Here is a 50,195-nt window from a genome sequence, read left to right on the forward strand (position 1 = left end):
ACTAAGCCTCATGCGATTGCCTCTATACATCGTCTCATTCGAACAATGTATTACCTCATTACGCATAACAAACTTTACGATTACTCTTTGACCCAAAATCGATAAGGCTGTCTATGCCGTATTATTGTAACACCTTGTTTCAAAAAATACCAGATGAGGTGTTTTTTTTGCATGCCCTTTTATGGCTCAAAAAGTGTTAAAAATAAGACAGTAACCTCGGAATAGCTACTGTCTTATCTCATTTTTCACTTAAAGCCTTGACAGACTTGACAAATGGTAGAAAAGAGCCCTTTTAAAATTGATTTGGGAAAGGGTTAATAAAAGAATATTTTTTGGAAAAATGTTACAATGAGGTAATAAATCAAAGGAGTCGTATATGGAACATAAAGAAAAAGATTTTAGCTTATCCTGGTTTTTCAGATGGTTCTTAGATAATAAGGCTATTACCGTATTTTTGGTTACTTTACTCATCGGTTTGAACATTTTTGTTCTGAGTAAAATTAGTTTCATTTTTACCCCAGTAATTGAATTTATTGGCGTGATTATGTTGCCGGTAATTTTGGCTGGTCTGCTTTATTATCTGCTTAATCCTATCGTTGATTTTATGGAAAAGTATAAAATCAATCGTTTAGTGGCCATTACAATCGTCTTTGTATTGATTGGTTTATTAATTGTATGGGGCTTGGCTGTTGCTATTCCAAATTTGCAGCATCAAGCGGTTAGTTTTTCCAAAAATGTTCCCACTTATCTCAAGCAAGCCAATAAAATGATTGATGATGTTTTGACCAACTATATTTCGGATGATTTGAAGCCACAGATTGAGGAGTTTACGAATAATCTATCTACTCAAATAGCTACTTGGGCCAGTAATTTTTCATCTAGAGCAGTCAATTGGGCTAGCAATTTGATTAGTACGGCTTCGCAAATCATTGTGGCAATTATCATTATGCCTTTTATCCTTTTCTACCTTCTACGCGATGGGAAAAATCTCAAAGGTTATGTAGTGCAGTTTTTGCCTACGAAATTTCGGGATTCATTTGGTCAAGTCATGACGGATGTTAATACCCAGCTGGCTAATTATGTTCGTGGTCAGGTGACAGTAGCCATGATTGTATCTTTTATGTTTATGATTCTTTTCAAAATCATTGGCCTGCGTTACGGCGTGACTCTGGCTGTTGTTGCAGGAGTTTTGAACTTAGTACCTTATTTGGGAAGCTTTCTTGCCATGTTGCCGGCCTTAGTTCTAGGTTTGATTGCTGGACCGCTCATGCTTTTGAAGGTGATTGTTGTCTTTATTGTCGAACAGACGCTTGAAGGCCGTTTTGTTTCCCCGCTGATTTTGGGTAGCCAACTAAGTATTCATCCGATTACTATTTTATTTGTTTTGCTGACATCGGGGTCCATGTTTGGCATCTGGGGTGTTCTGTTGGGGATTCCTGCCTATGCCTCCGCCAAGGTTGCCATTACAGCGCTCTTTAAGTGGTACAAGAAGGTCAGCGGTTTGTATGAAGAAAGTGTTCAAGAACTAGGAGAAGGCAGTGAGTAAGAGTGAACAAATGTTAACAGCCCTGCAAAATCAGGATTTGGAACGGGCTGAGAAGTATTTTGAAGAGGCTCTGAGCCAAGATTCTAATCAAGAACTATTAGAGTTAGCCGATTACTTGGAAAGTATCGGCTTCTTCCCTCAGGCCAAGCGAATTTATGAGAAACTGGCTCCGTTTTATTCGGAATCTTATATCAGTCTGGCAACAATTGCTGGTGACGATGGAGATTTGGAGGAGGCATTTGCCTATTTGGAGGAGATTGACCCGACTAGTGAATGGTATGTGGCGGCTCTCTTGGCCAAGGCTGATCTCTATCAGTTAGAAGGATTGCCAGATGTGGCTCGGGAGAAATTGCTGGAAGCTGCCAAACTGTCGGATGAACCTTTGGTGACATTTGGTTTGGCAGAAATTGAGTTTGAATTGGAAAATTTTGCCCAAGCCATCAAGGAATATGCTCGGCTAGATAATCGCTCTATCTACGAGCAGACAGGCGTATCTACCTATCAGCGAATCGGACTTTGTTATGCCAGTCTGGGGAAAATCGAAGCAGCTATTGAATTTTTGGAAAAGGCTGTCGAGCTGGAATATGATGAAGAGACTGTCTATGAGTTGGCGGCTATCTTGTATGGTCAAGAGGAGTACCAAAAAGCCAATCTTTACTTCAAGCAGCTGGATACAATTTCACCAGATTTTGAAGGCTATGAGTATGCTTACGCGCAGTCTCTCCATGCAGAGCATAAGACTGAGGAAGCCTTGGCAATGACTGAGCAAGGCTTGACCAAAAATCCTTTCGAGACTCGCCTCTTGCTCCTTGCTTCGCAGCTATCTTATGAGCTGCATGATGTCGAACAGGCTGAGAACTACCTGCTAGCAGCTCAGGACAATGCTGATGATTTGGAGGAAATTGCTCTGCGCCTGACCAATCTCTATCTGGAGCAGGAACGTTACGAAGAAGTTTTAGCTTTTGAGAATCAGGATGTAGACAATGTCTTGACCCGCTGGAATCTGGCGCGTGCTTACCAGGCATTGGAAAACGTGGAGAAAGCTGGGGAGCTTTATCAGGAACTGGCAGCTGACTTGCAGGGAAATCCTGAATTTCTAGAAGAATTTGTTTATCTATTACGCGAGTTGGGTCGTGTGAAAGAAGCCAAAGTAGAGGCTGGCAAATATCTGAGTTTGGTTCCAGACGATACTGCTATGGCAGATTTGTACGAAAGTTTGTAGAATTTTCACTTCATAAAAAAGACGCATCATTTCTGCGTCTTTTTGAATAGCTTTATTGAAGGTTTAATTTATATTTGTAAATGAAGTGAACAGCAAAATAGAAACCGATAATTTTGATGATTTCATAGATATAAGCAAAGGAGAATATAAATGATTTCAAAACTGACCTGCCTAAAAAATTGTAGTATAATTCGTTGAACCAACCGAAGAAACCACCATTTGGAATGAAGAGACTGATGCTTCCCAAGATAATCCATAAAAGAAAAGCAAAAAGGATAGACATCAGAATGCGGTTATTTTTAAACAGATGGCCGATAGCCATTGCCAAGTAAAGAAAGAGGATTCCGGATACGAGTTGTAGAAATTGGCGAACGAGGTATAGAAGGATATAAGCGACATCCATATTTTTGAAGAAATCAAAAAGGTCAGCAATATTTGTACGGCTGATAGTAAAAGCTGTGAACAGGAGGCAGGAGAAAGAAAGTCCCAGGCTGATGGTACAAAGAAGTGACCAAGTAATAGCAGTCAGTAGCTTAGCCAAAAGCACCTGATGGGTAGTCACTGGCAGCGTCCAGGTTAAGTATCCTTCGCGTCCAAAGATATTTTTATAAAAGCGAACAATCGTGATGATTATATTGGATAAATAAACACCAGAAGCGGCAGAGACAAGAAGGAGTATCAAGAAGCCATAGAGAGCCCAGTAAACGGAGGTACTTGAATCATAGTTTGACTGAAGCTGGCTGGAGGTTGTAGTACTAACCGCTGTAATTCCCATGAGAATCGATAGGGCAGCCAAGACAGCAAATAAGATCAAATACCATTTATAGGTGGCTTTAAATTCATATTTTAAAAGTTTTCCAAACATATCACTTTCTCTCTTTCTAATAAAGACGGAACTGGTAACGGAAGATTTCATCAATAGATTGCTGGTATCTTTGACGCAGATTTGCAGCATTTTCATGGATTAGAATGGATCCTTGGTTGATAAAAATAACTTCGTCCAAGATTGGCTCTATATCAGCAATTAAATGAGTGGAGATAATGACAGATGAGTGAGGCGAACGGTTTTGGATAATGGTCCTCAAAATGTAATCTCGTGCAGCAGGATCGACACCGCCGATAGGCTCGTCCAAAATATAAAGGTCAGCCTGACGGCTCATGACTAAAATCAGCTGAACTTTCTCTTTATTTCCTTTGGAAAGATTTTTAAAAGAATCCTTCACATTGATATTGAGGTCATTTAAGAGTTGATAAGCTTTCGCAATGTTGAAGTCTTCATAAAAGTCTTGAAAGAATGTTAAAGCTTCTTCGACTTTTAGATTATCGTTTAAATAGCTTGTATCGGGAAGATAAGAGACGAATTTTTTAGATTCTGGCGAGGGAGTATTTCCTTTTAGATAAATAGTCCCAAATGTCGGCTGCAGTAAGCCGTTGATTAATTTGATGAGGGTGGTTTTTCCGCTCCCATTTGGTCCTAAGAGACCGACAATTTTGCCAGGCTGAATAGCTAGATTGACATTTGTCAGAGCTGCAGATTCTCCATAATTTTTCTGTATATGATCCAGATAAAGTAGTGGATAGGGATTCATAGGTATTTCCTTTGCAGTGTTTTTATATTTATTATAGCTTTTCGTTTTTAAATATGCAAAGGATAATGGAAGTGACGGGCTTGGTCATAGGGATATCTGTCTTTGTATTTAAATTCCTTCTTTGGAAATTTTCCTGTATAATAGAATTAGAAATAAAGCACGGGCATAAGGAGATAAATGTGGTCGTACAACTAGATACCAAGACTGTTTACACTTTTATGGACAGTCTGATTTCTATCAAAAAATATGTGAATCGTGCCAAGGAGTTGGGCTATAAAAGTCTGGGCGTGATGGATATAGATAACCTTTACGGCGCTTATCATTTTCTAGAGGAGGCGAAAGCAGTAGGTATTCAGCCTCTGCTGGGTCTGGAAATGGAAATTTTCAAAGACGGGGACCTTCTCAATCTGCGGCTCTTAGCTCTGGATAGTCAGGGCTACCGCAACCTGATGAAAGTCTCTACTCTCAAGATGATGGGGCGTAAGAACTGGGAAGATTTCCAGCATCTCTTTAAGGGGTTGGCTCTGATTGTGCCAGCTTTTGAAGGCGTGGATCGACTGGATCTTGGTTTGGACTTTTTTGTCGGCGTTTTTCCAGATACACCGCGGCAGGATTTTGGTCGGTCTACCTTGCCTCTTCATACCGTCCGATATTTTGAGCAGGGAGATTTGGAAACTTTGCAGATGCTGCGGGCGATTCGGGATAATATCAACTTGAGAGAGGTTGGTCATTTACCCAGTCATGAATCCTTATTGACTCCAGATACTTTGGTGGAAGCTTTCGCTGACAATTTTCCAGAGAGTCTGGCCAATCTGGATCAGCTGACGGCCTCAGTTCACTATGAAATTAATACTGAGCTGAAACTTCCGCGCTTTAATCCTGAGCGACCTGCAGTAGAGGAACTTCAGGAATTGGCCAAGGAAGGACTGCGTAAGCGAGGACGGACAGGAGCAGCCTACCAAGAAAGGCTGGCTCAGGAGTTGGCGGTTATCCACCAGATGGGTTTTGACGATTATTTTCTTATTGTCTGGGATCTGCTGCGCTTTGGTCGGAGTCAAGGTTATTATATGGGCATGGGTCGGGGGTCGGCAGTCGGTAGTTTGGTAGCCTATGCTTTAGATATTACGGGTATTGACCCAGTAGAAAAGAACCTGCTCTTTGAACGCTTCCTAAATCTAGAGCGTTACACTATGCCTGATATTGATATCGATATTCCCGACGTTTACCGACCGGAGTTTATCCGCTATGTCCGAGATCGCTATGGTAGCATGCATGCTGCCCAGATTGTGACTTATTCCACTTTTGGTGCCAAACAGGCGATTCGGGATGTTTTTAAGCGCTATGGCCTGCCTGAGTATGAGCTGACGAATATTACTAGGAAGATCCGTTTTCAGGATAATCTGACCTCGGCTTATGAGAAGAACATAGCCTTTCGCCAGATTATCAACAGTAAACTGGAGTATCAGAAGGCTTTTGAAATTGCGAAGAAAATCGAAGGAAATCCCCGTCAGACCTCTGTTCATGCAGCTGGGGTTGTCATGAGTGACGATGATTTGACCAACCAAATCCCTCTAAAATACGGGGAGGATATGTATATCACCCAGTATGACGCCCATGGTGTGGAGAGCAACGGCTTGCTCAAGATGGACTTTCTGGGCTTGCGTAATTTGACCTTTATCCAGCGGATGAAGGAAGCAACCCTGAAAAAATATGAAGTGGACATCGAGATTGCAGAGATTGACTTAGAAGATGAAAAAACTCTGCGACTTTTTGCGGCAGGTGATACTAAGGGGATTTTCCAGTTTGAGCAGCCGGGCGCTATCAGCCTGCTCAAGCGAGTCCAGCCCGTTCGCTTTGAAGAAGTAGTGGCCACTACTTCCCTCAACCGACCTGGCGCCAGCGACTACATTGATAACTTCGTCAAGCGCAAGCATGGTCGGGAGCAGGTGGAGATGATTGACCCTAGTCTAGAGGATATCTTGGCGCCAACCTACGGCATCATGCTCTATCAGGAGCAGGTCATGCAAGTGGCCCAGCGTTTTGGTGGCTTTAGTCTGGGCAAGGCCGATATTTTACGACGAGCTATGGGTAAGAAGAATGCAGCTGAAATGCACAAAATGGAAAAAGAATTTGTGATTGGAGCTGTAGAATTGGGACATTCGGAGGCCAAGGCCAAGGAAGTTTTTGCGATCATGGAAAAATTTGCCGGCTATGGCTTCAACCGCAGCCATGCCTATGCCTATTCAGCCCTGGCCTTTCAATTAGCTTATTTCAAGGCTCATTATCCAGACATTTTCTTTGATGTCATGCTCAATTACTCCAGCTCAGACTATATCTCGGATGCCTTGGGCTTCGGCTTTGAGCTGGCTCCGCTGACTATTAATAATATTCCTTACAGGGATAAGTTTCAGGAGCGAAATATTTATCTAGGTCTGAAAAATATCAAGGGCTTGCCACGGGATTTTGCCTACTGGATTTTAGAAGAACGCCAGACGAAGCCATTCAGCAGTGTGGAAGATTTCATCTTGCGTCTTCCGCAGAATTATCACAAGCTGTCGCTTTTAACCCCCTTGGTTCAACTAGGCCTCTTTGATTCTTTTGAACCTAATCGGCAGAAAGTTCTGGCTAATCTGCCCAATCTTTTTGTCTTTGCAGATGAGCTGGGCAGTCTTTTTGCGGATACTAGCTATTCATGGACAGAAGTTCAGGATTTCAGTGCTGCGGAGAAGTTTGAGCAGGAACAGGCTCTGATTGGGATTGGTCTTAGTGATCATCCGCTCATTAGCCTAGCCAAGAAAGCTAGCCAGCCCTTTGTTTGGATTGAAGAATTGACTGAGAATAGCCGTGCGACTATTCTGGTGGAGGTTCAGTCCATCAAGGTCATTCGCACCAAAAATGGTGAAAATATGGCCTTTATCCAAGTGACGGATACCAAGAAGAAGTTGGATGTGACCCTCTTCCCAGAAACTTACCGTCATTTTTCTAAGCTGCTCAAGGAAAAGGGGTATTACTATCTAACCGGTAAAATTCAGGAAAGAGATGGGCGCCTGCAGATGATTTTAGCAGAGGCGGCAGAAGCTAGCGCGGAACGTTTTTGGATTCAACTGACTGATCGCAGTCAAGACCGACAAATTGCAGAAATCTTGCAGCGCTATCCAGGAAATATCCCAGTGGTGTTGCGTTATGAGCATGAAAAGAAAACCGTCCCTGCATCAGGATTTCATGTTCAAAAATCAGACCAGCTTCAAGAGGAACTAGAAAATTTTAGTATGAAAACGGTTTTTCGTTAAAAAATATGGAAAATCAGAGAATTTTTAGCCTAATTATGGTATAATCAATTAGAATGTTAAAAAGATAAGGAGCAAAAAACGAAATGAAACGTATTGCTGTTTTAACTAGTGGTGGTGATGCCCCTGGTATGAATGCTGCCATCCGTGCAGTTGTTCGTAAGGCAATTGCCGAAGGGATGGAAGTTTACGGAATTTATGATGGATACGCGGGAATGGTTGCAGGAGAAATCTACCCGCTTGATGCCACTTCAGTTGGAGACATTATTTCTCGTGGTGGTACCTTCCTTCACTCAGCTCGTTACCCAGAATTTGCCCAACTCGAAGGACAATTAAAAGGAATTGAGCAACTTAAAAAACATGGTATCGAAGGTGTTGTCGTTATCGGTGGTGACGGTTCATATCATGGTGCGATGCGCTTAACTGAGCATGGATTCCCAGCTGTTGGTGTGCCGGGGACCATTGACAATGACATCGTCGGAACAGACTTCACAATCGGATTTGATACTGCAGTTACTACTGCAATGGATGCGATCGATAAGATTCGTGATACATCATCAAGTCACCGTCGTACTTTCGTTGTTGAAGTAATGGGACGTAATGCTGGTGATATCGCTCTTTGGGCAGGTATCGCAACTGGTGCTGACGAAATCATCATCCCTGAAGAAGGCTTCAAGATGGAAGAAATCGTAGCAAGCATCAAAGCTGGTTATGAGCACGGTAAAAAACACAACATTATCGTTTTGGCAGAAGGTGTTATGTCAGCAGCTGAATTTGGTCAAAAACTAAAAGAAGCTGGAGATACAAGCGACCTTCGTGTAACAGAACTTGGTCACATCCAACGTGGAGGATCACCAACCGCTCGTGACCGTGTATTGGCATCACGCATGGGTGCACACGCTGTTAAACTTCTTAAAGAAGGAATCGGTGGTGTCGCTGTTGGTATCCGAAACGAAAAAATGGTTGAGAATCCAATTCTTGGTACAGCAGAAGAAGGAGCTTTGTTTAGCCTAACAGCTGATGGTAAGATTGTTGTTAACAACCCTCATAAAGCTGATCTTGAATTTTCTGCTTTGAACAAGAGCTTGTCCTAATCAACTTTCATTAATTTGGTAACATGACCATAAAAGGTCGAATTATATAAAGGAGTCACAAAAATCATGAATAAACGTGTAAAAATCGTTGCAACTTTGGGTCCTGCGGTAGAAATCCGTGGTGGTAAAAAATTCGGTGATGACGGATACTGGGGAGAAAAACTTGATGTTGAAGCTTCAGCTCAAAATATTGCAAAATTGATTGAAGCTGGTGCAAATACTTTCCGTTTCAACTTCTCACACGGTGACCACCAAGAACAAGGTGAGCGTATGGCAACTGTTAAACTTGCTGAAAAAATTGCAGGTAAAAAAGTTGGTTTCCTTCTTGACACCAAAGGACCTGAAATCCGTACAGAGCTGTTTGAAGGCGATGCAAAAGAGTATTCATACAAGACTGGTGAAAAAATCCGTGTTGCTACCAAACAAGGCATCAAATCTACTCGTGAAGTCATTGCTTTGAATGTTGCTGGTGCGCTTGACATCTATGATGACGTTGAGATTGGAAAACAAGTGCTTGTTGATGACGGAAAACTTGGTCTTCGCGTAATTGGTAAGGATGACTCAACTCGTGAATTTGAAGTAGAAGTTGAAAATGACGGCATCATTGCTAAGCAAAAAGGTGTAAACATCCCGAATACTAAGATTCCTTTCCCAGCACTTGCTGAGCGTGACAACGCTGACATCCGCTTTGGTCTTGAACAAGGTATTAACTTCATCGCGATTTCATTCGTCCGTACTGCAAAAGACGTAAACGAAGTTCGTGCAATCTGTGAAGAAACTGGTAACGGTCACGTTCAATTGTTCGCTAAAATCGAAAACCAACAAGGTATCGACAACTTGGATGAAATCATTGAAGCTGCTGACGGTATCATGATTGCTCGTGGTGACATGGGTATCGAAGTACCATTCGAAATGGTTCCAGTTTACCAAAAAATGATCATCACAAAAGTAAATGCAGCTGGTAAAGTCTCTATCACAGCAACAAACATGCTTGAAACCATGACTGAAAAACCACGTGCAACGCGTTCAGAAGTATCAGACGTGTTTAACGCTGTTATCGATGGAACCGATGCTACAATGCTTTCAGGTGAGTCTGCAAATGGTAAATATCCACTTGAGTCAGTTACTACGATGGCAACTATTGACAAAAATGCTCAAACTCTTTTAAAAGAATACGGTCGCTTGTCATCTGTTAACTTGCCACGTAATTCTAAGACTGAGGTTATGGCTTCAGCTGTTAAGGATGCGACAAACTCTATGAATATCAAGTTGGTGGTTACTCTTACTAAGACAGGTCACACTGCTCGTTTAATTTCTAAATACCGTCCAGATGCTGATATCTTGGCAATCACTTTCGATGAATTGACTCAGCGTGGTTTGATGCTGAACTGGGGAGTTATTCCAGTAACAACTGATCGCCCATCAAACACTGATGATATGTTCGAACTTGCCGAAAAGATTGCAGTGGAACAAGGTTTGGTTGAATCTGGTGACGATATCGTTATTGTTGCTGGTGTGCCACTTGGTGAGGCTGTTCGTACCAATACAATGCGTATCCGTACAGTTCGTTAATCTGAATCATTCTATAAGCTGATAGTTTTAAACTATCGGCTTTTTCTTTTCAGTAAACTAGCGACTAGCTAAATCAAGCTTGCAAAAGGTACTGTAGGATTTATTGATCTTGCTTACAAGGGGTATCAAAGCAATATTTTGAACGGCCTTCAGGTCGCTGTCTGTTACTAAAAGTAAAAGAAAAAACGAGAATAGGCATAAGTTTTAATTTAGATTAGTTGGTTAAACTATTTTAAAAACAAAACTATCTTTAATTTTCATGTTATGTCTTATAACATAAAAATCAAAAAGTTCTTGCATAAACTTACGAAAAGATGTATAATATAAAACAATTAAAGATAGGTAAGAGGTGCTGACATGACCGAATACAAGACAAAATTGCATCATAAGGGCCGTGAATATTACTATACTGATTTAAAACAAGCGAGTAAAGAATTAGGAGGAGATTTAGAGAAAATTCCTTACTCGATTCGTATATTACTTGAAAGTGTTCTTCGTAAGGAAGATGGAGTGGATGTTACAAAAAATCACATATCTTCTTTGGCGAACTATTGTGCAGCATCTCCTAAAGGAGAAGTTCCTTTTAAGCCTAGTCGTGTGATTTTACAGGATTTTACGGGTGTTCCAGTTGTAGTTGATCTGGCTAGTATGCGGGATGCTATCGTAGGTCAGGGCGGAAACGCTGATTTGATTAATCCGGAAATTCCGGTGGATTTGGTTATTGACCACAGTGTTCAGGTTGACTTTTATGGTTGTGAAACGGCTCTAGAAGAAAATATCAACAAAGAATTTATTCGCAATAATGAACGCTATGAATTTCTTAAATGGGCAGAAAACTCCTTTGATAATTATCGGGCGGTTCCTCCTGCCACAGGCATTATCCACCAGGTCAATATTGAATTCCTCAGCGATGTCATCATCGAAAAGGAGGGGCAGCTCTATCCAGACAGCATGTTTGGAACCGACAGCCATACGACCATGATCAATGGTATCGGCGTTCTGGGCTGGGGTGTCGGCGGGATTGAGGCCGAGGCTGCCATGCTAGGTGAGGCTTCCTATTTCCCAGTGCCTGAAGTCATCGGTGTTCGCTTGCTGGGTAAATTGCCGAAGATTGCGACAGCGACGGATTTGGCTTTAAAGGTCACGCAAATCTTGCGGCAGGAAAATGTTGTTGGTAAATTTGTCGAGTTCTTTGGGTCTGGTTTGGCCAATCTGAGTCTGGCTGACCGTGCAACGGTGGCCAATATGGCACCAGAATACGGAGCTACCTGTGGCTATTTTCCGATAGATGAGGAAACCCTCAATTACATGCGCCTGACCAATCGATCAGAAGATCATATCGAGCTGACTCGTCTCTACACTCAAAAAAACCATCTCTTCTATAATGAGATGGTGGAGCCGATGTATACGAAGGTAGTTGAGATTGATTTGTCCAGCATTGTGCCGAGTATCTCAGGACCTAAGCGGCCCCAAGATTTGATTGAGTTGACGGCTGCTAAAAAGGAGTTTCAAGCTAGTCTAGTCAGAGAAGCTGGTGTTCGAGGCTTTGGCTTAGATGAGAGTGAGCTAGAAAAGTCTGCAGTAGTCCAGTTTTCTGACCATGAGGAGACGATTAAGACGGGTCATGTGGCCATCGCAGCCATTACCAGCTGTACCAACACCTCCAATCCTTATGTACTCATGGCGGCGGGACTTTTGGCTAAAAATGCGGTGGAAAAAGGTCTGCGCGTTTCAAAGGCGGTCAAGACTTCCTTGGCTCCCGGCAGCAAGGTAGTTACAGGCTATCTCAAAAAGAGTGGCTTGCAAGTTTATTTAGACCAGCTTGGATTTAACGTAGTCGGCTATGGCTGTACCACTTGTATTGGAAATTCAGGAAATCTTCTACCCGAAGTAGCTCAAGTGATTACGGATAGTGACTTGTTAGCTAGTGCTGTTCTTTCAGGAAATCGGAATTTTGAAGGGCGGATTAATCCTCTAGTCAAGGCAAATTTCCTAGCCAGCCCACCTCTAGTTGTTGCTTATGCCTTAGCTGGAAATACCAATATTGATCTAACCAGAGAGCCATTGGGCTATGATCAAAAGGGACAGCCTGTTTACTTGGCGGATATTATGCCAGATCACGACTTAGTTGCAGATTATGTACAAAAATATGTGACGCGCCAGCTTTTTGAAAAAGAATATGCTCATGTGTTTGATGACAACGAAAAATGGAATCAGATTCCGACGACTAAATCCAAAATTTATAATTGGAATCAGGCTTCTACCTATATTCAAAATCCACCTTATTTTGATGGCTTAGGTGATGATTTAGCTATTCAGCCTTTGGAAAATCTGGCTGTTCTGGCGAAATTTGGGGATACGGTGACGACAGACCATATCTCCCCAGCAGGAAATATCGCAAGAAATAGTCCGGCGGCTTCATATTTGGTTGAACACGGAGTGGACTATCAAGAGTTTAATTCCTATGGCAGCCGCCGAGGCAATCATGAAGTCATGATGCGGGGGACTTTTGCGAATATTCGGATTAAAAATGAATTGGCAGACGGAAAAATTGGCGGCTATACAAATTATAAGGGTGAATTGATGTCAATTTATGAGGCAGCCATGCGCTATAAGGACGATAAAATTGATACTATTGTCCTAGCAGGTAAAGACTATGGCATGGGCTCTAGTCGTGACTGGGCAGCTAAGGGAGCTAATCTTTTAGGTGTCAAGGTGGTTCTGGCAGAAAGTTTTGAAAGAATCCACCGGTCTAATTTAGTTATGATGGGGATTCTCCCGCTTCAGTATCTGGAGGGTGAGAACGCTGAAAGCCTTGGTTTGACTGGGAAAGAGACATTCAATATTGAACTGCCTCAGGATCCTCAAGTAGGTCAAATAGTCAAGGTTGTGGCTAGAAATGCTGAAAAAGAGCTCTCATTTAAGGTACGCTTACGTTTTGATGCTGATGCGGATATTCGTTACTACAGAAACGGCGGCATTTTGCCGATGGTCGTTAGAAAGAAGTTACAAGGGGTGTGAATATGAGTCAGACAGATGGTTTAAAAGATACAATCGCCTGTGATACGAGAATCAGCCAGATTGTGGATGACTCCCTGTCCTATGCAGGTTATAATATTTCAGAATTGATGGAGCATAATGCAAGCTTTGAAGAGGTGATTTATCTGCTGTGGAATTTGCATTTGCCAACTCAGATTGAACTCAAGCGTTTTGTGGATGATTTGCGAGCAAATTACGCCATTAGCGACGCAGTGGAACAATGCCTTCTCATCCAGTCACGAAAGCATTTGCATCCGATGAGTGTTTTACGTTCAACGGTTAGTCTTCTGGGGGTTTACAATGTCCATGCGGAGGAAACGTCCCTTGAAGCAACCTATGAACAAAGCATTCAGCTTATGGCCAAGATGCCGACTATAATCGCGGCTTTTGCTAGATTGAGGACGGGTCATACTCCGATTGAGCCACGAGAGGATCTAGGTTTTGCGGCTAATTTCCTCTATATGCTCAAAGGAGAGGAAGCGAGTGAACTTGAAGTTGAGGCCTTTAACCGTGCGCTGGTGCTTCATGCTGATCACGAACTCAATGCTTCCACTTTTGCAGCACGGGTCTGTGCTTCTACTCTGACTGATATTTATTCCTGCGTGACGGCGGCGGTTGGAGCGCTCAAGGGCTCGCTTCATGGCGGTGCCAATGAATGTGTTTTTGATATGTTAAAGGAAATCAGAGAAGAGGGAGATACACAGGCTTATCTAGAGCGAAAACTGGCTTCCCATGAGAAAATCATGGGCTTTGGTCACCGAGTTTATAAAACTCAGGATCCTCGGGAGAAGTATCTGAGAGAAATGGCAGAGAAGTTGACCAAGGGAACAGAAAATGAGGTCTGGTACCAGCTTTCAGAAGAAATCGAAGATTACATGAAACATACCAAACATCTGATTCCCAACGTTGATTTTTATTCGGCTACGGTTTACCATGTGTTGGGCATTGATAGTAGCATCTACACTCTTATTTTTGCCATGAGTCGGGTGTCTGGCTGGATTGCTCATGTTCAGGAACAACGCAAGAATAATAAACTGATTCGTCCGCGTTCCAACTATATTGGTGCTCAGGATTTGGAGTACCTCCCAATTGGAAGGAGATAAGATGGCAGATAAGATTTCGTTTGAGAAGGGGAAGTTGTTGGTACCAGATACACCCCTTATTCCCTACATTGAAGGGGATGGAGTTGGGGTAGATATCTGGGAGAATGCCCAGCTGGTCTTTGACAAGGCCGTAGAAAAGGCCTATGGTGGACAGAGACGGATTGTCTGGAAGGAAGTTTTGGCTGGTAAAAAAGCGGCAGACTTGAAGGGAGAATGGCTGCCGGATGACACACTGGCAACGATTAAGAGCCATCTAGTAGCTATCAAGGGGCCGCTAGAAACACCTGTCGGAGAAGGTATCCGTTCGCTGAATGTCGCCCTAAGGCAGGAATTAGACCTCTATGCCTGCCTGCGACCAGTTCGTTATTTCAAAGGTGTTCCCAGTCCGCTCAAACACCCAGAGAAAACAGATATCACGATTTTTCGGGAAAATACCGAGGACATCTATGCTGGGATCGAGTGGGAGAGCGGATCGGCTGCTGTTAAAAAAGTCATTGATTTCTTGCAGAAGGACATGCAGGTTGATAAGATTCGCTTCCCAGAAAGCTCTGCTATTGGGATTAAGCCTATTTCTAGACAGGGAAGTGAGCGGCTGATACGGGCGGCCATTGACTATGCGTTAGCAAAAGGGCTGACGCGGGTAACGCTGGTTCACAAGGGAAATATCCAAAAATTTACCGAAGGTGGCTTTCGGAAATGGGGCTATGAACTAGCTCAAAGAGAGTATGCGAACGAGCTTGCTGCTGGGAAATTGGTCATTCAGGACGTTATTGCGGATAATTTTTTGCAGCAGATTCTGCTCTACCCAGAGAAATTTGATGTTGTCGCCTTGACCAATCTAAACGGTGACTATGCTAGCGACGCCTTGGCTGCCCAAGTTGGCGGTATTGGTATTGCGCCAGGAGCCAATATCAACTACGAGACCGGCCATGCCATTTTTGAAGCTACTCATGGGACAGCGCCAGATATAGCGGGCCAAAACAAGGCTAATCCATGTTCTCTCCTTTTGTCGGGTGCCCTGCTTTTTGACTATATTGGCTGGTCGGAAGCGGCTCATCTCCTTACTCAGGCTATTGAGAGGGCTCTCTTTGAGCAAAAAGTAACAGGGGATTTTGCCAGTCAGCTAGAAGGAATAGATGCCTTATCAACGAGTGACTTTGCTCAGGTTTTGTTAACATACATAGAAGAGCAAAAATAGAAGAAAATATGCTTTAGTGAGGTGAATCAGAGTTTGCTGGGATTTGCCAAAGAATAAATTGGTTCGACGTTCATCGGTAAGTAAGCAGTAGGGCTTGAATGTGTTGAGAAGATTTACTTTAAGTTTTTCTAAAGGTTTCTATAAGAAATGGTTAAGCTGAGTGGCTTATACTAGTGTCAACAAATAAGAAACGAGGGCAGTCCAATGACATATAAAGTTAAAGTAAATTATAAGAAATCATTCATCCGCTCCAAGCTAAAATCGACAGTCTAACTAGTATTCGTAAAAGAGGCAAGAAATAGATCCCCGTATAAAAATCTCACTAATTTTTCATATCATCTCCTAAATATAAAAACCTTTTAAAAACCAAATTATCCAAAGAACAGGAAAACTCCTCTGTCGGCTAAGAGCCCAGCTAACAGAGGAGATTTTTTTATATTCGCTGAGTAGAAAAATCATTCTTTCTGCCGTGTGGCAAAGTCCACGAAGCGGAATTTATCTAATTTGTGCCGGCTCTCTGTATATTGAAATTGACGGCCGTCGGCTAGATAGACCTGAGATTTGACAGATACGACATGCTGGTCTCGACCGATATCCATGAGAATTTGGTCTTGGTCGTTGACATGATCTATCGTAATTTCTTTTTTGGCATAGGCAATGTTGAGCTTTAATGTTTCTTCCAAGTAGGCATAGATAGAATGCTCACCAATTTCTCTGGTCAGGTTAGGGACAAGGCTTTTGTCTAAGTAATCAATATCCAAGACAGAAGCGATATTGTCGACTACTCGCTGCCGGACAATGCGCCAAACCAAACGGTATTCTGGAAAGCCAGTTGTTTTTGCTAGTTTTTTATCTACAGTGATTTTATCAAGACTGATGACATTGGTCTTGGACTGCAGTTTATGCTGTGCTACTAATTCTTGATAACTGGTTAAGTTGGAAACAGGGAAGTCTAGTTGCTCCTGTTTGACGACTTTGGAGCCCTGCCCCCGCACTTTTTCAATCAGTCCCTCTTCTTGCAGGAGCGCTAAAGCCTTGCGAACAGTATCCCGACTGACTTGGTAGATTTCCATCAGTTGATGTTCACTGGGGAGAAAGTCACCGAGCTGGTATTTTTCGCCTAAAATATCCCGTTCAAGCTGTTTAAATAATTGTTTGTATTTCTTCATAAATCCCTCGCTTGTATTCTTTTTATCATACAACTGTTAAAATTTTAGCAAAAATATCGCTATTTTTCAACAAACAACTTGCATACAAGATTGTTATCGATTACAATTAAGTTTGTAAGCTAGTTAAAAAACTAGTGTATCAAAATATAAGGAGAGTGCTGGATGATTTCCAGCCATAGGTCAAATGGGAAAATTTGAAAAGGAAGCCAAAGATTTGCTGAAGGCAATTGGCGGCAAAGAGAATGTCACAGCGGTCACTCACTGTGCTACCCGGATGCGTTTCGTTCTTGGTGACGAAAAGAAAGCCAATGTTAAAGCCATTGAAGCCATTCCAGTCGTAAAAGGAACCTTTACCAATGCTGGACAGTTCCAAGTCATCATTGGAAACGATGTACCGATTTTCTACAACGACTTCACAGCTGTATCTGGTATCGAGGGTGTTTCCAAAGAGGCAGCTAAATCAGCAGCTAAGACTAATCAAAACCCAGTTCAGCGGGTCATGACGACTCTGGCTGAAATATTCACTCCAATCATTCCAGCCTTGATTGTCGGAGGGTTAATCCTCGGCTTCCGAAATGTCCTTGAAGGCGTGCATTGGTCTATGTTGGATGGGAAAACCATCACAGAAGTATCTCAATTCTGGGCTGGGATCAACCATTTCTTGTGGCTTCCAGGTGAAGCCATTTTCCAATTCTTACCAGTAGGAATCACTTGGTCTGTTTCTCGTAAGATGGGAACTAGCCAGATTCTGGGTATTGTCTTGGGGATCTGTTTGGTGTCACCGCAGTTGCTCAATGCTTACGCAGTGGCATCGACACCAGCAGCTGAAATCGCTAAGGACTGGGTTTGGGATTTCGGTTTCTTCACTGTTAACCGTATTGGCTACCAAGCGCAGGTTATTCCAGCTTTGCTGGCAGGTTTGTCCCTGTCTTATCTAGAAATCTTCTGGCGGAAACGTATTCCAGAAGTGGTATCTATGATTTTTGTACCCTTCTTATCATTGATTCCTGCCTTGATTTTGGCTCATACTGTCTTGGGTCCTATCGGGTGGACAATCGGTCAGGGACTTTCAACAGTCGTTCTTGCAGGTTTAACTGGCCCTGTTAAGTGGCTCTTTGGTGCAATTTTTGGTGCGCTTTACGCTCCATTTGTTATCACAGGTCTTCATCATATGACCAATGCCATTGATACTCAGTTGGTAGCTGATGCCGGTGGTACTGGTCTTTGGCCAATGATTGCTCTATCCAATATTGCTCAAGGTTCAGCTGTATTTGCTTATTACCTTATGAATCGCCATGATGAGCGGGAAGCGCAAATTTCCTTGCCAGCTACCATTTCAGCTTATCTCGGTATTACTGAGCCAGCCCTTTTCGGGGTAAATGTCAAGTACATCTATCCATTTGTTGCGGGAATGATTGGTTCATCTATTGCAGGTTTGCTCTCTGTAACCTTTAATATCACGGCCAATGCTATCGGTATTGGTGGTTTGCCAGGAATCCTTTCTATCCAAGCAAAATATATGATTCCATTTGCAGGGGTTATGCTTGTTGCAATCGCTGTACCAATGGTCTTGACTTTCTTCTTCCACAAGACAGGATTCTTGACCAAGACAGAAGAAGATCCAGAACTGCAAGCCGAATTTGCAGCTCAAGAAGAAGCAGAATTCGCTCATCAGGAAACAAAGCTTGTAGCATCAGTAGAAATTGTCAGCCCTCTTGCTGGTCAAGTAAAAGAACTCAGTCAGGCAACCGATCCAGTATTTTCATCAGGTGTGATGGGACAGGGCTTAGTGATTGATCCAAGTGAAGGTGAGTTGGTGTCACCTGTGAACGGTACAGTAACCGTTCTCTTCCCAACCAAACATGCCGTCGGTATCGTATCGGACGAAGGTGTGGAAATGCTTATGCATATCGGTATGGATACAGTCGGTCTAGATGGCAAGGGCTTTGAAGCCCATATTGCGCAAGGTGATCATGTGACTATTGGACAAAAACTGATTAGCTTCGACATGGATGTCATCAAGGCTGCAGGACTCGTGACAGAAACACCTGTCATTATCACCAATCAGGATGCTTTCGTAGCAGATATGAGTGGAGAATATCCTAGTCATATCAAATGCGGCGATAAATTGATGACAGCAAAACGCATCTAAGAATAGTTAACTCGTGGGATGGCGGCTCTTAGCCCCTCCCTTTTATCAAAAAAGGAGAAAATATGACACTTGATAAAACAAAAGTGGTCTATCAGATTTACCCCAAATCCTATAAGGATACAACAGGAAATGGTGTGGGAGACTTCCGCGGTATCATCGAAAAAATCCCTTATCTGAAAGAGCTGGGAGTGGATATGATCTGGTTCAATCCTTTCTATCCGAGTCCGCAGAGGGACAATGGCTATGATATTTCGAACTATACTGCGGTTGATCCTATCTTTGGAGATATGGCAGATTTTGAAGAGATGATCAAGGTTGGCCAGCAGCATGGTATTGACTTTATGCTGGACATGGTGCTCAACCACTGCTCGATTGAGCATGAGTGGTTCCAAAAGGCACTAGATGGGGATTCCTACTATCAGGATTTCTTTATTTTGCGGGATGAGCCGACGGACTGGCTGTCCAAGTTTGGCGGCAGTGCCTGGGCGCCATTCGGCGATACTGGCAAATACTATCTGCATCTCTATGATGTCACTCAAGCTGACCTCAACTGGCGCAATCCCAATGTTCGTCAAGAACTCTTCAAGGTGGTGAATTTTTGGCGAGATAAAGGAGTCAAGGGGTTCCGCTTTGATGTCATCAATGTCATCGGAAAAGATGAGGTACTGACGGACTGTCCTGAGCAGGATGGCAAGCCAGCCTATACTGATAAGCCAATTGTTCATGACTATCTGCGCATGATGAACGAAGCGACCTTTGGTCAGGACGATTCTGTCATGACTGTTGGTGAAATGAGTGCCACGACTATTGAAAATTGCATCCTTTATACCGCACCGGATCGGCAGGAGCTGTCTATGGCTTTTAATTTCCATCATCTCAAGGTGGACTATGAAGCTGGGCAGAAATGGACCCTGAAGGCTTTTGACTTTGAAGAATTAAAACGCCTCTTCCATACTTGGGGCAAGGAAATGAGCGATCAGGATGGCTGGTCAGCCCTCTTCTGGAACAATCACGACCAGCCGCGAGCTCTCAACCGCTTTGTCGATGTAGAAAATTTCCGCAATGAAGGGGCGACTATGTTGGCAGCCAGTATTCATCTGTCGCGCGGGACGCCTTATATCTACATGGGTGAGGAGATCGGGATGGTGGACCCTGACTATGATTCCATGGAAGATTATAAGGATGTCGAGTCTCTCAATGCTTACCAGAGTCTGCTTGCTGAAGGCAAATCGCCAGAGGCAGCCTTCAAGATTATCAAGGCTAAATCTCGAGATAATTCTCGGACGCCTATGCAGTGGGATGATTCAGTCAATGCAGGTTTTACAACAGGAACTCCATGGCTGAAGGCGGGTAAATCCTATCCTCTCATCAATGTGGAAAATGAAATCAAGGGCCCGATCTTTACCTTTTATCAGAAATTGATTGCCCTGCGTAAGGAGCTGCCGATCATCGCAGAAGGTAGCTATCAGCCAGCCTATGAGGACAGTCCTCAGGTCTATGCCTTTGAGCGGGAGTGGCAAGGACAAAAACTTTTAGTCCTTAACAACTTCTATGCTGATCCGATTACCGTGGATATCTTGCCGGATTATCAAAATGGTCAGGTATTGATTTCGAATTATGAGGAGCCAACGGTAGCAACGACCATGACTTTACAAGCTTATGAAACTTTGGCTATTCTGGTAAAATAGTTTGCTCAAAATCTACTTAAGACTCTTTTAAGTATGATAGACTATACTAGAAGCATCAAATAAAGACCTCTAAATTTATTTGATAAAAGGGATTCTCTAGTGTAGCTGCTGGCAGATGTCAATAGCTACAGTCCCATACCTTTCTTTTTCATAATAATCTCCGAAAGAGTCGCCCATAAGGCGGCTTTTTTGAAGTGAACAAGGGAGCGAGTAAGCGCGATTTGACAATGTTTTGAACTCTATCTGTTGTAACACAATGAAAATGAAACTGAAAAACAGTTTGTTTTCTAAAAAATAGGCAGAATCTAGTAATTTTTACTGAAGTCGTGGTATAATATAGTTAAGAATAAAACGTTTTCAAGTTTAAGAGGGTCATTATGGTTGAAGAAGCTATTGATTATGGAAAAGTAACGGGAATGGTGCACTCTACGGAGAGTTTTGGAGCAGTGGACGGACCTGGTATCCGTTTCATTGTCTTTTTGCAGGGTTGCCATATGCGTTGTCAGTATTGCCACAATCCAGATACATGGGAGATGGAGACCAACAAATCTCGGCTGCGGACGGTGGACGATGTGTTGGAGGAAGCCCTTCGTTTCAAGGGTTTTTGGGGCAATAAAGGTGGTATTACAGTCAGCGGCGGCGAAGCTCTTCTGCAGATTGATTTTCTGATTGCCTTATTTACCAAAGCGAAAGAGCTGGGCATTCACTGTACGCTGGATACCTGTGCCCTGCCTTTTAGAAATACCCCTCGCTATTTGGAAAAATTTAATAAGCTCATGGCGGTGACGGATTTAGTCTTGCTGGATATCAAAGAAATCAATGATGCTCAGCACAGAATTGTGACTGGCCAGAGCAACAAGAGCATTTTGGCCTGTGCTAAGTACCTGTCCGATATTGGAAAACCTGTCTGGATTCGCCATGTTCTGGTGCCAGGTCTGACCGATCGTGATGAAGATTTGATTGAGTTGGGTAAGTTTGTCAAAACGCTGAAAAACGTAGATAAGTTTGAAATTTTGCCCTACCATACCATGGGTGAGTTTAAGTGGAAGGAGCTGGGGATTCCGTATTCACTGGAAGGTGTTAAGCCGCCAACTGCTGAGCGGGTCAAGAATGCCAAGGAGCTGATGCAGACAGAATCCTACACTGAGTACATGAATCGGGTGCACAATGCTTAAACAAAACAGATTGAGAATTTTTCTCAGTCTGTTTTTCTTATAAAAATTTCCACTCTCTTTTGGAGAAAATCTGATAAATATGGTAAAATAATTGTAGTCAAATTATTATAAAATGAAGAGGTTTATCATGTCTAAAATTTTAGTTTTCGGTCACCAAAATCCTGACTCAGACGCAATCGGGTCTTCTTATGCTTTTGCTTACCTGGCGCGTGAAGCTTACGGTTTGGATACAGAAGTCGTTGCTCTGGGCAAGCCCAATGAAGAAACAGCCTTTGTTTTGGATTATTTTGGTGTGGTTGCACCGCGCGTGATTACATCTGCTAAGGCAGAAGGAGCTGAACAGGTCATCCTGACAGACCACAATGAATTCCAACAGTCTGTTGCAGACATTGCTGATGTTGAAGTCTACGGCGTGGTGGATCACCACCGTGTTGCTAACTTTGAAACAGCTAGCCCGCTTTACATGCGCTTGGAACCAGTGGGTTCTGCTTCCTCTATTGTTTACCGTATGTTCAAGGAACACGGTGTAGCTGTACCTAAGGAAATTGCAGGTCTTCTATTGTCAGGCTTGATTTCTGACACCCTCTTGCTCAAGTCACCAACCACTCATCCAAGTGACAAGGTCATTGCACCAGAATTGGCTGAACTAGCTGGTGTTAACTTGGAAGAATATGGTTTGGCTATGCTTAAGGCTGGTACAAACTTGGCGAGTAAGTCTGCAGAAGAATTGATTGACATTGATGCTAAAACTTTTGAGCTGAACGGAAATAATGTCCGTGTGGCGCAAGTCAACACTGTAGATATTGCGGAAGTCTTGGAGCGTCAAGCAGAAATCGAAGCAGCTATTGAAAAGACCAACACTGATAATGGCTACTCTGACTTTGTCTTGATGATTACAGACATTATCAACTCCAACTCTGAAATCCTAGCTCTCGGTAGCAACATGGACAAGGTAGAAGCAGCCTTTAACTTCGTTCTTGAGAACAATCATGCTTTCTTGGCAGGAGCTGTTTCTCGTAAGAAACAAGTTGTACCGCAGTTGACTGAAAGTTTTAATGCTTAAATAGCTCTCTAGACTATTTAAGTTGGTAGATGGGGAAAACTTATTTTCCTCATATTCAAAAGGAGTTTCGGCTCCTTTTTTAATAGATTATAGAAATGAAAACTCAAAATCTACAAAATGGAGATTTGCTGTTTACAATCGGGCAATCCGATATGGCAGCAGCGATTCGGACAGCGACAGGCTCATACAGTCATGTGGGCATCTTTTTTGATGGGGAAATGTACCATGCGACGGAGGACAAGGGAGTCATCCGTCAGCCTTTGACTCAGTTTTTGAAGGAAGAGGATGTTTACCATGCCTTTTTCTATCCTGATATAGATGCGCTTGCCGTCTTTGAAGAGGCTAAGTCCCATCTGGGAAAGCCTTATAATGCTAGTTTTTACCCTGAGAGCGAGGGATTTTACTGCTCGGAGTATATCGCTAGGATTCTGCCGATTTTTGAGACAATTTCCATGCAATTTGCTGATGGTGAAAATGCTGTGTCTTCATTTTGGCAGGCTTACTATCGTGATTTGGGCTTAGCCGTTCCATTAGGGCAACCCGGTACCAATCCCAGTCAGTTGGCTCAGTCAGCCAAGCTCATTTTTAGAGGAGAGCTCCATGATTAAGGTTATCAATCCGACTCGGCTGACACGTCAGCCCTTATTTCAAAAATTAATCAATTATCTGGATCAGCAAGATGATGTGATTTTGAGAGAGATTAAACGCGAATTTGCGGACTTTCCCAATCTAGATCGCTTCATAGAGGAATGCATTAAGGCGGGCTACATTCGGAGGGAAAATAAGCGATATTATCAGCAGGTTCCGCTTCTGGACAATCTAGAAAATCTAGCTTTGGATCAGGAAGTCTTTATTCGGGACGACAGTCCACTTTATCAGGAATTGCTAGACTTATCCTTTGAAACCCGACTTTCCAATCAGACCAATGCGGCTATTCTGCTGGAACAGACAGACTTTCAAAGGGATAAGCTGACCTTGGCCAACTATTTTTATAAACTGAAAAATCAGTATCCTTTGAGTAAGGAGCAGGAACAGTTATATGCCATTTTGGGAGATGTGAATCCAGAATATGCCCTGAAATATATGACAAGCTTTCTGCTTAAATATGTCCGTAAGGATGAACTGATGCAGAAGCGACGCGATATCTTTGTAGATAGTCTGGTGATTTTAGGTTATATTCGTCAGAATGAGGGCAGCAAGTATGAGTTGCAGGCAGATTTTGACAAGACTAGTTTGATTTTCAGTAAAGGGTGAGATGGCATAGACGTTCATACTGATTCTTTTTAACAAGATTCTGTAGCATTGTAAAAATAGAATTTTTTAAGAAATATGACTATGTAAAAATCTCAAATTATGGTAAAATAGTACAGATAATATAAGGAGTGTAAAAATGGCAGAACCTAAATATAAGCGTATTTTGATTAAACTATCCGGGGAAGCTTTGGCTGGTGAAAAAGGCGTGGGCATCAACATCGCGATTGTCCAAAAAATGGCTGAAGAGATTAAGGAAGTCCATGAGTTGGGGATTGAAATTGCCTTGGTTATTGGTGGTGGCAATCTCTGGCGGGGGGAACCAGCAGCAGAAGCAGGTATGGATCGGGTTCAAGCAGACTATACTGGGATGTTGGGAACAGTCATGAATGCACTTGTAATGGCAGATTCCTTGCAGCAGGTTGGGGTTGATACCCGCGTGCAGACGGCGATTGCTATGCAGCAGGTTGCTGAACCTTACATCCGCGGACGAGCTCTCCGCCATCTGGAAAAGGGACGGATTGTTATTTTCGGTGCTGGTATTGGTTCACCATACTTCTCAACAGATACGACAGCTGCTCTACGTGCTGCGGAAATTGAAGCTGACGCTATTCTCATGGCTAAAAATGGCGTGGATGGTGTCTACAATGCCGATCCAAACAAAGATAAAACTGCTGTCAAGTTTGACGAACTGACTCACCGTGATGTGATCAACAAGGGCTTGCGTATCATGGATTCGACCGCCTCTACTCTTTCTATGGACAATGATATTGACTTAGTCGTCTTTAACATGAATGAACCGGGCAATATCAAACGAGTGGTCTTTGGCGAGCAGATCGGGACAACTGTCTCAAATAAGTTATAAGAATTAGGAGAAAATAAAATGGCAAATGCAATTGTAGAAAAAGCAAAAGAAAGAATGACCCAGTCGCACCAAAGTCTGGCGCGTGAATATGGCAGCATCCGTGCAGGCCGCGCTAATGCCAGCCTTTTGGACCGCATCCATGTAGAATACTACGGAGTAGAAACTCCGCTCAACCAAATCGCTTCTATTACGATTCCAGAAGCGCGTGTGCTCTTAGTAACACCTTTTGACAAGTCTTCTATCAAGGATATTGAACGTGCGATTAATGCTTCTGACCTAGGAATTACACCAGCCAGCGACGGTTCTGTGATTCGTCTGGTTATCCCAGCCCTGACTGAAGAAACCCGTAAGAACTTGGCTAAGGAAGTGAAAAAAGTCGGTGAGAATGCCAAGGTTGCAATCCGTAACATTCGCCGCGATGCTATGGACGAAGCGAAGAAGCAGGAAAAAGCTAAAGAAATTACTGAAGACGAATTGAAAACCTTAGAAAAGGACATCCAAAAAGTCACTGATGATGCAGTTAAGCATATCGATGACATGACAGCAACTAAGGAAAAGGAACTCTTAGAAGTTTAAAAACCATCAGAATCAAAACTCAGTTGGCCTTGGCTGACTGAGTTGTTTTAACATTAAAATCCTTGCAGTTTGAAGAAGCAAGGTAGAAATAGGACTATATGAATACAAATCTTGCTAAATTCATCGTGGGGATTATCACGGATGAAAATGATCGCTTTTACTTTGTTCAAAAGGACGGTCAGACTTACGCTCTTTCTAAGGAAGAAGGCTTGCATGAGCTAGGTCAGTCTGTCAAGGGCTTTGCCTATAGCGATATGAAGCAAAAGCTTCGCCTAACGACTCTCGAGGTCACAGCTACCCAAGAGGATTTTGGCTGGGGGACAGTAACAGAGGTCCGCAAGGATCTGGGAGTCTTTGTCGATACCGGTCTGCCAGATAAGCAAATCGTGGTGTCGTTGGACATTTTGCCAGAGATAAAAGAACTCTGGCCTAAGAAAGGCGACCGCCTCTATATCCGTCTCGATGTGGACAAAAAAGACCGTATCTGGGGACAGCTGGCCTATCAGGAGGATTTCCAGCGTCTGGCTCGTCCTGCCTACAATAATATGCAGAACCAAAACTGGCCAGCTATTGTTTACCGGCTCAAGCTTTCTGGCACCTTTGTCTACCTGCCGGAGAATAATATGCTGGGCTTCATCCATCCAAGCGAGCGCTATGCAGAGCCACGTTTGGGACAAGTACTGGATGCTCGGGTGATTGGCTTCCGTGAAGTAGACCGCACCCTTAACCTCTCCCTCAAGCCTCGTTCCTTTGAAATGCTGGAAAACGATGCTCAGATGATTTTGACCTATCTGGAGAGTAACGGCGGCTTTATGACTTTGAACGACAAATCCTCACCAGACGACATCAAGGCGACTTTTGACATTTCTAAAGGCCAATTTAAAAAAGCTCTGGGCGGTCTGATGAAAGCTGGTAAAATCAAACAGGACCCGACTGGAACGGAGTTGGTGTGAGGATGAAGAGTCGTTGACTAAGAGCTTGTACTTGAAGGAATATGATTTTAAAGAAAGGATCCTATGAGAAAATCTTTTTACAGCTGGCTGATGACAGAACGTAATCCTAAGAGCAAGGAGCCCAAGGCTATTTTAGCAGATTTAGCTTTTCAGGATACGACCTTTCCCAAGCATACGGATGACTTTGATGAAGTCAGTCGTTTTCTGGAGGAGCATGCGAATTTTTCCTTTAACTTGGGCGAGTTTGATGCTATTTGGGAAGAATATCAGGCCCATTGATTGGTTGATGGCTGGGGATAGTCATTTTCTGCTTGCTTTGATATAATAAAGGTAATTCATTCAAAAAAATTTAAAATAGAGAGGTTCTTTATTTGCAGGAACATTCAGTAGAATTAAAGCTGGGCCATCCAGATGATTCTTTTCATCTCTTTGGCTCTAATGAACGCTATCTGCGCCTGATGGAGCAGGAATTGAAGGTGACCATCCATGCCCGAACTGAGATTGTGCAGATTTTGGGAACAGAGACCGCCTGTGAGGAGGCCAGACAGGTCATCCAGGCTCTCTTGGTCTTGATCAATCGTGGCATGACGATTGCTACGCCCGATGTGGTGACAGCTATTACCATGGTCAAAAATGGTGAGATTGATAAGTTTGTAGCACTTTATGAAGAAGAGATTATCAAGGATAGCTATGGCAAGCCGATTCGGGTCAAGACACTGGGCCAAAAAATCTATGTGGACAGCGTTAAAAATCATGATATTGTCTTTGGTATCGGTCCAGCCGGAACGGGGAAGACCTTTCTGGCGGTGACCTTGGCGGTGACAGCTCTCAAGCGTGGTCAGGTCAAGCGGATTATTCTGACACGACCAGCAGTTGAAGCTGGTGAGAGTCTGGGCTTTCTTCCTGGTGACCTTAAGGAGAAGGTGGATCCTTATCTGCGACCAGTCTATGATGCCTTGTATCAGATTTTAGGTAAGGATCAGACAACGCGCCTGATGGAGCGAGAAATCATTGAGATTGCTCCCCTAGCCTATATGCGGGGGCGGACGCTGGATGATGCCTTTGTGATTCTGGACGAAGCTCAGAACACCACCATCATGCAGATGAAGATGTTTTTGACACGTCTCGGCTTCCAGTCCAAAATGATTGTCAATGGAGACATCAGTCAGATTGACCTGCCTCGCAATGTCAAATCTGGACTCATTGACGCTCAGGAGAAGTTGAAAAACATTTCCCAGATTGATTTTGTGCATTTATCAGCCAAGGATGTGGTCCGCCATCCGGTGGTGGCGGAGATTATCCGAGCTTATGAGCCTGTGCCAGTTAAACCAAGAGCAGATGAGGCGATAGAAGAAGAAACAGAATAGCATAAGAAAAGAGCAGAAGGGTGAAATCTGCTCTTTCTTTATTTTTATACAAGTTGGTCAATAGAGGTATAGTCCAGTCCCAAACCTTCTGCAACGGGCTGGCTGGTGATGTGACCTTGGTAGGTCGTCACACCTTGGCGCAGGCCTTCATCTTCAGCAATGGCTTGCTTGAAGCCCTTTCCTGCCAGCGCCTCGATATAAGGCAGAGTGACATTGGTCAGAGCAATAGTGGAAGTACGGGCTACAGCACCAGGGATATTGGCAACAGCATAATGGAGGACCCCGTGTTTTTCGTAGACTGGCTCATCATGAGTAGTCACTCTATCGGCTGTTTCGATGACCCCACCCTGGTCAACTGCTACGTCCACAATAACAGAACCTGGGCGCATTTGTTTGACCATCTCGTCTATCACCAATTTCGGTGCTTTGGCACCAGGGATGAGAACCGCTCCAATTACCACATCAGCATCTCTCACGCTTGCCTCAATGTTGAAAGAATTTGACATAAGAGTTTGGATTTGGTTCCCAAAGACTTCCTCTAGCACTGAGAGACGTTTAGCACTGATATCTAAAATAGTCACTTGAGCACCAAGCCCAAGGGCGATGCGGGCAGCATGTGTCCCGACGACACCGCCACCGATGATGGTTACTTTTCCTTTTGGAACACCTGGTACACCACCAAGTAGGACACCAGAGCCACCAGCTTGTTTGGTCAGGAAATGGGCCCCGATTTGGACGGCCATCCGACCAGCAACTTCACTCATCGGCACCAAAAGGGGGAGGTGACCTTGATTATCGCGTACAGTTTCGTAGGCTACACCTGTTGTTTTGGCAGCTACCATGGCATCAGCTAATTCGGGAGCAGCAGCCATGTGCAGGTAAGTGAAGAGTAGAAGGTCATCACGCAAGAACTGGTATTCAGTTTCCAGTGGTTCTTTAACCTTAACAACCAGCTCAGCAGCCCAAGCTTCTGCAGCAGTAGGGACGATTTCTGCTCCCTGCTTTTGGTAGTCAACATCTGTGAAGCCGGAGCCTAATCCAGCATTAGTCTCGATGAGTACGCGATGGCCTTTGCCAACGAGACTATGAACACCAGCTGGTGTCAGAGCGACACGATTTTCATTGTTTTTGATTTCTTTTGGAATACCGATTAACATAAAAAATATGCTCCTTTTTTAAGATGTTTTTATTGTATAGGAAAACGTTTCAAAAAGCAAGAAAAAATTGGGAAGGATTGTTTTTATCTGGGAATTGTGCTATTCTGATAAGAAAAATGGGGGAATTTGATGGAAAATATCTATGTCAAGCTGGCCCGTCATTTTAGACTAGAAACTGAGCGGCTGATTCTGCGCCCAGTGACCTTGGATGATGCTCCAGCCATGTTTGAATATGCTTCGGATGAGGATAATGTCCGCTATACCTTTGCGACCAACAGAAATCTAGAAGAAACCCGCAATAATATCGCCTTGTTTTACCTAGCTAATCCTTTGGGGCGTTGGGGGATCGAGCTGAAGGAGACGGGAGACTTTATCGGAACGATTGACTTGCATAAGATTCGGTTGGACTTAAAAACGGCAGCTATCGGCTATGTGATCAATAAAAAATACTGGAATCAGGGCTATACGACGGAAGCCAATCAGGCGGTGATTAAGTTAGCCTTTGAGGAGATTGGGATGAACAAGTTGGTAGCCCTCCATGATATCCATAATCCTGCCTCCGGTCGGGTCATGCAAAAGTCGGGAATGATCTTTTCCCACGAAGAGCCTTACGCAGCTTTAGACAAGCATGAGGAAGGCCGCATTGTGACACGAGTGTATTACTATCTGACTAGGGAAGAATATTTTGCAAAAAAATGAGAAAGGATATTGACAAGTGTTTATCTACATGATATAGTAGATAAGTACTGCTGATTTAGCTCAGTTGGCAGAGCGCATCCATGGTAAGGATGAGGTCGCCGGTTCGATCCCGGCAATTAGCACTCGATAGAAAGGTTGAGATTTTCTCAGCCTTTTTTGGTTTTAAATCAGGACTTTCTTCTAGTTCAAATACTATGCTTATGCCCTCATAGGCGCTCAAATGTGGTATAATAAAAGTAATATTAGTAAGGCAGGTAAAATATGTATATCGAAATGGTGGATGAAACCGGTCAGGTTTCTCAAGAAATCATCAAGCAGACTCAGGAAATCTTGGAGTTTGCGGCTCAGAAAACGGGCAAAGAAAATAAGGAAATGGCTGTAACCTTTGTAACAAATGAGCGCAGCCATGAGCTCAACTTAGAATACCGAGACACCGACCGACCGACGGATGTCATCAGTCTGGAATACAAGCCAGAGCTGGACATTGCCTTTGACGAGGAAGATCTGGCGGACAATCCAGAGCTGGCTGAGATGCTGGAGGATTTTGATGCTTATATCGGCGAGCTCTTCATTTCGGTAGACAAGGCACGGGAGCAGGCGGAAGAATACGGCCACAGTTTTGAGCGAGAGATGGGTTTTTTGGCGGTGCATGGTTTTCTGCATATCAATGGCTATGATCATTATACGCCGGAAGAGGAAGCAGAGATGTTTAGCTTACAGGAAGAAATTTTAACGGCTTATGGACTTACAAGACAATAAAAAAAACAAACGTAAATGGAAGAACCGAGATGTCATTTCGAGTTTGGAGTTTGCCCTGACGGGGATTTTCACGGCCTTTAAGGAAGAAAAGAATATGAAGAGTCATGTTCTTTCGGCTGTTGCTGCTATCATTGCAGGCTTGATTTTTCGTATTTCTGCGGCGGAGTGGCTTTTTTTGCTGCTGAGCATTTTTCTAGTCATCGCCTTTGAAATTATGAATTCTGCCGTTGAAAATGTGGTGGATCTAGCTAGTGACTATCACTTTTCTATGCGGGCCAAGAATGCTAAGGATATGGCGGCGGGAGCTGTTCTGGTCGTGTCAGGCTTTGCAGTTGTGACAGGGCTGATTATTTTTGTTCCCAAAATTTGGGATTGGATTTTTTAAGAATTTGAAAATCGGCGGTTATCCCCGATTTTCTGCTGTTTTAATGGAAATAATAGAGGTAAAATAATGACTTTTAAATCAGGCTTTGTAGCCATTTTAGGACGCCCTAATGTTGGGAAATCAACCTTTTTGAATCATGTCATGGGGCAAAAGATTGCCATCATGAGTGACAAGGCCCAGACTACACGCAATAAGATTATGGGTATTTACACGACGGATAAGGAGCAGATTGTCTTTATTGACACGCCGGGAATCCACAAGCCCAAGACGGCTCTAGGTGATTTCATGGTAGAAGCGGCTTACAGCACGTTGCGTGAGGTGGACACGGTTCTCTTCATGGTACCGGCTGATGAGGCGCGTGGTAAGGGCGATGATATGATTATCGAACGCTTGAAAGCGGCTAAGGTACCAGTTATTTTGGTGGTTAATAAGATTGATAAAGTCCATCCGGATCAGCTTTTAGCGCAAATTGATGATTTCCGCCAGCAGATGGACTTCAAAGAAATCGTACCGATTTCCGCTCTGCAAGGCAACAATGTTTCCCATCTGGTTGATATTCTCAGCAACAATCTAGAAGAAGGCTTCCAGTATTTCCCAGAAGACCAAATCACCGACCATCCAGAGCGCTTTCTGGTGTCAGAGATGATTCGGGAGAAAATTCTCAAGCTGACGGAACAGGAAGTTCCTCACTCAGTGGCGGTGGTTATTGAGAGTATGAAGCGGGACGAGGAGACGGACAAAGTCCATATCCGAGCGACCATCATGGTGGAGCGTGATAGTCAAAAAGGCATTATCATTGGCAAACAAGGAGTGATGCTCAAGAAGATTGGGAAAATGGCCCGTCACGATATTGAAATCATGCTGGGTGATAAAGTCTATCTCGAAACCTGGGTCAAGGTCAAGAAAAACTGGCGGGACAAGAAGTTGGATTTGGCGGACTTTGGCTATAATGAGAAGGAGTATTGAGGTTTTCTAAACAAGCTTGGAAAATTATGTTTAAAATAGCAGTGAAAGAGAGCATAACATTTTGTTATCTCTTTTTACTACAAACGAGAGATGGTCTACATTTTTTCCACCAGAAAGATACTAAAATAAGAATTGGAAATAGAGTATATATATGTCAAAATTAAAATCACAACTTCCTCTTTTTCAGAAAAATGATGTTAATATTTCTAGCGATGTCAACACAGTTTGGTCTATTGCGAATACACTTCGAGGAGCCTATCGCGCAGATAAATATCGTGATGTGATTATTCCCATGTTTGTATTAGCTAGATTGGAAGCAGCTCTACTGCCAACCAAGGATCAAGTGATTGCAGCCTACAAGAAAGACAAAAAAACACCGGAACAGATTCTTGAAGATATATCAGGATATAAATACTATAATACAAGCCCTTTTACTCTTGAAAATTTGCAAAATGATCCTGATGCAATCGAAGAAAACTTTCTCGCTTATTTAGATGGTTATTCCAAACGAGTAAAGGACATTATTGAAAACCTTAAGTTTAAGGAGCAGGTCCATACCTTGGCACAGACAGGACGCCTATTCACTGTCATTAAGAAATTTTCCAAAATTGATCTATCCCCGAGTACAGTGGATTCTATGCGAATGGGCTATATGTTTGAAGACATCATTCGCCGTTTCTCCGAAAATGAGGAAGCAGGATCTCACTATACACCTCGGGAGGTCATTGCTTTGATGGTCAACTTACTGCTCATTGAAGCAGATGAGGAACTGTTTGTAGATAGGAGAATAGTAAAAATTCTAGACATGGCTGCTGGTACGGGAGGCATGCTGGCTACAGCCAAAAGTTATATTCGCCGTTTGAATTCTGAAGTGAATGTTCTTCTCTTTGGTCAGGAATATCTCTCAGAAACTTATGGTATCGGAAGGGCAGATATGCTGATTCGGCAGGAAAATTCTGACTACTTTGTGAAGACAGATACTCTTAAAGATGGTGATCCCTTTGCGGACAAAAAGATGAATTTTGTCATTGCCAATCCTCCCTTTGGCCAGTCTTGGGGGGGAAAGGACGCAGATGATGGTGTAGAACAGGCTGTCAAAAAAGATCAAGAACTCTTTGAGACAACCGATGGCAGACAAGGTCGGTTTGTCAATACTCCGGCAACAGGTGATGCTCAGCTGCTTTTCCACTTGCATGGCTTGGCTAAACTAGAAAAGAATGGACGTGCAGCTATTATTTCTAACGGGTCTCCGCTTTTTTCAGGTGGAACAACATCTGGAGAAAGTCAGATTAGGCGTTATATCTTAGAGAATGACTTGCTAGAAGCTATCATCGCACTCCCTGGTCAGTTTTTCTACAATACAGGAATTGGCATCTATATTTGGATCTATAATAAAAATAAAGCTCCTAAGCGTCGGAATAAGGTACAGTTTATCGATGCGACCGAAGAGTTTGTACCATTGAGAAAGTCTCTGGGACAAAAGCGTCGTGAACTTTCTGAGGACAATATCCGGCAGATTATCCAGTGGTACCATAACTTTGAAGAAAACGACCATGTGAAAATATTTGATAACAAAGAATTTCTTTATAAAGAGTATATCGTTATGCAGCCTCTGCAACGTCGAGGCAGAATTACTGAAGATACCATCGCAAAGGTTAAAAGTGTACCTTTCGTAGCCAAGCTTTATGATGAATACCAATATCAGGAACTGCTTGAAATGGAGCCTCGCGCAGCCAAAGATGAAAAGAAATTACAAGACTTAGCAGCGGGTAAAGCCAAGCAGGAGCAGTTATTAAATGCTCTCCGGCTTGGGATCACTGATAACAGCTACCCTAATTTTGAGGAATTTAGTCAGGTAATCAGAGAGCTATTATCTGAGGCGAAGGTGACACCAGCTAATGTCAATACTATTGCGCTTGCTATGAGCGAGATGGATAAGACAGCAGAAATTATCACAACGACCAAGAAGGACAAGTTTGGCGAGATAGCAGATGGTATTGTCTATGATAAGACGACCAAAGACACGGAAATCGTCAAATGTACCGAGGATGTAGAAGCTTACTTTGCGCGTGAAGTCTATCCACATGTACCAGACGCCCACTATTGGTTTGATGAGGAAAAGGGCTATGGAGCTGAGATTCCTTTTACTAGGTATTTCTACCAGTACCAAGCCCCAGAAAGTGCAGAGAAGCTCTTGGCAGAGTTCTATGAGCTTGAAGAAGAACTACAAAACCTCTTGGAGGAGCTCAAACATGACTAGGATGAAAGAGAGTGGCATTGACTGGATTGGGCAGATACCAGAAGAGTGGGAAATTTCGAAAATTAAATTTACGACTCAGCTTAATGGTAGAATCGGTTGGCAAGGATTAACATCAGCTGAATATAAAGAAGAAGGGCCATATTTGATTACAGGGATTGATTTTCAAAATGGAACAATTAATTTTGAAACAGCTGTACACATTGATGAAAGACGTTGGTCAGAAGCTTCACAGATTCAGGTTGAAAATGGTGATTTGCTGATTACAAAAGATGGGACGGTAGGTAAAGTAGCTATTATTTCAGGGCTTGATGGTAAGGCTTCGTTAAATAGTGGTGTATTACGGATTCAAACAATAGAAGAGATTGATAAAAGATTTTTATATTATGTTTTACTATCAGACGAATTTTGGATGTGGTTTAACTTTACAAATTCAGGGGCTAGCACTATTTTACATTTATATCAAAATGTATTTGACGAATTCACTTTTACCTTTCCCCCAAAAAATGAACAACAAAAGATTGCTGATTTTCTAGATAAGAAAACGGCTCAGTTGGATAAGGTAAAAGCTCTACTGGAGGGGCAAATTCAAAAACTCAAAGACTACCGCGCTAGCTTGATTTATGAGACTGTCACAAAAGGACTGGATAAAACAGTCCCAATGAAAGATTCGGGTATCGACTGGATTGGGCAGGTGCCTGAAGGGTGGGGAGTGAAACGATTAAAATATTTGGTAGAAATTTCAACTGGAACAAGTAACACTCAAGATAGGAGTGTAGAGAGCGAAGGATATCCTTTCTTTGTTAGATCTCAAAATGTTGAAAAACTTCCGACATATACTCATGATACAGAGGCTATTTTAACAGCTGGTGATGGGGTAGGAGTAGGGAAAGTTTTCCATTATTATAAGGGGAAATTTACTGCCCATCAAAGAGTGTATATTTTATCAAATTTTAAAAATATTGAAAGTAAATTTTTATTTTACTATGTATCAATTAATTTAAAAAATGAAGTATCATTAGGGGGAGCAAAATCAACTGTAGATTCTATACGAATGCCTATGTTATCGAATTTTATGGTATCAATACCTTCATTTACCGAACAACATAATATTTCGAATTATTTAGATTGTGAAATTAAGCGAATTCAGGCAATGATTGAAATCAAACAAAATCAAATTGAAAATATTGATAAACAACGACAAACTCTTATTTATGATTATGTAACAGGGAAGAGGAGAGTGTGATGGATACAGAAATTGGAGAATATAATTATTCTATTCGATGGATTTTTGATGAAAAAGATTTACATGAGATTGATTCAAGAACTTTATTAAAATCAGAAGAAGCGATTACCTCTCTTATATATTCTATAGCAAGAGATTTTAATTTTCCTATTGAAATAAAAGTGAGAGCTAGAGAACAAGGTAGTTTCGATATTTCTCATGTTGTCACGTTCTTAGGTGAACATAAAGACGTTTTTATGATTTTATTAGGAGCTGTTATAAATAAGTTCTTTTCACCTAATCCAACTCCTAAAAATAGTAACATTGAAAAAGCTAAATTTATGTCTGAATGTTTTAAGAGAATTAATGAAGGAAGTTTAACAGAGTCTCAGGCAAATGCACTAATTGATAATTTTGATTTTACAAGAAAACAAAAGAATGCTTTTTATAAAGCGAATAAAAAAGATACTTCAATTAAGGAAATTGAAATAAAACAGATTGATAGAGTGATTGCAAAAATTCCTAGAGAGACTTTTGATGATTATATCTGTTTAAACAATAATGAAGATAAACTTATTTCAGATGCAAAAATATATATAATCTCTCCAGTTATAGTAGCTGGAAGCAACGAAGGATGGACTGGAGAATATGAAAGTGAAAAAATTCGTTTTTATATCAAAGATAAAGAGTTTTTAGAAAAATCTCAAAATAAGGTTATTTCTTTTAATACAGGGTTTTATATTAAGTGTGAACTAAAAAAAGTAGTTAAAATTCAAGAAGGAATTGAGAAAATAAGATGGGAAGTAATCTCAGTTTCTAGCTATGGAACAGATGAAAAACATGAATTTGAATTTAAACATCGAGTGAGGAGGATCGAAATTGTAGATGGACAGTTGTCTTTATTTGGGGATGAGTAATTGATTTTTTAATCAGTATTTAGAACAAGACCTGTTATGAATTGTTATATTTATAATTAAACTCTGTGATTAATATGAGTTCAAGCATTGTAGAGTTTAGGTAAGTAATATGTTATATATCTATCCTTCCGTTAATCTGCAAACATCATTCCGTTATTCCTCGTATTGTTCCGAACTATGGTATAATAGAGGTAGAAAGCGAGGAGTGCTCATGTATATGACAGTGAGGCAGGCAGCTGAGCTCTGGGGAATTTCTGATCGTCGAGTTCGGTCTCTGTGCAGTCAGGGAAAGATTACGGGTGCTGTCCAAGAAGGGCGTTTGTGGAGGATTCCCTTAGATGCCAGAAAGCCAGCGGATGGCCGTTATAAAAAAGTAGATAGTCTCTTGCCTTTGATTGATGAAAAGATGATGCAGTTATCAAAACTTCGTCCTTTGACGGATGGAGAGTTGGAGCGGCTTAATGAAGAGTTTGCAGTCGAATATACCTATAACTCAAATGCTATTGAGGGCAATACACTGACCTTGCGTGAGACAGATTTGGTCCTGCGTGGATTGACTATTGACCAAAAGCCTTTAAAAGATCATATGGAGGCAATCGGTCATCAGGAGGCTTTTCAGTATGTTCAAAGGCTTGTTGAGGAGAACCAGGCTTTGTCAGAACAGATGATAAAGGATATTCATTATCTAGTATTAGCGGATAAAAAAAATGACCGAGGCATTTATCGGAGAGTCCCGGTGCGCATCATGGGAGCAGCCAATGAACCGGCTCAGCCGTATATGATTGCTCCATTGATGGAAAAGCTCCTAGTGGACTATGCAGTAAGTCAGGAAAATATGGTGACCAAGCTAGCTCAGTTTCATATTGCCTTTGAGAGTATCCATCCGTTTATTGACGGCAATGGCCGAACGGGGAGGCTCTTGGTGAATTTGGAGTTGATGAAGGCGGGCTATCCACCGATTGATATAAAATTTACGGATAGATTGGCCTATTACCAAGCATTTGATGACTTTCACTCAAAAGGAAGTTTATCGGCAATGGAGGATTTATTTGCCAAATATATCAATGAAAGATTGGATATGTATTTGGAGATTCTATCTCTTAATGATGAAGGATAAGGAGAGTAGATGACAAATTTAGATATTACTGAGCGTTATGATTTTCAGCAATGGATTTTAAAAGATCTCATTCAGCATAATGGCTATATTCAGCGTGCTCAGTCTGCTTATAATCAAAGGTTGGCTATGGATATAGATATTTTATGGGAATTTCTGATGTCAACCCAAGAAGAAACTGTCGAAAAACTCTTGAAGCGTTTTGACAGAGAGACTATTCTCAATTTGATTAATCAAGAAATTATCAAAGGTGGTCTTCTATTTGCCTTAAAAGATGGAGTGTATATTGAGAATAAAAAACTTCGTCTTATGTACCGCAGACCAGCAACAGACTTTAATGAAAAGGCTAGTCATCAGTATAATTTAAATCGCTTGACAGTAATGGAAGAAGTGGTCTATAAGGACCAAGAACGTATTGACTTAGTCATCTTTCTTAATGGCTTAGCCTTGTTTGCTATTGAGTTGAAACTAAATTCAAGTGGCCAGTCTGTCCAGGATGCTATTAAGCAGTTAAAAGGACGTGATGTTAAAAATCGTCTTTTCCGATTTAATGCAGGAGTATTAGTTAGTTTTGCGGTTGACTGGATGGAAGTCTATATGACAACTCAGCTTAAGGGATCAGATACCTACTTCTTGCCTTTTAATAAAGGAAAGGGTGAAGGGATTGACCAAGGAGCAGGGAATCCTCAGAATAATCAGGGGCCAGAAACAGAATATCTATGGCGAGATTTGCTGAAGAAAGAAAGTATCCTACAGTTGATTGAACGTTTTATCTTTTTAACGCCTGATAAAAAGGATATCATTTTTCCGCGTTATCAGCAGAGACGAGCAGTTAATCGTATTTTAGAAGATATGCGAGTCAACCATACCGATAGAAACTATCTGATTCAGCATTCTGCGGGGTCGGGTAAAACAAATACGATTGCTTGGTTGGCACACAGCTTAGTTAGTCTTCATGATGAAGAAAATCAAAATATCGTTGATACCGTTTTGGTTGTTACTGACCGTATCGTTGTTGACCGTCAACTTCAAGATGCTATTCGTTCTATTGAGCATCAGCCTGGTGTGATTAAGGTTATGGATGATAAGGCTACTTCTAGCGACTTAGCAGATGCACTTGCTGGGAATACAAAAATTGTTGCGACCACTATCCATAAGTTTGCACAAATAAATAAATCAAACTGGATGTCTGCGGGTGTAACAGTAGAAAAGAAATTTGCCATTTTGATTGATGAGGCGCATAGTTCTACGACTGGCTCCTATATGAGTGCAGTCAGTCAGGTATTGACTGAAACGGATATAGAGAACGGCACAATGGATGAGCCACAAGAAGTGTCTGTCGGCGATGCTATTGAACAGGAAATTGCCCGTACAGGGAAACAAGACAATATTTCTATTATTGCATTTACAGCGACACCTAAAGCTACTACATTGCAGTTGTTTGGCTCTACTAGACCAGATGGTTCAAAGGGTCCTTTTGACTTGTACAGTATGAAGCAGGCTATTGAGGAAGGTTTTATTTTAGATGTTCTCAATAACTACACCACTTATAAAACATACTACAAGCTAAATAAGGCGGTCGAAGAGGATCCTGAACTCAAAACGACAGTGGCAAAGCGGAAAATTGCTAAATTTGTGGAGCTATCTGATGAAAATATTCATCAAAAGGTCGAAATTATCATGGACCATTTTATTACTCATGACATCATGGCTGATTTAGGTGGACATGGAAAGGCAATGATTGTAACTTCAGGACGTGAGGCAGCTGTCAAATACCAACAAGCTTTTAAGAAATATTTAAAAGAGCATCATATTACTAGTATCGGAGCAGCCGTCGCTTTTTCAGGAAGGTTGAGCCTTGATGGAGCTGAATTTAGCGAATCTTCTATGAATGGCTTTAGTGAAGATAAGCTCAAAAGTAAGTTTGATACTGATGATTATCAAGTGCTAATCGTTGCAAATAAATATCAAACGGGCTTTGACCAGCCTAAATTATTGGCTATGTATGTAGATAAAAAGTTGCGTGATGTAGCAGCAGTACAGACTTTATCTCGTTTGAATCGTATTGTAAAAGGCTATCACAAAAAGACCTTTATTCTTGATTTTAAAAATACCTATGAGGATATTAATAGAGCTTTTGCTCCCTACTACCGAGAAACAATTTTGACTGAAACGATTACTCCGAGCGATGTATTTGATTTAGATGCTAAAATTGAAAGTTATGGAATAGTAGATAATGATGATGTCCATGCCTATAATCAATTCTTATATCAAGAGAAACGTTCCAGCCGCGATAAACAAAAGATGCTCGCTCTACTGTCAAACGGGTATACACGAGTGCAGCGTTTTGATGAAAAAGAACAAGTAAATATCCGTAAAGTTATTCGTGGATTTTTACGGATGTATACCTTCTTGATTCAGGCTACAGCTTATCAAAATGAATTGCTTCATGAACGATACAATTATCTGCAAGGTCTTGTGAAAATGATTGATGTCCGATTGGGAGGGAATGATTTCACTATTGCTGATAAGATTGTTGTAGATTATATGAAACACAAACAAACCGGTTTTTACACTGTGGCAGAGTTAGAGGGAAATTATTCGGTGACACTAAATAAGCCGAATTTATCAAATGTTTCTGAAGAACAAGAGAAAAAATTGTCTGAAATTATTGAAGAAATTAATGAGCAGCTTGATTTAGATATTGATGATCAAATTGCTGTTAGCGGGGCAGTCTCAATTAGGGAATTGATGAAGAAGAATCCTAAATTGAAGCAATCAGCTTTAGTAAACTCTCGCGAAGATTTCGAATTTTCATTTGAGGATGAAATTGATAAAGCTTTAACTGATGGTTACACCCAAAATCAAGATTTCTTTGGAGTGCTATTGAGTAATGAAGATTTCAAAAAGCGTATTGCAAAGATTTTTATTGATGATGTTTACCAAAGTTTTAAAAAGAGTAGTGATTAAAAATTCTATTAGGAATAACAAAAATTACACAAGCAAATTTATCCATTCTCAAAACAGGCAAGGCTAAAGGAATTCGCTTTACAACCTTGCTGGCTATCTGTGAAACGCTGGATTGTCAGCCTGCTGATATTTTAGAGTATATTTCTGACTAAAAGAAGTAAAAGAAGATAGAAAGGAGCTTTATGCCTGAATTACCTGAAGTGGAAACGGTTCGGCGCGGTTTGGAGCGTCTGGTTGTTGGCAAGACGATTGAGCAGGTGCGGGTCCGTTATGCTAAGATGATTGGTACGGGAGTGGATAGTTTTGTCCATGACCTGCCAGGCCAGACGATTGAAAAGATTGGCCGTCGGGGTAAGTATTTGCTCTTTTACCTGACGGGTGGAGTGCTGGTTTCCCATCTGCGAATGGAAGGCAAGTATCTTTTTTATCCAGATGCGGTGCCTGAGCGCAAGCATGCCCATGTCTTTTTCGAGATGATGGATAGCGGGACACTTGTTTATGAGGATGTCCGCAAGTTTGGGACTATGGAGCTTTTGAGAAAGGACCAGCTGGAGGCTTATTTTGCTGCTAGAAAGCTTGGTCCTGAGCCGACAGATTCGGACTTTCTTTTGGCGCCTTTTGCAGCAGCTTTGAGTCGTTCCAAGAAGCCCATCAAACCCTATTTGCTGGAGCAGACCTTGGTCGTTGGTCTGGGCAATATTTATGTAGATGAGGCGCTTTGGCGGGCGTGCATTCATCCGACTAGGCCAGCAGATAGTTTAAAGCCTGCTGAAGTCAAGAGGCTGCGTGAGCAGATTATAGAAGTTTTGCAGCTTGGGATTGAAAAGAGAGGATCGACTATTCGGACCTACCGCAATGCTTTGGGCGAAGATGGCACGATGCAGGATTTTCTGCAGGTCTATGGAAAGACTGGTCAGCCTTGTGCTAGATGTGGCAGTCCGATTGAAAAGATTAAGCTGGGAGGACGTGGTACTCATCTCTGCCCTCATTGTCAAAAAGCGAGGTGATTGTCATGGCAAAAATTATCGGAATTACAGGTGGTATTGCCTCGGGTAAGTCAACGGTAACAGACTTTTTGCGTCAGCAAGGCTATCAGGTTATCGATGCGGATCAGGTGGTCCATGAGTTGCAAGAGCCGGGTGGCCGACTTTATCAAGCTCTCTTATCCGCTTTTGGTTCCGCTATTTTACAGGAAGATGGACGCTTGGACCGACCCAAGCTGGGAGCTATGATTTTTGGGAATCCCGAACTCTTGGCCCAGTCCAGTCAGCTTCAGAACGAGATTATCCGCGAGGAGCTGGCTGGCAGGCGAGATTTGCTGGCAGAGACGGAAGACATCTTTTTTATGGATCTTCCCTTGCTGTTTGAGTTACAATATGAGGACTGGTTTGACCAAATCTGGCTGGTGGATGTGACGGAGGAAACTCAGCTCAGTCGCCTCATGGCTCGAAATGCTCTTAGTCTGGAAGAGGCTGAAAAACGCATAGCAGCTCAGCTATCTCTCCAAGAAAAGCGAAAGAGGGCGGATGTGCTCATTGAGAATAATGGGAGTGTGGAGGAGACTTTGGCTCAAGTTGATCAGCTTTTAAAAACAGAAAGAAGATGATTCTATCACGGTACAAGTAAATTGGAAACATAATCTGAAAATCGCTTGGTTTGGCAACTTCCTGACAGGTGCCAGCATTTCTCTGGTCACTCCTTTTATGCCCCTTTTTGTGGAGCAGCTGGGATCGCGTGGTCATGAAGTGGAGTACTATGCTGGTCTGGGTATTGCCCTTTCGGCTGTTTCAGCAGCCTTTCTATCTCCTGTCTGGGGCAGTCTGGCCGACCGCTATGGGCGGAAACCTATGATGATTCGGGCTGCTACGGCAATGGTCTTTACGATGGGAGGCCTTGCCTTTGTGCCCAATATTTTTTGGCTTTTATTCCTGCGCTTTCTCAATGGCGTTTTTGCGGGGTATGTCCCTAACAGTACGGCCTTGATTGCCAGTCAGGCTCCTAAGGACAAGACTGGCTATGCGCTGGGAACTTTGGCAACAGGTGTTGTTGCTGGCAATCTCATGGGGCCTTTGATTGGCGGAGTGATTGCTGAAGTCTTTGGCATTCGCAATGTTTTTCTATTGATTGGCTTTTTCTTTCTGATTGCGACTCTGATGACGGCTGCCTTTATCCAAGAAGATTTTAGGCCAGTAGCCAAGGAAGAGGAGATTGGCTTTAGAGAGCTGATGCGACAGATTAAATATCCTAAGCTGTTGCTGAATCTTTTTCTGACTAGCTTTGTCATTCAGTTTGCAGCCCAGTCCATCGGCCCTATTCTAGCCCTTTACATTCGGGAGCTAGGTCAGACAGACAATTTGATTTTTGTCTCTGGTCTGATTGTCTCTAGTATGGGCCTGTCCAGCATGATGAGTTCTAGTCTTCTGGGTCGGCTGGGAGATCGGATGGGCAATCATCGCTTGCTGGTTTTAGCTCAGCTTTATTCCATTATCATTTACCTGCTCTGTGCTCATGCAAGCTCCTCTCTTCATCTCGGTTTTTACCGTTTCTTGTTTGGTTTGGGAACGGGAGCCTTGGTGCCGGGAGTCAACGCTCTATTGAGCAAGATTACGCCTAAGTTTGGAATTTCCCGAATCTTTAGTTACAACCAGATCTTCTTTTATCTGGGAGGTGTCATCGGCCCCATGTCTGGCTCGGCCATTGCAGCGACAGCAGGCTATCATTCAGTCTTTTATGCTACGGCCGGTTTAGTAGCAGTCAGTCTCCTCATCAACCTTTTTTGTTTTAGAAATTTATTGAAAAAGAAGGAAATCTAGTGCGCGTTAAAATTCATTTAAAATGCTCCAGTTGCGGTAGTCAGAATTATCTGACCAGCAAAAACATCAAGACTCATCCTGACAAGATTGAGGTTTTGAAGTACTGCCCCAAGGAAAGAAAAGTAACCTTACATCTTGAATCTAAATAGATTTTATGATAAAATAGATAGGATTTTAAGGAGTTTTGTTTATGTATAGCCTATTATTAACAATTTTAGTTATTTTATCAGCTTTTATTATTATTGCAATTTTCATGCAGCCAACCAAAAATCAGTCTAGCAATGTGTTTGATTCTAGTGCCAATGATCTCTTTGAGCGATCTAAGGCACGTGGATTTGAAGCAGTGATGCAGCGATTAACAGGAGTTATGATCTTTTTCTGGTTGCTGATTGCCTTGGTATTGGCGGTATTATCTAGTAAATAAAATAGGCTCTGACTTTGTCTTGGCCTTTTTTTAAAGCTTGAATATACAATATAAGTGCACAATAAAAACTCATAAGATTTTCTAGTAAAATAGAATTGAACCAACTAGTTACGAAAGGAAATCTTATGAGCTATCACCATTTTACCATAGATGAGCGCGAAAGTATTCTGATTTACCGTACAAAAGGACTAAATTTTTCTCAAATCGCAAAATTACTTCACCGTCATCCTTCCAGCATTAGTCGGGAATGGAAACGTCATACGGAAGAAAACAGCTACTCTCCCAACAAAGCACAAGCATCTTATAAACTTGCAAAATCACACTGTGGGCGAAAGAGAAAGCTGGATCTAGACTCGAATCTAAGTAAGATAGTCAAGCACCTTTTTCTTGATTGCCAATGGTCTCCTGAAGAAATAGAAGGGCGATTGTGCCTAGAATATGGGAAAGCTGTTATCAGTTATCAAACGATTTATAGAGCCATCTATCGCGGTCACTTTGACGACAAGCTGTCACATGGTGCTCGTGGTGTGATTCGCAAACTCCGTCATCGTGGGAAAACACGTCATACGAAAGGTTATGTTGAAAACAGAGGGAAAATTTCTATTTCTCATACCATTCACGAAAGACCCGAAGAAGCAAACAAGCGAACTAGGATCGGTGATTGGGAAGCAGGTTGCAGGGAAAACCGGGAAAGCTTGCTTAGTTACTCTAACGGATCGCTATTCTCGTTTTCTTAAAATCAAGAAGGTAGCGATCAAGAAAAGCAAACTGGTCATAGAGGCTATGGTACAAATGTTGGAGCCCTTGCCGAAAGAAACCGTCACTCCCGATAGAGGAAAAGAATTCACGAATCATCAAGACTTGACTGACAAATTAAAGGTAGAGGTCTATTTCCCAGACCCTCATGCGCCTTGGCAACGAGGAACAAATGAGAATACCAATGGATTACTACGAGAATATTTTCCCAAAGGGAGTGATTTGACATTTATTGATGAGCACACCATTCAGCTGTGGGAGGATAAACTAAATAATAGACCACGAAAGTGTCTCAACTGGAAAACTCCTTATGAAGTATTTTATGGTGAAATTGTGCACTTGATTTGACAATTCAAGAGCTTTAAAAGGGGTAATATCAAGAACCCCTCATAGTGTAGAAAGAAAGTATGAAAGAAGAAATTATAGAATATTTAAAAGACAGGCAGCAGGCTAGCGTAGATGAGCTTGCGGCTGCTTTGGGGAAAGAGTCTTCCAAGGCTTTTAGTAGCCTAGTTAAGACCATCTCCCAGATGGAAAGAAAACGCCAGATTCGTTTTGATGACAATGGGCGGATTGAGCTTTACGAGAAGAAACAGCAGGAGCGTCTAACGCTCAAAGGTATTTTTCATGCCCACAAGAATGGCTTTGGCTTTGTCACCTTGAATGAGGAAGAGGATGACCTTTTTGTCGGTCGTAATGATGTCAATCATGCTATTGATGGCGATACGGTGGAAGTGGTCATCACCAAGGTGGCAGACCGCATCAAGGGAACTTCAGCTGAAGCTAAGATTATCGATATTCTGGAACACAGCCTGACCACGGTGGTTGGCCAGCTGGTTTTAGATGAGGAAAAGCCCAAGTATGCGGGCTATATCCGCTCGAAAAATCAGAAAGTCAGCCAGCCTATTTATGTTAAAAAACCAGCCTTGGTTCTGGATGGCACAGAGGTACTCAAGGTCGCGATTGACAAATACCCGACTAAAAAACGTGATTTCTTTGTAGCCAGTCTGGTCGATGTGGTCGGTCATATCAACGACCCAGGCATTGATGTATTGGAAGTGCTGGAATCCATGGATATTGTCTCCGAGTTTCCAGACAAGGTCTTGGAAGAGGCCAAGCGAGTTCCGGATGCACCGTCAGAGAGCGATTTTGAAGGACGTTTGGACCTTCGCGAAGAGATTACCTTTACCATAGATGGGGCGGATGCCAAGGACTTGGACGATGCGGTTCATATCAAGCGCCTGAAAAATGGCAACTTTGAGCTAGGCGTCCATATCGCAGATGTGTCCTACTATGTCAAAGAAGGCTCTGAGCTGGATAAGGAAGCCCTTAATCGGGCAACCTCTGTCTATGTGACCGACCGCGTGGTGCCCATGCTGCCGGAGCGCCTGTCCAACGGAATCTGCTCTCTCAATCCCAATGTGGACCGGCTGACCCAGTCGGCTATCATGGAGATTGATGCCAAGGGGCGCGTGGTCAAGCATACTATCACCCAGACTGTCATCAAGACGACCTTCCGCATGACCTATAGTGATGTCAACGACATCATCGCAGGAGATCAGGAAAAGGCTGAGCAGTTCAAGGCCATTGTACCTAGCATTGACAGTATGGTCCAGCTGCATGAGATTCTGGAAAGTATGCGCTTTAAACGGGGTGCGCTCAACTTTGACACCAATGAGGCCAAAATCATGGTCAATAAAGAAGGTCGGCCTGTGGATATTGTCCTGCGTCAGCGGGGAATTGCCGAGCGCATGATTGAGTCCTTTATGCTGGTGGCTAATGAGACGGTGGCTGAGCATTTTGCTAAGCTAAATCTGCCCTTTATCTATCGGATCCACGAGGAGCCTAAGGCGGAGAAGGTGCAGAAGTTTATTGACTACGCCTCTAGCTTTGGGATTCGGATTTATGGGACGGCTAGCTCTATGAGTCAGCAGGCTCTGCAGGATATTATGGAGGCGGTCAAAGACCAACCTTACGAAGATGTCTTGTCCATGATGCTTCTGCGCTCCATGCAGCAGGCTCGCTACTCTGAGCACAATCACGGCCACTATGGTCTGGCAGCGGAGTTTTATACTCACTTCACTAGTCCGATTCGGCGCTATCCAGACCTTCTGGTTCACCGAATGGTACGGGATTATGGTAAGTCTAAAGAAATAGCAGAGCATTTTGAGCAAGTGATTCCTGAGATTGCCAGTCAGTCTTCCAGCCGAGAGCGTCGAGCTATTGAGGCTGAGCGAGAAGTCGAAGCCATGAAGAAGGCTGAGTATATGGAAGAATTTGTCGGGGAAGAGTTTGATGGCGTGGTTTCAAGCGTCGTGAAGTTCGGACTCTTTGTCGAGCTGCCCAATACGGTCGAAGGCTTGATTCATGTCACCAACCTGCCAGAGTTTTACAGCTACAATGAGCGGACGATGACACTGAAAGGAGAAAAGTCCGGTGTGGTCTTCAAGGTCGGTCAGCAGATTCGTATCAAGCTGGTCCGAGCGGATAAGGCTACAGGCGAGATTGACTTTGAATACCTGCCTAGTGAATATGACCTGGTAGAAAAGACTGGCAAGAGTGGCAGAGGTCAGTCGGGCAGAAAGAGACGCCGTGAGGATGACAAGCGCAGCCATCCTTCCAAAGAAAAAGGCTATAGAGATAAGAAAGATAAGAAGTCCAAGAAAGGCAAGAGCCAGAAGGCATTTTACAAGGAACTAGTCAAGAAAGGAGCCAAGCATGGCAAAGGGAGAAGGAAAGGTCGTCGCGCAAAATAAAAAGGCCAGACACGACTACACCATCGTAGACACCATAGAGGCTGGCATGGTGCTGACGGGGACGGAAATTAAGAGCATCCGCGCAGCCCGTATCAATCTCAAAGACGGCTTTGCCCAAATCAAGAACGGTGAGGCCTGGCTCAGCAATGTCCATATCGCGCCTTATGAAGAGGGCAATATCTGGAACCAAGAGCCTGAACGTCGCAGAAAGCTGCTGCTGCATAAGAAGCAGATCCAAAAGCTGGAGCAGGAGACCAAGGGAACCGGAATGACGCTGGTGCCGCTCAAGGTCTATCTCAAGGATGGCTATGCCAAGCTCCTCCTGGGCTTAGCCAAAGGGAAGCACGACTATGACAAGCGCGAGTCCATCAAACGCCGCGAGCAAAACCGAGACATCGCAAGACAAATGAAGAACTTTAATACAAGATGAAAGATCGGGTGACCGGTCTTTTTTAGGTTTCAACTCTGACTTGAGAATTATGATATAATGGGAGGGAACAGGTCTGAGAATGAATGAGAAAAGGAGGAGAAAATGAAGAAGCAAGAAATATGTAAATGGAGTAGGTGCAGGAGGAAACTGATTTGATGAAGAATCTATTAACAAAAAACCGTGCTTTTCAATTTGTGTTAGCTAGTCTAATTCTTATCCCTTTCATTATAGTTGGTATTATTGGATTCCAACAATTTTTTAAAGAACCTGAAAAAGTCGAATATTCCATTGAAGAATACCATTCTGTAAAGGAAAACGTATATTTTTTCGGGAATCAACGAAAATTCGTCTTAATGAACACAGATTCCAATGTGAGACCTGGGAGTAGTATCTATCTTTATACAACCGAGCGGAAAGTGATGACAAATAAAGGCGGAGTTGATTTAACCTTTAGAACAAACATGCCCAAATCAGATTATTGGAAGATCCGTCTTTATGACTATAGAACAGAAGACTTAGCAGTTAAAGAAGTGGATCTAAACAAAGTGGTCGAAGACTATGAGGCTGGTTTTTTTCCGATGTATTTTAAATTTGCAGAATATCGTAATAATCCCAAGAACGTCATCAATATAGAAGTTAAAGATAATCAAGGTACTATGAAAACCTTTGTTTTAAACATTGATAGCGGAAAAGTAGAAGGAGAGTATCAAAAGCGTGTAGATATCTATGAAGAGGGTCCTTACTTTTATTATACGACACTGGATCAACATACAGAGAATAAGGGATACTTGGTAAATCACGTCATCGGTACTTATGGTGATTGGAAGGCAGAGGGAAAAGTTATTGATACCAACATCAACCTCTTTGAGGAATATCCTGAAATTGAGAAAAAAATAACTGAAGAAGGTTGGATTCTTAATCCTCAAGAAGAATACGTGACCTCAGAGGAATGGTTTGACAAAGTTTTGTACTGGATGGCGCCTAAGGGAGAAGAGAAACTGACGATTTATGGTATAGATACTAAGGGTCAGGTTTCTGATACCCCACTCACAACCTATGCAGAATATGAAGCCTGGGTTCAAAAACAACGATCAGAAGGGAATATAAATGAAACGAATTGATCCTGAGAGAATAAAGAGTAGACAAGCGTGAGTCCATCAAATGTCGCGAGCAAAACTGCGACATGACAAGGCAGTTGAAGAACTTTAATACAAGATGAAAGCTCTTCAGGACAAGCTGTCGTATAAGATACGGGGACTTAATTTATAAAATAAAACTTAATGTATGATATGAGCAAGAATTGACTACTGAATCATTTCTTGCTTTTTTGATAGTGATACATTGAATACCCTAGCACTTGTCAAGTCTGGCTTTTTCGAGTATGATAAAGACAGTTAAAATTTTGAAATTTGGCTTTCAGAGAAAGGATTTTTATGACAGAAGAATTACTAGCCTATAAACGTATGCCAGTGTGGACAGCTGAGACCATGCCCGAACTGGTCAAGAACAAGCACAATACCAAAGAGGGAACTTGGGGTAAAATCACTGTTCTCAAAGGACGTCTTAAGTTTGTCGAGATGTCAGAGGAGGGTGAGGAGCTGGTTGAGCACATCTTTGAGGCCGGTCAGGACAATCCTTTTGCCCAGCCCCAAGCTTGGCATCGAGTTAAAGCCTTGACGGATGATTTGGAGTGGTATTTGGAATTTTACTGTCGGCCTGAGGATTACTTCCCTAAGAAATACGGCAGCAATCCAGTGCACTCAGAGGTTTTGGAAGCCATGCAGACTGTCCACCCAGGACGGGCCTTAGATCTAGGTTGCGGTCAAGGTCGCAATGCCCTCTTTCTGGCTAAGAAAGGCTTTGAAGTAACGGCCGTAGATCAGAATGAGCTGGCACTGGAGATCCTACGTAGCATTGTGGAACAGGAAGATTTGGATCTGCCAGTGGGTAGCTACGATATCAACTCAGCTAGTCTAACCCAGACTTATGATTTGATCGTTTCCACTGTTGTACTTATGTTCCTGCAGGCAGAGCGGATTCCAGATATTATCCGCAATATGCAAGAACATACAGCGCTTTGCGGCTACAATCTTATCGTCTGTGCTATGGATACAGAGGACTTCCCTTGCTCTGTTCCCTTCCCATTTACTTTTAAGGAAGGGGAGCTTGCGGAGTATTATAAAGACTGGGAGCTGGTCAAGTACAATGAAAATCCTGGCCACCTCCATCGCCGTGATGAAAACGGCAATCGAATTCAGCTGCGCTTTGCGACTATGCTGGCTAAAAAAGTGAGATAAATTTTTTGAAGCTCAAGTCGGCTCTGCCAAAATCTCTAGTGAATTGCTTATAAATATTTTATAGCAGGATGTTTTCTGATAAGATAAAAAATAATAGCCTTTCCTCTAAATAAGATGGGGCTATTTTTTGTTTATCTGCTCTGATTCGAGAAAAAAGTAGAGGAAATATAGATTAGATAAAAAATATACATAATTTTGTGTAAACGCTTGCAAAAAGATTAGAAAGAGAGTATGCTAAAGTAGGAATGTTAAGGTATTACGGTTTATGTTGTTTAGACTGGGAGTTGATTCCAGCCCCGCAGATAGTCAAAAGGAGATAGACTATGAAGAAAATACTGCTCAGACTAATGTTCCTTGCAAT

42 protein-coding genes, 1 tRNA gene and 2 pseudogenes are annotated in these 50,195 nt (G+C 42.5%); 41 read left to right on the forward strand and 4 right to left on the reverse strand.

Annotated features, from left to right (window positions below; genetic code table 11):
* The first annotated feature begins 376 nt into the window (after positions 1-376).
* Positions 377-1,546: an AI-2E family transporter gene (locus tag AC5FEC_RS07055; protein ID WP_217472290.1), complete on the forward strand. Its 1,170-nt coding sequence runs from the start codon at positions 377-379 to the stop codon at positions 1,544-1,546.
* Positions 1,539-2,768 carry a tetratricopeptide repeat protein gene (locus AC5FEC_RS07060; RefSeq protein WP_493661744.1) on the forward strand — a complete coding sequence of 410 codons (1,230 nt, stop codon included), beginning with the start codon at positions 1,539-1,541 and terminating at the stop codon, positions 2,766-2,768. The genes AC5FEC_RS07055 and AC5FEC_RS07060 overlap by 8 nt, the downstream gene beginning before the upstream one ends.
* 52 nt (positions 2,769-2,820) lie before the next feature.
* Here the strand turns inward: AC5FEC_RS07060 and AC5FEC_RS07065 are convergent, their stop codons facing one another.
* Positions 2,821-3,633: a lantibiotic ABC transporter permease gene (locus AC5FEC_RS07065; protein WP_493661745.1), complete on the reverse strand. Its 813-nt coding sequence runs from the start codon at positions 3,631-3,633 to the stop codon at positions 2,821-2,823.
* Between the two features lie 16 nt (positions 3,634-3,649).
* Positions 3,650-4,357, reverse strand: coding sequence for an ABC transporter ATP-binding protein (locus AC5FEC_RS07070; protein ID WP_493661746.1), 708 nt, complete (start codon positions 4,355-4,357; stop codon positions 3,650-3,652).
* A 179-nt stretch (positions 4,358-4,536) separates the two neighbouring features.
* Here AC5FEC_RS07070 and AC5FEC_RS07075 point away from each other — a divergent pair, with 179 nt between their 5' ends.
* The 6 genes from AC5FEC_RS07075 (at position 4,537) to icd (ending at position 15,650) form a co-directional block, all read left to right on the forward strand.
* Entirely contained in the window at positions 4,537-7,647 is a 3,111-nt protein-coding gene (locus AC5FEC_RS07075) for a DNA polymerase III subunit alpha (protein WP_493661747.1), read from the forward strand.
* Positions 7,648-7,730: 83 nt separating this feature from the next.
* Entirely contained in the window at positions 7,731-8,738 is a 1,008-nt protein-coding gene (gene pfkA, locus AC5FEC_RS07080; RefSeq protein WP_493661748.1) for a 6-phosphofructokinase, read from the forward strand.
* A 66-nt stretch (positions 8,739-8,804) separates the two neighbouring features.
* A complete protein-coding gene (gene pyk, locus AC5FEC_RS07085; RefSeq protein ID WP_217472296.1) occupies positions 8,805-10,310 on the forward strand; it encodes a pyruvate kinase in 1,506 nt (501 codons plus the stop codon).
* Between the two features lie 357 nt (positions 10,311-10,667).
* Positions 10,668-13,331: an aconitate hydratase AcnA gene (acnA, locus tag AC5FEC_RS07090; protein WP_493661749.1), complete on the forward strand. Its 2,664-nt coding sequence runs from the start codon at positions 10,668-10,670 to the stop codon at positions 13,329-13,331.
* 2 nt (positions 13,332-13,333) lie between these two features.
* The gene (locus AC5FEC_RS07095; protein WP_037618351.1) at positions 13,334-14,452 is read left to right on the forward strand and encodes a citrate synthase; all 1,119 of its coding nucleotides are present in this window, start codon (positions 13,334-13,336) and stop codon (positions 14,450-14,452) included.
* The gene (gene icd / locus AC5FEC_RS07100; RefSeq protein ID WP_493661750.1) at positions 14,439-15,650 is read left to right on the forward strand and encodes an NADP-dependent isocitrate dehydrogenase; all 1,212 of its coding nucleotides are present in this window, start codon (positions 14,439-14,441) and stop codon (positions 15,648-15,650) included. The genes AC5FEC_RS07095 and icd overlap by 14 nt, the downstream gene beginning before the upstream one ends.
* A 455-nt stretch (positions 15,651-16,105) precedes the next feature.
* On the opposite strand, the gene treR is transcribed toward icd, so the two are convergent.
* The gene (gene treR, locus AC5FEC_RS07105) at positions 16,106-16,819 is read right to left on the reverse strand and encodes a trehalose operon repressor (protein ID WP_493661751.1); all 714 of its coding nucleotides are present in this window, start codon (positions 16,817-16,819) and stop codon (positions 16,106-16,108) included.
* Between the two features lie 184 nt (positions 16,820-17,003).
* On the opposite strand from treR, the gene treP reads away from it, so the two are divergent.
* From treP to AC5FEC_RS07160, 11 genes are all read left to right on the forward strand, one after another.
* Complete coding sequence (treP, locus tag AC5FEC_RS07110) at positions 17,004-18,971, forward strand: PTS system trehalose-specific EIIBC component (RefSeq protein WP_493661752.1); 1,968 nt, start codon at positions 17,004-17,006, stop codon at positions 18,969-18,971.
* Between the two features lie 62 nt (positions 18,972-19,033).
* Positions 19,034-20,659, forward strand: a complete 1,626-nt coding sequence (gene treC / locus AC5FEC_RS07115) for an alpha,alpha-phosphotrehalase (RefSeq protein ID WP_493661753.1) — start codon at positions 19,034-19,036, stop codon at positions 20,657-20,659.
* Between the two features lie 377 nt (positions 20,660-21,036).
* Positions 21,037-21,834 carry a pyruvate formate-lyase-activating protein gene (pflA, locus tag AC5FEC_RS07120; RefSeq protein WP_234549930.1) on the forward strand — a complete coding sequence of 266 codons (798 nt, stop codon included), beginning with the start codon at positions 21,037-21,039 and terminating at the stop codon, positions 21,832-21,834.
* A gap of 127 nt (positions 21,835-21,961) precedes the next feature.
* Positions 21,962-22,897: a manganese-dependent inorganic pyrophosphatase gene (locus AC5FEC_RS07125; RefSeq protein WP_493661754.1), complete on the forward strand. Its 936-nt coding sequence runs from the start codon at positions 21,962-21,964 to the stop codon at positions 22,895-22,897.
* 95 nt (positions 22,898-22,992) lie between these two features.
* The gene (locus tag AC5FEC_RS07130) at positions 22,993-23,505 is read left to right on the forward strand and encodes a YiiX/YebB-like N1pC/P60 family cysteine hydrolase (RefSeq protein ID WP_493661755.1); all 513 of its coding nucleotides are present in this window, start codon (positions 22,993-22,995) and stop codon (positions 23,503-23,505) included.
* Complete coding sequence (locus AC5FEC_RS07135) at positions 23,498-24,151, forward strand: DUF1803 domain-containing protein (RefSeq protein WP_493661756.1); 654 nt, start codon at positions 23,498-23,500, stop codon at positions 24,149-24,151. The genes AC5FEC_RS07130 and AC5FEC_RS07135 overlap by 8 nt, the downstream gene beginning before the upstream one ends.
* Positions 24,152-24,287: 136 nt before the next feature.
* Positions 24,288-25,013, forward strand: coding sequence for a UMP kinase (gene pyrH, locus AC5FEC_RS07140; RefSeq protein ID WP_037618371.1), 726 nt, complete (start codon positions 24,288-24,290; stop codon positions 25,011-25,013).
* 18 nt (positions 25,014-25,031) lie between these two features.
* Complete coding sequence (gene frr / locus AC5FEC_RS07145) at positions 25,032-25,589, forward strand: ribosome recycling factor (protein ID WP_268735315.1); 558 nt, start codon at positions 25,032-25,034, stop codon at positions 25,587-25,589.
* 98 nt (positions 25,590-25,687) lie between these two features.
* Positions 25,688-26,542, forward strand: coding sequence for an RNA-binding virulence regulatory protein CvfB (gene cvfB / locus AC5FEC_RS07150; protein WP_493661757.1), 855 nt, complete (start codon positions 25,688-25,690; stop codon positions 26,540-26,542).
* A 63-nt stretch (positions 26,543-26,605) separates the two neighbouring features.
* Complete coding sequence (locus tag AC5FEC_RS07155) at positions 26,606-26,821, forward strand: YozE family protein (RefSeq protein WP_037618377.1); 216 nt, start codon at positions 26,606-26,608, stop codon at positions 26,819-26,821.
* Between the two features lie 92 nt (positions 26,822-26,913).
* Positions 26,914-27,909 (forward strand): PhoH family protein, encoded by a 996-nt coding sequence (locus tag AC5FEC_RS07160; protein WP_037618379.1) that lies wholly within the window; start codon positions 26,914-26,916, stop codon positions 27,907-27,909.
* Between the two features lie 44 nt (positions 27,910-27,953).
* Here AC5FEC_RS07160 and ald read toward each other — a convergent pair whose 3' ends face one another.
* Positions 27,954-29,066: an alanine dehydrogenase gene (gene ald, locus AC5FEC_RS07165; RefSeq protein ID WP_493661758.1), complete on the reverse strand. Its 1,113-nt coding sequence runs from the start codon at positions 29,064-29,066 to the stop codon at positions 27,954-27,956.
* A 129-nt stretch (positions 29,067-29,195) separates the two neighbouring features.
* On the opposite strand from ald, the gene AC5FEC_RS07170 reads away from it, so the two are divergent.
* The 22 genes and pseudogenes from AC5FEC_RS07170 (at position 29,196) to tehB (ending at position 49,834) form a co-directional block, all read left to right on the forward strand.
* Positions 29,196-29,765 carry a GNAT family N-acetyltransferase gene (locus AC5FEC_RS07170; RefSeq protein WP_493661759.1) on the forward strand — a complete coding sequence of 190 codons (570 nt, stop codon included), beginning with the start codon at positions 29,196-29,198 and terminating at the stop codon, positions 29,763-29,765.
* A gap of 49 nt (positions 29,766-29,814) precedes the next feature.
* Positions 29,815-29,887: transfer RNA gene (locus AC5FEC_RS07175), tRNA-Thr, on the forward strand.
* A gap of 139 nt (positions 29,888-30,026) precedes the next feature.
* Positions 30,027-30,524 (forward strand): rRNA maturation RNase YbeY, encoded by a 498-nt coding sequence (gene ybeY / locus AC5FEC_RS07180; RefSeq protein WP_493661760.1) that lies wholly within the window; start codon positions 30,027-30,029, stop codon positions 30,522-30,524.
* Positions 30,505-30,909, forward strand: a complete 405-nt coding sequence (locus AC5FEC_RS07185; protein WP_062199735.1) for a diacylglycerol kinase family protein — start codon at positions 30,505-30,507, stop codon at positions 30,907-30,909. The genes ybeY and AC5FEC_RS07185 overlap by 20 nt, the downstream gene beginning before the upstream one ends.
* Before the next feature lie 66 nt (positions 30,910-30,975).
* Positions 30,976-31,875, forward strand: a complete 900-nt coding sequence (gene era, locus AC5FEC_RS07190) for a GTPase Era (RefSeq protein ID WP_493661761.1) — start codon at positions 30,976-30,978, stop codon at positions 31,873-31,875.
* 151 nt (positions 31,876-32,026) lie between these two features.
* A complete protein-coding gene (locus AC5FEC_RS07195) occupies positions 32,027-34,135 on the forward strand; it encodes a type I restriction-modification system subunit M (protein ID WP_493661762.1) in 2,109 nt (702 codons plus the stop codon).
* Positions 34,128-35,378, forward strand: a complete 1,251-nt coding sequence (locus AC5FEC_RS07200; protein ID WP_493661763.1) for a restriction endonuclease subunit S — start codon at positions 34,128-34,130, stop codon at positions 35,376-35,378. Before AC5FEC_RS07195 ends, AC5FEC_RS07200 begins: the two co-directional genes overlap by 8 nt.
* On the forward strand, positions 35,378-36,274 hold the full coding sequence (locus tag AC5FEC_RS07205; RefSeq protein ID WP_493661764.1) for a hypothetical protein: 897 nt from the start codon (positions 35,378-35,380) through the stop codon (positions 36,272-36,274). The genes AC5FEC_RS07200 and AC5FEC_RS07205 overlap by 1 nt, the downstream gene beginning before the upstream one ends.
* 211 nt (positions 36,275-36,485) lie before the next feature.
* Positions 36,486-37,391 carry a Fic family protein gene (locus AC5FEC_RS07210; protein ID WP_493661765.1) on the forward strand — a complete coding sequence of 302 codons (906 nt, stop codon included), beginning with the start codon at positions 36,486-36,488 and terminating at the stop codon, positions 37,389-37,391.
* 9 nt (positions 37,392-37,400) lie between these two features.
* A complete protein-coding gene (locus AC5FEC_RS07215; protein ID WP_493661766.1) occupies positions 37,401-40,358 on the forward strand; it encodes a type I restriction endonuclease subunit R in 2,958 nt (985 codons plus the stop codon).
* A 2-nt stretch (positions 40,359-40,360) separates the two neighbouring features.
* Positions 40,361-40,510, forward strand: coding sequence for a helix-turn-helix domain-containing protein (locus tag AC5FEC_RS07220; protein ID WP_493661772.1), 150 nt, complete (start codon positions 40,361-40,363; stop codon positions 40,508-40,510).
* A 30-nt stretch (positions 40,511-40,540) separates the two neighbouring features.
* Positions 40,541-41,365, forward strand: a complete 825-nt coding sequence (gene mutM, locus AC5FEC_RS07225) for a DNA-formamidopyrimidine glycosylase (protein WP_493661767.1) — start codon at positions 40,541-40,543, stop codon at positions 41,363-41,365.
* A 5-nt stretch (positions 41,366-41,370) separates the two neighbouring features.
* Positions 41,371-41,964: a dephospho-CoA kinase gene (gene coaE / locus AC5FEC_RS07230; protein WP_493661768.1), complete on the forward strand. Its 594-nt coding sequence runs from the start codon at positions 41,371-41,373 to the stop codon at positions 41,962-41,964.
* A 4-nt stretch (positions 41,965-41,968) separates the two neighbouring features.
* Positions 41,969-43,171, forward strand: coding sequence for a multidrug efflux MFS transporter (locus AC5FEC_RS07235; RefSeq protein WP_493661773.1), 1,203 nt, complete (start codon positions 41,969-41,971; stop codon positions 43,169-43,171).
* Positions 43,171-43,320: a 50S ribosomal protein L33 gene (gene rpmG / locus AC5FEC_RS07240; RefSeq protein ID WP_062199720.1), complete on the forward strand. Its 150-nt coding sequence runs from the start codon at positions 43,171-43,173 to the stop codon at positions 43,318-43,320. The genes AC5FEC_RS07235 and rpmG overlap by 1 nt, the downstream gene beginning before the upstream one ends.
* A 41-nt stretch (positions 43,321-43,361) precedes the next feature.
* Positions 43,362-43,595 carry a preprotein translocase subunit SecG gene (gene secG / locus AC5FEC_RS07245; protein WP_037618407.1) on the forward strand — a complete coding sequence of 78 codons (234 nt, stop codon included), beginning with the start codon at positions 43,362-43,364 and terminating at the stop codon, positions 43,593-43,595.
* A 125-nt stretch (positions 43,596-43,720) separates the two neighbouring features.
* Positions 43,721-44,699, forward strand: a pseudogene (locus tag AC5FEC_RS07250) (IS30 family transposase).
* A gap of 59 nt (positions 44,700-44,758) precedes the next feature.
* The gene (gene rnr, locus AC5FEC_RS07255) at positions 44,759-47,107 is read left to right on the forward strand and encodes a ribonuclease R (protein WP_493661769.1); all 2,349 of its coding nucleotides are present in this window, start codon (positions 44,759-44,761) and stop codon (positions 47,105-47,107) included.
* Positions 47,070-47,537, forward strand: a complete 468-nt coding sequence (gene smpB / locus AC5FEC_RS07260; protein WP_125336742.1) for an SsrA-binding protein SmpB — start codon at positions 47,070-47,072, stop codon at positions 47,535-47,537. Before rnr ends, smpB begins: the two co-directional genes overlap by 38 nt.
* A 155-nt stretch (positions 47,538-47,692) precedes the next feature.
* Positions 47,693-48,658, forward strand: coding sequence for a hypothetical protein (locus AC5FEC_RS07265; RefSeq protein WP_493661770.1), 966 nt, complete (start codon positions 47,693-47,695; stop codon positions 48,656-48,658).
* Between the two features lie 20 nt (positions 48,659-48,678).
* A pseudogene (locus AC5FEC_RS07270) lies at positions 48,679-48,756 on the forward strand (SsrA-binding protein); the annotation flags it as partial.
* Positions 48,757-48,970: 214 nt separating this feature from the next.
* Positions 48,971-49,834 carry an SAM-dependent methyltransferase TehB gene (gene tehB, locus AC5FEC_RS07275; RefSeq protein ID WP_493661771.1) on the forward strand — a complete coding sequence of 288 codons (864 nt, stop codon included), beginning with the start codon at positions 48,971-48,973 and terminating at the stop codon, positions 49,832-49,834.
* Positions 49,835-50,195 lie beyond the last annotated feature (361 nt).

It is taken from the genome of Streptococcus sp. STC1396 (genome assembly GCF_058933875.1).

Bases quoted from the DNA above. Each gene is read 5' to 3' on its own strand.
- AC5FEC_RS07135 (WP_493661756.1), top strand. From the start codon at position 23,498: ATGATTAAGGTTATCAATCCGACTCGGCTGACACGTCAGCCCTTATTT.
- tehB (WP_493661771.1), top strand. From the start codon at position 48,971: ATGACAGAAGAATTACTAGCCTATAAACGTATGCCAGTGTGGACAGCT.
- AC5FEC_RS07215 (WP_493661766.1), top strand. From the start codon at position 37,401: ATGACAAATTTAGATATTACTGAGCGTTATGATTTTCAGCAATGGATT.
- AC5FEC_RS07200 (WP_493661763.1), top strand. From the start codon at position 34,128: ATGACTAGGATGAAAGAGAGTGGCATTGACTGGATTGGGCAGATACCA.
- pyrH (WP_037618371.1), top strand. From the start codon at position 24,288: ATGGCAGAACCTAAATATAAGCGTATTTTGATTAAACTATCCGGGGAA.
- AC5FEC_RS07205 (WP_493661764.1), top strand. From the start codon at position 35,378: ATGGATACAGAAATTGGAGAATATAATTATTCTATTCGATGGATTTTT.
- treP (WP_493661752.1), top strand. From the start codon at position 17,004: ATGGGAAAATTTGAAAAGGAAGCCAAAGATTTGCTGAAGGCAATTGGC.
- treC (WP_493661753.1), top strand. From the start codon at position 19,034: ATGACACTTGATAAAACAAAAGTGGTCTATCAGATTTACCCCAAATCC.
- smpB (WP_125336742.1), top strand. From the start codon at position 47,070: ATGGCAAAGGGAGAAGGAAAGGTCGTCGCGCAAAATAAAAAGGCCAGA.
- pyk (WP_217472296.1), top strand. From the start codon at position 8,805: ATGAATAAACGTGTAAAAATCGTTGCAACTTTGGGTCCTGCGGTAGAA.
- AC5FEC_RS07170 (WP_493661759.1), top strand. From the start codon at position 29,196: ATGGAAAATATCTATGTCAAGCTGGCCCGTCATTTTAGACTAGAAACT.
- AC5FEC_RS07210 (WP_493661765.1), top strand. From the start codon at position 36,486: ATGTATATGACAGTGAGGCAGGCAGCTGAGCTCTGGGGAATTTCTGAT.
- AC5FEC_RS07265 (WP_493661770.1), top strand. From the start codon at position 47,693: ATGAAGAATCTATTAACAAAAAACCGTGCTTTTCAATTTGTGTTAGCT.
- pfkA (WP_493661748.1), top strand. From the start codon at position 7,731: ATGAAACGTATTGCTGTTTTAACTAGTGGTGGTGATGCCCCTGGTATG.
- coaE (WP_493661768.1), top strand. From the start codon at position 41,371: ATGGCAAAAATTATCGGAATTACAGGTGGTATTGCCTCGGGTAAGTCA.
- AC5FEC_RS07055 (WP_217472290.1), top strand. From the start codon at position 377: ATGGAACATAAAGAAAAAGATTTTAGCTTATCCTGGTTTTTCAGATGG.
- AC5FEC_RS07065 (WP_493661745.1), bottom strand. From the start codon at position 3,633: ATGTTTGGAAAACTTTTAAAATATGAATTTAAAGCCACCTATAAATGG.
- AC5FEC_RS07070 (WP_493661746.1), bottom strand. From the start codon at position 4,357: ATGAATCCCTATCCACTACTTTATCTGGATCATATACAGAAAAATTAT.
- secG (WP_037618407.1), top strand. From the start codon at position 43,362: ATGTATAGCCTATTATTAACAATTTTAGTTATTTTATCAGCTTTTATT.
- ybeY (WP_493661760.1), top strand. From the start codon at position 30,027: ATGTATATCGAAATGGTGGATGAAACCGGTCAGGTTTCTCAAGAAATC.
- pflA (WP_234549930.1), top strand. From the start codon at position 21,037: ATGGTTGAAGAAGCTATTGATTATGGAAAAGTAACGGGAATGGTGCAC.
- acnA (WP_493661749.1), top strand. From the start codon at position 10,668: ATGACCGAATACAAGACAAAATTGCATCATAAGGGCCGTGAATATTAC.
- frr (WP_268735315.1), top strand. From the start codon at position 25,032: ATGGCAAATGCAATTGTAGAAAAAGCAAAAGAAAGAATGACCCAGTCG.
- era (WP_493661761.1), top strand. From the start codon at position 30,976: ATGACTTTTAAATCAGGCTTTGTAGCCATTTTAGGACGCCCTAATGTT.
- ald (WP_493661758.1), bottom strand. From the start codon at position 29,066: ATGTTAATCGGTATTCCAAAAGAAATCAAAAACAATGAAAATCGTGTC.
- mutM (WP_493661767.1), top strand. From the start codon at position 40,541: ATGCCTGAATTACCTGAAGTGGAAACGGTTCGGCGCGGTTTGGAGCGT.
- AC5FEC_RS07195 (WP_493661762.1), top strand. From the start codon at position 32,027: ATGTCAAAATTAAAATCACAACTTCCTCTTTTTCAGAAAAATGATGTT.
- cvfB (WP_493661757.1), top strand. From the start codon at position 25,688: ATGAATACAAATCTTGCTAAATTCATCGTGGGGATTATCACGGATGAA.
- AC5FEC_RS07185 (WP_062199735.1), top strand. From the start codon at position 30,505: ATGGACTTACAAGACAATAAAAAAAACAAACGTAAATGGAAGAACCGA.
- AC5FEC_RS07155 (WP_037618377.1), top strand. From the start codon at position 26,606: ATGAGAAAATCTTTTTACAGCTGGCTGATGACAGAACGTAATCCTAAG.
- AC5FEC_RS07130 (WP_493661755.1), top strand. From the start codon at position 22,993: ATGAAAACTCAAAATCTACAAAATGGAGATTTGCTGTTTACAATCGGG.
- AC5FEC_RS07125 (WP_493661754.1), top strand. From the start codon at position 21,962: ATGTCTAAAATTTTAGTTTTCGGTCACCAAAATCCTGACTCAGACGCA.
- treR (WP_493661751.1), bottom strand. From the start codon at position 16,819: ATGAAGAAATACAAACAATTATTTAAACAGCTTGAACGGGATATTTTA.
- rnr (WP_493661769.1), top strand. From the start codon at position 44,759: ATGAAAGAAGAAATTATAGAATATTTAAAAGACAGGCAGCAGGCTAGC.
- AC5FEC_RS07095 (WP_037618351.1), top strand. From the start codon at position 13,334: ATGAGTCAGACAGATGGTTTAAAAGATACAATCGCCTGTGATACGAGA.